General features: G+C 59.1%; 49 protein-coding genes (1 of these 49 running past the window's edge). 28 read left to right on the forward strand and 21 right to left on the reverse strand.

What is annotated here, in order from left to right; genetic code table 11:
• The first annotated feature begins 307 nt into the window (after nucleotides 1-307).
• From exaC to PMI21_RS26415, 15 genes are all read left to right on the forward strand, one after another.
• Entirely contained in the window at nucleotides 308-1,828 is a 1,521-nt protein-coding gene (exaC, locus tag PMI21_RS26485; protein WP_007933565.1) for an acetaldehyde dehydrogenase ExaC, read from the forward strand.
• Between the two features lie 230 nt (nucleotides 1,829-2,058).
• Entirely contained in the window at nucleotides 2,059-3,429 is a 1,371-nt protein-coding gene (eat, locus tag PMI21_RS26480; RefSeq protein WP_007933568.1) for an ethanolamine permease, read from the forward strand.
• A gap of 114 nt (nucleotides 3,430-3,543) precedes the next feature.
• The gene (locus PMI21_RS26475; RefSeq protein ID WP_007933570.1) at nucleotides 3,544-4,938 is read left to right on the forward strand and encodes an ethanolamine ammonia-lyase subunit EutB; all 1,395 of its coding nucleotides are present in this window, start codon (nucleotides 3,544-3,546) and stop codon (nucleotides 4,936-4,938) included.
• A gap of 8 nt (nucleotides 4,939-4,946) precedes the next feature.
• Complete coding sequence (gene eutC / locus PMI21_RS26470; protein WP_162130323.1) at nucleotides 4,947-5,771, forward strand: ethanolamine ammonia-lyase subunit EutC; 825 nt, start codon at nucleotides 4,947-4,949, stop codon at nucleotides 5,769-5,771.
• Nucleotides 5,772-5,884: 113 nt separating this feature from the next.
• Nucleotides 5,885-6,346: a GNAT family N-acetyltransferase gene (locus tag PMI21_RS26465; protein WP_007933573.1), complete on the forward strand. Its 462-nt coding sequence runs from the start codon at nucleotides 5,885-5,887 to the stop codon at nucleotides 6,344-6,346.
• 267 nt (nucleotides 6,347-6,613) lie between these two features.
• Nucleotides 6,614-7,270 carry a DedA family protein gene (locus tag PMI21_RS26460; protein WP_007933575.1) on the forward strand — a complete coding sequence of 219 codons (657 nt, stop codon included), beginning with the start codon at nucleotides 6,614-6,616 and terminating at the stop codon, nucleotides 7,268-7,270.
• 6 nt (nucleotides 7,271-7,276) lie between these two features.
• A complete protein-coding gene (locus PMI21_RS26455; RefSeq protein WP_007933576.1) occupies nucleotides 7,277-8,089 on the forward strand; it encodes a zinc-dependent peptidase in 813 nt (270 codons plus the stop codon).
• Nucleotides 8,090-8,202: 113 nt separating this feature from the next.
• The gene (gene ppa, locus PMI21_RS26450) at nucleotides 8,203-8,730 is read left to right on the forward strand and encodes an inorganic diphosphatase (RefSeq protein ID WP_007933577.1); all 528 of its coding nucleotides are present in this window, start codon (nucleotides 8,203-8,205) and stop codon (nucleotides 8,728-8,730) included.
• Nucleotides 8,731-8,957: 227 nt separating this feature from the next.
• Nucleotides 8,958-9,704 (forward strand): S24 family peptidase, encoded by a 747-nt coding sequence (locus PMI21_RS26445; RefSeq protein WP_007933578.1) that lies wholly within the window; start codon nucleotides 8,958-8,960, stop codon nucleotides 9,702-9,704.
• A 626-nt stretch (nucleotides 9,705-10,330) separates the two neighbouring features.
• Nucleotides 10,331-13,231 (forward strand): SNF2-related protein, encoded by a 2,901-nt coding sequence (locus tag PMI21_RS26440; RefSeq protein ID WP_007933579.1) that lies wholly within the window; start codon nucleotides 10,331-10,333, stop codon nucleotides 13,229-13,231.
• Nucleotides 13,232-13,425: 194 nt separating this feature from the next.
• On the forward strand, nucleotides 13,426-14,547 hold the full coding sequence (gene fic / locus PMI21_RS26435) for a protein adenylyltransferase Fic (protein ID WP_007933580.1): 1,122 nt from the start codon (nucleotides 13,426-13,428) through the stop codon (nucleotides 14,545-14,547).
• A 20-nt stretch (nucleotides 14,548-14,567) separates the two neighbouring features.
• A complete protein-coding gene (locus PMI21_RS26430; RefSeq protein ID WP_007933581.1) occupies nucleotides 14,568-17,963 on the forward strand; it encodes a DNA methyltransferase in 3,396 nt (1,131 codons plus the stop codon).
• A 1-nt stretch (nucleotide 17,964) separates the two neighbouring features.
• Nucleotides 17,965-21,243 (forward strand): DEAD/DEAH box helicase family protein, encoded by a 3,279-nt coding sequence (locus PMI21_RS26425; RefSeq protein ID WP_007933582.1) that lies wholly within the window; start codon nucleotides 17,965-17,967, stop codon nucleotides 21,241-21,243.
• A gap of 311 nt (nucleotides 21,244-21,554) precedes the next feature.
• The gene (locus tag PMI21_RS26420; protein WP_007933583.1) at nucleotides 21,555-22,601 is read left to right on the forward strand and encodes an SIR2 family protein; all 1,047 of its coding nucleotides are present in this window, start codon (nucleotides 21,555-21,557) and stop codon (nucleotides 22,599-22,601) included.
• Nucleotides 22,598-24,358, forward strand: a complete 1,761-nt coding sequence (locus PMI21_RS26415; RefSeq protein WP_007933584.1) for an ATP-binding protein — start codon at nucleotides 22,598-22,600, stop codon at nucleotides 24,356-24,358. The genes PMI21_RS26420 and PMI21_RS26415 overlap by 4 nt, the downstream gene beginning before the upstream one ends.
• 399 nt (nucleotides 24,359-24,757) lie before the next feature.
• Here the strand turns inward: PMI21_RS26415 and PMI21_RS26410 are convergent, their stop codons facing one another.
• Genes PMI21_RS26410 through PMI21_RS26385 form a run of 6 tightly spaced genes read right to left on the reverse strand, consistent with a single transcriptional unit; the run spans nucleotide 24,758 to nucleotide 34,956 of the window.
• Complete coding sequence (locus PMI21_RS26410) at nucleotides 24,758-25,564, reverse strand: YfaP family protein (RefSeq protein WP_007933585.1); 807 nt, start codon at nucleotides 25,562-25,564, stop codon at nucleotides 24,758-24,760.
• 3 nt (nucleotides 25,565-25,567) lie between these two features.
• Nucleotides 25,568-27,187: a DUF2300 domain-containing protein gene (locus tag PMI21_RS26405; protein WP_007933586.1), complete on the reverse strand. Its 1,620-nt coding sequence runs from the start codon at nucleotides 27,185-27,187 to the stop codon at nucleotides 25,568-25,570.
• A gap of 1 nt (nucleotide 27,188) precedes the next feature.
• A complete protein-coding gene (locus PMI21_RS26400; RefSeq protein ID WP_007933587.1) occupies nucleotides 27,189-31,763 on the reverse strand; it encodes an alpha-2-macroglobulin family protein in 4,575 nt (1,524 codons plus the stop codon).
• Nucleotides 31,760-32,425 (reverse strand): DUF1175 domain-containing protein, encoded by a 666-nt coding sequence (locus tag PMI21_RS26395; protein ID WP_033063783.1) that lies wholly within the window; start codon nucleotides 32,423-32,425, stop codon nucleotides 31,760-31,762. Before PMI21_RS26395 ends, PMI21_RS26400 begins: the two co-directional genes overlap by 4 nt.
• On the reverse strand, nucleotides 32,395-34,116 hold the full coding sequence (locus PMI21_RS26390; protein WP_007933589.1) for a DUF2138 domain-containing protein: 1,722 nt from the start codon (nucleotides 34,114-34,116) through the stop codon (nucleotides 32,395-32,397). The genes PMI21_RS26395 and PMI21_RS26390 overlap by 31 nt, the downstream gene beginning before the upstream one ends.
• 48 nt (nucleotides 34,117-34,164) lie before the next feature.
• Nucleotides 34,165-34,956: a YfaP family protein gene (locus tag PMI21_RS26385; protein ID WP_007933590.1), complete on the reverse strand. Its 792-nt coding sequence runs from the start codon at nucleotides 34,954-34,956 to the stop codon at nucleotides 34,165-34,167.
• A gap of 276 nt (nucleotides 34,957-35,232) precedes the next feature.
• Between PMI21_RS26385 and PMI21_RS26380 the strand changes: the two genes are divergently transcribed.
• The 4 genes from PMI21_RS26380 to dxs all read left to right on the forward strand — a co-directional run bounded on the left by PMI21_RS26380 (nucleotide 35,233) and on the right by dxs (nucleotide 39,604).
• Nucleotides 35,233-36,378, forward strand: coding sequence for a Fic family protein (locus tag PMI21_RS26380; protein ID WP_007933591.1), 1,146 nt, complete (start codon nucleotides 35,233-35,235; stop codon nucleotides 36,376-36,378).
• Nucleotides 36,379-36,487: 109 nt separating this feature from the next.
• A complete protein-coding gene (locus tag PMI21_RS26375; RefSeq protein WP_007894317.1) occupies nucleotides 36,488-36,730 on the forward strand; it encodes an exodeoxyribonuclease VII small subunit in 243 nt (80 codons plus the stop codon).
• On the forward strand, nucleotides 36,727-37,614 hold the full coding sequence (ispA, locus tag PMI21_RS26370) for a (2E,6E)-farnesyl diphosphate synthase (RefSeq protein ID WP_007933610.1): 888 nt from the start codon (nucleotides 36,727-36,729) through the stop codon (nucleotides 37,612-37,614). Before PMI21_RS26375 ends, ispA begins: the two co-directional genes overlap by 4 nt.
• Nucleotides 37,615-37,705: 91 nt before the next feature.
• A complete protein-coding gene (gene dxs, locus PMI21_RS26365) occupies nucleotides 37,706-39,604 on the forward strand; it encodes a 1-deoxy-D-xylulose-5-phosphate synthase (protein ID WP_007933612.1) in 1,899 nt (632 codons plus the stop codon).
• 55 nt (nucleotides 39,605-39,659) lie between these two features.
• Here the strand turns inward: dxs and PMI21_RS26360 are convergent, their stop codons facing one another.
• The 12 genes from PMI21_RS26360 to nrdR form a co-directional block, all read right to left on the reverse strand.
• The gene (locus PMI21_RS26360; RefSeq protein ID WP_007933614.1) at nucleotides 39,660-40,460 is read right to left on the reverse strand and encodes a cobalamin-binding protein; all 801 of its coding nucleotides are present in this window, start codon (nucleotides 40,458-40,460) and stop codon (nucleotides 39,660-39,662) included.
• Entirely contained in the window at nucleotides 40,460-40,879 is a 420-nt protein-coding gene (locus PMI21_RS26355) for a hypothetical protein (protein ID WP_007933617.1), read from the reverse strand. Before PMI21_RS26355 ends, PMI21_RS26360 begins: the two co-directional genes overlap by 1 nt.
• Nucleotides 40,876-41,493 (reverse strand): GTP cyclohydrolase II, encoded by a 618-nt coding sequence (gene ribA, locus PMI21_RS26350; RefSeq protein ID WP_007933624.1) that lies wholly within the window; start codon nucleotides 41,491-41,493, stop codon nucleotides 40,876-40,878. Before ribA ends, PMI21_RS26355 begins: the two co-directional genes overlap by 4 nt.
• A 279-nt stretch (nucleotides 41,494-41,772) precedes the next feature.
• A complete protein-coding gene (locus PMI21_RS26345) occupies nucleotides 41,773-42,507 on the reverse strand; it encodes a substrate-binding periplasmic protein (protein WP_007933626.1) in 735 nt (244 codons plus the stop codon).
• Nucleotides 42,508-42,529: 22 nt separating this feature from the next.
• Nucleotides 42,530-43,024 carry a phosphatidylglycerophosphatase A family protein gene (locus PMI21_RS26340; RefSeq protein ID WP_007933628.1) on the reverse strand — a complete coding sequence of 165 codons (495 nt, stop codon included), beginning with the start codon at nucleotides 43,022-43,024 and terminating at the stop codon, nucleotides 42,530-42,532.
• Nucleotides 43,021-43,986, reverse strand: coding sequence for a thiamine-phosphate kinase (gene thiL / locus PMI21_RS26335; protein WP_007933630.1), 966 nt, complete (start codon nucleotides 43,984-43,986; stop codon nucleotides 43,021-43,023). The genes PMI21_RS26340 and thiL overlap by 4 nt, the downstream gene beginning before the upstream one ends.
• A gap of 27 nt (nucleotides 43,987-44,013) precedes the next feature.
• A complete protein-coding gene (gene nusB, locus PMI21_RS26330) occupies nucleotides 44,014-44,514 on the reverse strand; it encodes a transcription antitermination factor NusB (protein ID WP_007933632.1) in 501 nt (166 codons plus the stop codon).
• A complete protein-coding gene (ribH, locus tag PMI21_RS26325) occupies nucleotides 44,511-44,987 on the reverse strand; it encodes a 6,7-dimethyl-8-ribityllumazine synthase (RefSeq protein WP_003228649.1) in 477 nt (158 codons plus the stop codon). The genes nusB and ribH overlap by 4 nt, the downstream gene beginning before the upstream one ends.
• Before the next feature lie 91 nt (nucleotides 44,988-45,078).
• Nucleotides 45,079-46,170 carry a bifunctional 3,4-dihydroxy-2-butanone-4-phosphate synthase/GTP cyclohydrolase II gene (gene ribBA, locus PMI21_RS26320; protein WP_007933634.1) on the reverse strand — a complete coding sequence of 364 codons (1,092 nt, stop codon included), beginning with the start codon at nucleotides 46,168-46,170 and terminating at the stop codon, nucleotides 45,079-45,081.
• Between the two features lie 31 nt (nucleotides 46,171-46,201).
• The gene (locus PMI21_RS26315) at nucleotides 46,202-46,867 is read right to left on the reverse strand and encodes a riboflavin synthase (protein WP_007933636.1); all 666 of its coding nucleotides are present in this window, start codon (nucleotides 46,865-46,867) and stop codon (nucleotides 46,202-46,204) included.
• A gap of 44 nt (nucleotides 46,868-46,911) precedes the next feature.
• Nucleotides 46,912-48,045, reverse strand: a complete 1,134-nt coding sequence (gene ribD / locus PMI21_RS26310) for a bifunctional diaminohydroxyphosphoribosylaminopyrimidine deaminase/5-amino-6-(5-phosphoribosylamino)uracil reductase RibD (protein WP_007933638.1) — start codon at nucleotides 48,043-48,045, stop codon at nucleotides 46,912-46,914.
• Nucleotides 48,042-48,506, reverse strand: coding sequence for a transcriptional regulator NrdR (gene nrdR, locus PMI21_RS26305; protein ID WP_007906838.1), 465 nt, complete (start codon nucleotides 48,504-48,506; stop codon nucleotides 48,042-48,044). The genes ribD and nrdR overlap by 4 nt, the downstream gene beginning before the upstream one ends.
• Nucleotides 48,507-48,622: 116 nt before the next feature.
• Here nrdR and PMI21_RS26300 point away from each other — a divergent pair, with 116 nt between their 5' ends.
• The 3 genes from PMI21_RS26300 (at nucleotide 48,623) to trxA (ending at nucleotide 50,692) form a co-directional block, all read left to right on the forward strand.
• Entirely contained in the window at nucleotides 48,623-49,087 is a 465-nt protein-coding gene (locus tag PMI21_RS26300; protein ID WP_007933640.1) for a YbaY family lipoprotein, read from the forward strand.
• Complete coding sequence (locus PMI21_RS26295; RefSeq protein ID WP_007933643.1) at nucleotides 49,084-49,740, forward strand: class I SAM-dependent methyltransferase; 657 nt, start codon at nucleotides 49,084-49,086, stop codon at nucleotides 49,738-49,740. The genes PMI21_RS26300 and PMI21_RS26295 overlap by 4 nt, the downstream gene beginning before the upstream one ends.
• Before the next feature lie 79 nt (nucleotides 49,741-49,819).
• Nucleotides 49,820-50,692: a thioredoxin gene (gene trxA / locus PMI21_RS26290; protein WP_007933646.1), complete on the forward strand. Its 873-nt coding sequence runs from the start codon at nucleotides 49,820-49,822 to the stop codon at nucleotides 50,690-50,692.
• Between the two features lie 90 nt (nucleotides 50,693-50,782).
• On the opposite strand, the gene PMI21_RS26285 is transcribed toward trxA, so the two are convergent.
• Nucleotides 50,783-51,124, reverse strand: a complete 342-nt coding sequence (locus tag PMI21_RS26285; RefSeq protein WP_007933647.1) for a hypothetical protein — start codon at nucleotides 51,122-51,124, stop codon at nucleotides 50,783-50,785.
• 135 nt (nucleotides 51,125-51,259) lie between these two features.
• On the opposite strand from PMI21_RS26285, the gene PMI21_RS26280 reads away from it, so the two are divergent.
• From PMI21_RS26280 to PMI21_RS26260, 5 genes are all read left to right on the forward strand, one after another.
• Nucleotides 51,260-51,859, forward strand: a complete 600-nt coding sequence (locus tag PMI21_RS26280) for a DUF2796 domain-containing protein (RefSeq protein ID WP_007933649.1) — start codon at nucleotides 51,260-51,262, stop codon at nucleotides 51,857-51,859.
• A gap of 85 nt (nucleotides 51,860-51,944) precedes the next feature.
• On the forward strand, nucleotides 51,945-52,655 hold the full coding sequence (locus PMI21_RS26275) for an ABC transporter ATP-binding protein (protein ID WP_007933651.1): 711 nt from the start codon (nucleotides 51,945-51,947) through the stop codon (nucleotides 52,653-52,655).
• A 1-nt stretch (nucleotide 52,656) separates the two neighbouring features.
• Nucleotides 52,657-53,922 carry an ABC transporter permease gene (locus tag PMI21_RS26270; protein WP_007933653.1) on the forward strand — a complete coding sequence of 422 codons (1,266 nt, stop codon included), beginning with the start codon at nucleotides 52,657-52,659 and terminating at the stop codon, nucleotides 53,920-53,922.
• Nucleotides 53,923-53,933: 11 nt separating this feature from the next.
• Nucleotides 53,934-54,452 (forward strand): DUF3299 domain-containing protein, encoded by a 519-nt coding sequence (locus tag PMI21_RS26265; protein ID WP_007933654.1) that lies wholly within the window; start codon nucleotides 53,934-53,936, stop codon nucleotides 54,450-54,452.
• 210 nt (nucleotides 54,453-54,662) lie between these two features.
• Complete coding sequence (locus tag PMI21_RS26260) at nucleotides 54,663-55,361, forward strand: OmpW/AlkL family protein (protein WP_007933655.1); 699 nt, start codon at nucleotides 54,663-54,665, stop codon at nucleotides 55,359-55,361.
• Between the two features lie 179 nt (nucleotides 55,362-55,540).
• Here the strand turns inward: PMI21_RS26260 and PMI21_RS26255 are convergent, their stop codons facing one another.
• Nucleotides 55,541-56,470: an NAD-dependent epimerase/dehydratase family protein gene (locus tag PMI21_RS26255; protein ID WP_007933656.1), complete on the reverse strand. Its 930-nt coding sequence runs from the start codon at nucleotides 56,468-56,470 to the stop codon at nucleotides 55,541-55,543.
• A complete protein-coding gene (locus tag PMI21_RS26250; RefSeq protein WP_033063784.1) occupies nucleotides 56,463-57,347 on the reverse strand; it encodes a sugar nucleotide-binding protein in 885 nt (294 codons plus the stop codon). Before PMI21_RS26250 ends, PMI21_RS26255 begins: the two co-directional genes overlap by 8 nt.
• A gap of 225 nt (nucleotides 57,348-57,572) precedes the next feature.
• Between PMI21_RS26250 and PMI21_RS26245 the strand changes: the two genes are divergently transcribed.
• Nucleotides 57,573-57,671: the beginning of a DEAD/DEAH box helicase gene (locus tag PMI21_RS26245; RefSeq protein WP_007933658.1), read on the forward strand. The gene runs 4,233 nt beyond the window's last position; only the first 99 of its 4,332 coding nucleotides appear in the window; the start codon lies at nucleotides 57,573-57,575; its stop codon lies off the right edge, out of view.

Below are 57,671 nucleotides of genomic sequence, written 5' to 3' on the forward strand. Positions count from 1 at the left end.
CTTCGGCAGCTCCTACAGGGGGGAACTCTGCAGCCATAAATCCCTATGACGATCGAGCATCCTCCAGCCTGGCCTCCAATGCAATGCTGGCAAGACCCATCGGTCACAGGCTGTGCCACAAGCGGTACAAAGTGTCACACGGGTTGTACCGCAAGCGTCACAAGCACCGACCGGCCGTCCGACAAAAAACACACAAGCCCTTGATTTACCTGACCTGCAAGGCAGTGGCCCGACCTTTGCTCTACGCTTGTTACCGCGCTCTGGCGCGTCCTCCCTTATAAGCACAAAAGCCAAGGAGAAACCCATCATGCGTTACGCTCACCCCGGAACTGAAGGCGCTATCGTTTCGTTCAAGAGCAAGTACGGTAACTACATCGGCGGCGAGTTCGTCGCGCCTGTCAAAGGTCAGTACTTCACCAATACCTCGCCGATCAACGGCCAACCGATTGCCGAATTCCCGCGCTCCACGGCCGAAGACATCGAAAAAGCCCTGGACGCTGCCCATGCCGCCGCCGATGCCTGGGGCGCCACGTCCGCCCAGGCTCGCTCGCTGGTCCTGCTGAAAATCGCCGATCGCATCGAACAGAACCTGGAACTGCTGGCGATCACCGAATCCTGGGACAACGGCAAAGCCGTGCGCGAAACCCTCAACGCCGACATCCCGCTGGCCGCCGACCACTTCCGCTACTTCGCCGGTTGCATCCGCGCCCAGGAAGGCAGCGCTGCCGAGATCGACGGCAATACCGTGGCCTATCACATCCATGAACCGCTGGGCGTGGTCGGGCAGATCATCCCGTGGAACTTCCCGATTCTGATGGCCGCCTGGAAACTCGCCCCGGCGCTGGCCGCCGGTAACTGCATCGTTCTCAAACCGGCCGAGCAAACCCCGCTGGGCATTACCGTGCTGATGGAACTGATCGGCGACCTGCTGCCACCTGGCGTGCTCAACGTGGTGCAAGGCTTCGGCAAAGAAGCCGGTGAAGCCCTGGCCACCAGCAAACGCATCGCCAAGATCGCCTTCACCGGCTCGACCCCGGTCGGTTCGCACATCATGAAATGCGCCGCCGAAAACATCATTCCGTCCACCGTGGAGCTGGGTGGCAAGTCGCCGAACATCTTCTTCGCCGACATCATGCAAGCCGAACCGACCTTCATCGAAAAAGCCGCCGAAGGCCTGGTGCTGGCGTTCTTCAACCAGGGCGAAGTCTGCACCTGCCCGTCCCGCGCCCTGGTGCAAGAGTCGATCTATGACGAGTTCATGAAAGTCGTCATGAATAAAGTCCTGCAGATCAAGCGTGGCGACCCGCTGGACACCGACACCATGGTCGGCGCCCAGGCGTCCGAGCAGCAATTCGACAAAATCCTTTCGTACCTGGAGATCGCCAAGGGCGAAGGCGCCGAACTGCTGACCGGCGGCAAGGTAGAAAAACTCGAGGGCAGCCTGGCGACCGGGTATTACATCCAGCCGACCCTGCTCAAGGGCACCAACAAAATGCGCGTGTTCCAGGAAGAAATCTTCGGCCCGGTGGTGAGCATCACCACCTTCAAGGACGAAGCCGAGGCTCTGGCCATCGCCAACGACACCGAGTTCGGCCTGGGGGCCGGCCTCTGGACCCGCGACATCAACCGCGCCTACCGCGTGGGCCGCGCCATCAAGGCCGGTCGCGTGTGGACCAACTGCTACCACCTGTACCCGGCACACGCCGCGTTCGGCGGTTACAAAAAGTCCGGCGTCGGCCGTGAAACCCACAAAATGATGCTCGATCACTATCAGCAGACCAAAAACCTGCTGGTGAGCTACGACATCAATCCGTTGGGTTTCTTTTAACGCGACGCAACACCGCGTAACGGCTTTCGCGGGCAAGTCGGATCGCCGCACCGCTCGCTCCTACAGGTATCAGTGATCTGTAGGAGCATGGCTTGCCAGCGAAGGCACCTCCATTAACACCACCCACAGCGCCCTGCCGGTCTGGCATGGGCTTTGCGTGCCCGCTCTACACCTGAACGCCATACCCGAAAGTCCAACAGATCAAACAATAAAAAAGACAGAGAGGACTTATGACTTCTACTACACAGCTCAAACCCACACTCGGCACCCTGCATCTATGGGGCATTGCCGTCGGCCTGGTGATTTCCGGCGAATATTTCGGCTGGAGTTACGGCTGGGGCACCGCAGGCACCCTGGGGTTTCTCGTCACCGCATTGATGGTGGCGACGATGTACACCTGCTTCATCTTCAGTTTCACCGAATTGACCACCGCCATTCCCCACGCTGGCGGGCCGTTTGCCTACAGCCGTCGGGCCTTCGGCGAGCGAGGCGGACTGATCGCCGGCATCGCCACCCTGATCGAATTCGTCTTTGCGCCACCGGCGATTGCCATGGCCATCGGCGCCTACCTCAATGTGCAATACCCGGAGCTGGACCCGAAGGTTGCCGCCGTTGGCGCCTATTTCGTGTTCATGACCCTGAACATCCTCGGCGTCAGCATCGCGGCCACCTTCGAACTGGTGGTCACCGTGCTCGCCGTCGCCGAATTGCTGGTGTTCATGGGTGTGGTCGCACCGGGCTTCAGCTTCAGTAACTTCGTGCTCAACGGCTGGTCGGGCGCCAACGAATTCAGCATGGCCTCGATTCCCGGCATCTTTGCGGCCATCCCGTTCGCGATCTGGTTTTTCCTCGCCATTGAAGGCGCAGCCATGGCCGCCGAAGAAGCCAAGGACCCGAAACGCACAATTCCCAAGGCTTACGTCAGCGGCATTCTGACCCTGGTGTTCCTCGCCATCGGCGTAATGGTCATGGCGGGCGGTGTCGGCGACTGGCGTCAACTGTCGAACATCAACGATCCGCTGCCTCAAGCAATGAAAGCCGTGGTCGGCAACAATTCGAGCTGGATGCACATGCTGGTGTGGATCGGCCTGTTCGGCCTGGTGGCGAGTTTCCACGGGATCATTCTGGGCTATTCACGGCAGTTCTTCGCCCTGGCTCGCGCCGGTTACCTGCCCGCCTCCCTGGCCAAACTGTCGCGCTTCCAGACCCCGCACCGGGCGATCCTGGCGGGCGGCGTGATCGGCATTGCGGCGATCTACAGCGACGGCCTGGTCAACCTGCAAGGCATGACGCTGACGGCTGCAATGATCACCATGTCGGTATTCGGCGCCATCGTGATGTACATCATCAGTATGCTGAGCCTGTTCAAACTGCGTAAAACCGAGCCAAACCTGGAGCGCACCTTCCGTGCGCCGGGCTACCCGATCGTGCCGGGGATCGCGCTGTTTCTGGCGGTGGTGTGCCTGGTGGCGATGGCCTGGTTCAACACGCTGATCGGCTGCGTGTTCCTCGGTTTCATGGTGGCCGGCTACCTGTACTTCCAACTGACCGCCAAACAGCGCGCCGATGCACCGGCGGATGCGATGCTCGAAGGCGTCTGAGTTGCACCGGCGCCGGGCTAATTCCCGGCGCCTGCCATATTGAAGTGCACCGCCGCCCCACAGGGGTTCGGCGGTGCATTTGAGATATTTATTGAATCAGGAGGACACCGCCCCATGGCCGTATTTGCCCATACCGTCGGCGCCCAGACCTACCGCTTCAACAGCCTCAAGGACGTCATGGCCAAAGCCAGCCCGGCACGCTCCGGGGACTTTCTGGCCGGCGTTGCCGCCCTCAACGATGGCGAGCGGGTCGCCGCGCAGATGGCCCTGGCCAACACCCCGCTGACCCACTTCCTGGAGGAAGTGCTGATTCCTTACGAGGCCGATGAAGTCACCCGACTGATCATCGACACTCACGACAAACAAGCCTTCAAGGTGGTCAGCCACCTCACCGTCGGCGGTTTCCGCGACTGGCTGCTCAGCGAAGCCGCCGACGAACAGAGCCTGCGCGCCCTCGCCCCTGGCCTGACCCCGGAAATGGTCGCCGCCGTGTCGAAGATCATGCGCGTGCAGGACCTGGTGCTGGTGGCGCAGAAAATCCGCGTGGTTACCAAGTTCCGCGGCACCCTGGGCCTGCGCGGCCGGCTCTCGACGCGCCTGCAGCCCAATCACCCCACCGACGAACCGGCCGGCATCGCCGCCAGCATTCTCGACGGCCTGCTGTACGGCAACGGTGACGCGATGATCGGCATCAACCCGGCCACCGACAGCATCGCTTCAATCTGCGCCATTCTGGAAATGCTCGACGCGATCATCCAGCGCTACGAGATTCCGACACAGGCCTGCGTGCTGACCCACGTCACCACCTCCATCGAGGCGGTGAATCGCGGGGTTCCGCTGGACCTGGTGTTCCAGTCGATTGCCGGCACCGAAGCGGCCAACGCCAGTTTCGGTATCAACCTCAACGTTTTACAGGAAGGCTATGACGCGGGTTTGAGCCTGAATCGCGGCACACTGGGCCAAAACCTGATGTATTTCGAGACCGGCCAGGGCAGTGCCTTGTCGGCCAATGCCCACCATGGCATCGATCAACAAACCTGCGAAACCCGCGCCTACGCCGTGGCGCGGCATTTCAAACCGTTTCTGGTGAACACCGTCGTCGGCTTCATCGGTCCGGAATACCTCTACAACGGCAAGCAGATCATCCGTGCCGGCCTCGAAGACCACTTTTGCGGCAAGCTTCTGGGCGTGCCCATGGGCTGCGATATCTGTTACACCAACCATGCCGAAGCCGACCAGGACGACATGGACACTCTGCTGACCTTGTTGGGCGTGGCCGGGATCAACTTCATCATGGGCATCCCCGGCTCCGACGACATCATGCTCAACTACCAGACCACCTCGTTCCACGACGCCCTCTACGCCCGGCAAACCCTGGGCCTGAAACCGGCGCCGGAGTTTGAACAGTGGCTGGCGAACATGGGCATCTTCACCCAGGCAGACGGCAAAATTCACTTCGGCAACAGCCTGCCGCCGGCGTTCCGCCAGGCATTGGCGCAACTGGGATGAGTGTTGATATGGATAAACCACCCGTCGACCCGCAGAACCCATGGCTGGAACTGCGTCGCCTGACCCCTGCGCGAATTGCACTGGGTCGCACCGGCACCAGTATGCCGACCAGCGCGCAGCTGGATTTCCAGTACGCCCATGCCCAGGCCCGGGACGCAGTGCACCTGCCCTTCGACCACACGGAGCTCAGCTCGCAACTGACCGCGCGTGGACGTGAGAGTTTGCTGCTGCACAGCGCCGCCACGGACCGGAACAGTTATTTGCAGCGCCCCGATTTGGGGCGCAAGTTGAGTGACGAGTCGGCGCAGACACTGCGTGATTACGCACGAGCCCATCCTGGCGGGGTGGATTTGGCCGTGGTGGTGGCCGATGGTCTCTCGGCACTGGCCGTTCATCGCCATACCTTGCCGTTTCTGGCACGCATGGAAGAACAGACAGCTATCGAAGGCTGGTCCCTGTCGCCGGTGATTCTGGTGGAGCAAGGCCGGGTGGCGGTGGCCGACGAGATCGGCGAGCTGCTCGGTGCGAAAATGGTGGTCATACTGATCGGCGAACGCCCTGGATTAAGCTCGCCAGACAGCCTGGGGCTGTATTTCACCTATAATCCCAAGGTCGGACTGACGGATGCCTACCGCAACTGCATCTCGAATGTCCGGCTCGAAGGCTTGAGTTACGGCATGGCGGCACACCGTTTGCTGTATTTGATGCGCGAAGCCTGTCGGCGGCAGTTATCAGGGGTCAGTCTGAAGGACGAAGCCCAGGTTCAGACGCTGGAGTCGGACACAAGAGCAGACTTGAAAGGTAATTTCCTACTCAGTCCGTCGGATGCCTGAACCGTTTCCGCATTGCGTTTCTATTCTGGTTTAAGGCAGGATCGATGCACGGCCGCCAAGGGTTTCCTATCGCCGTCACCATGTAAGACAGCCACTTGAAGACGAGACCTACCATGCGGATTATTCAAGCGACCCTCGAACACCTGGACCTGCTGACCCCGTTGTTCGTCAAATATCGCGAGTTTTACGGTTCCCTTCCGTATCCGGACTCGTCCCGGGCGTTCCTCGAAAAGCGCCTGCGGCGCAAAGAGTCGGTGATCTACCTGGCCCTGGCCGATGACGACAACAACAAACTGTTGGGTTTCTGTCAGTTGTACCCGAGCTTTTCGTCTCTTTCGCTCAAACGTGTGTGGATCCTCAACGACATCTACGTCGCCGAAGACGCCCGCCGTCAGTTGGTGGCCGACAACCTGATCCGCACCGCGAAGAAAATGGCCAAGGAAACCAATGCCGTGCGCATGCGCGTTTCCACCAGCAGCAACAACGAAGTCGCGCAGAAAACCTACGAATCCATCGGGTTCAGGGAAGACACCGAGTTCAAGAACTACGTGTTGCCGATCAGTGACGGACTTTAAGGCCCCCAAAAAGATCGCAGCCTTCGACAGCTCTACATTGACCGGGGCGACCTCGAACCTATAGGCGCTGCCGAAGGCTGCGATCTTTTCCGACAAACTCCGCAACACATTGACATGCCTCGCTACAAACTCGACGCGTTTTTCACTTTTCACCCCGTATAATGCCCACACCTCACGGCTCGTAAGAAAAATCACACCCCGCTGTAGTCTTACGCGAAGCTATCCGCACAGGCCTGCTGAGTCGGGCCATCACCACAGGTGCTTTCCATGGATTTCAACCCGATCGACGTTATTCTGCATCTCGATGTTTACCTCGAGATGCTGGTGAACAACTACGGAGCATGGATCTACGCCATCCTGTTTATGGTGATCTTCTGCGAAACCGGTCTGGTGGTGATGCCATTCCTGCCGGGCGATTCCCTGTTGTTCATCGCGGGCGCCGTGGCGGCCGGTGGCGGCATGGATCCGGTACTGCTGGGGGGCTTGCTGATGCTGGCGGCGATCCTCGGCGACAGCACCAACTACGTGATCGGCCGCACCGTCGGCGAACGGCTGTTCAGCAACCCGAACTCGAAAATCTTCCGCCGCGACTACCTGCAACAAACCCACGATTTCTATGACAAGCACGGCGGCAAAACCGTGACCCTGGCGCGCTTCATGCCAATCATCCGTACCTTTGCCCCGTTCGTCGCCGGTGTCGGCAAAATGCCTTACCCGCGATTCTTTGCCTTCAGCGTTTTCGGCACCATCCTCTGGGTGGGTGGCCTGGTAACCCTCGGTTACTTCTTCGGCAACGTACCGTTCATCAAGAAAAACCTGTCGCTGCTGGTGGTGGGCATCATCCTGGTGTCGCTGCTACCGATGATCATTGGCGTAGTCCGCAGCCGTCTCGCTAATGCCGCATCCAAAGCCGAACCCCGCTGACTGACGATGTGGTCCCTTAGCGCCTGGCGACGCCGGCGCACCCTGGCCAGGCATCCGATTGCCGACGACATGTGGCAACGGGTGCGCCATCACCTGAGTTTCCTCGATGGCATCAGTACGGCCGAAGACCGGTGGCTGCGCGAAGCCAGCGTGCTGTTCCTGCAAGACAAACACCTGAGCGCCCTGCCCGGCGTCGAACTCCACCAGGAGCAGCGCCTGTTGCTCGCCGCCCAGGCCCAACTGCCGCTCATGCATTTGGGCGATCTGAACTGGTATCAGGGCTTTCACGAAGTCATCCTCTACCCCGACGATTTCCTCAGCCCCCAGCGCCATCGCGATGCCAGCGGCGTCGAACACGAATGGGATGGTGAACACAGCGGCGAAGCCTGGCAGCAAGGCCCGATCATCCTCGCCTGGCCCGGCGTGATGGCCAGCGGCGGCTGGGAAGGCTACAACCTGGTGATCCACGAACTCGCGCACAAACTCGACATGCTCAACGGCAGCGCCAATGGCCTGCCACCGCTGCACGCCGACATGCGCGTCAGTGACTGGGCCAAGGTCATGCAGGAAGCCTATGACGACCTCGACCGGCAACTGGAGCGCAATCCGGACGCTGAAACCGCCATCGACCCGTACGCGGCGGAAAACCCCGCCGAGTTCTTCGCGGTCACCAGCGAATACTTCTTCAGCGCCCCGGATCTGCTGCACGAGGCTTATCCACAGGTGTATGAGCAGTTGAGACTGTTTTACCGGCAGGATCCTTTGGCAAGGCTTACGCAACTTCAGGCCGATGATCCGGTCTATCGGGCTCACGACTAAGGTCTCTACGACCTCTGGTACATGGCGTCGTTGGCAGAATATGCCTATAATCGCCGCCACTTTTTGGTCAATCCGGCCAAGTATTTTTGGTCAACTAACGGGGGCATCGCCCAATGAGCTACAGCAAGATTCCGGCTGGCAAAGACCTGCCGAACGACATCTACGTCGCGATCGAGATCCCGGCCAACCACGCGCCGATCAAATACGAAATCGACAAAGACAGCGACTGCCTGTTCGTTGACCGTTTCATGGCCACCCCAATGTTCTACCCGGCCAACTACGGTTACATCCCGAACACCCTGGCTGACGACGGTGATCCCCTCGACGTGCTGGTCGTGACCCCTTACCCGGTTGCTCCAGGCTCGGTGATCCGCGCGCGTCCAGTCGGCATCCTGAACATGACCGACGACGGCGGCGGCGATGCCAAAGTCATCGCAGTCCCACACGACAAACTGTCCCAGCTGTACGTGGACGTGAAGGAATACACTGACCTGCCAGCCCTGCTGATCCAGCAGATCGAGCACTTCTTCGCGAACTACAAAGACCTCGAAAAAGGCAAATGGGTAAAAATCGAAGGCTGGGACGGCGCAGACGCCGCCCGCGCTGCGATCACCAAATCGGTTGCCGCCTACAAAGGCTGAGAAGCAACGGCTAGCTTCTAGCCCACGCCTCAAGGAAAACCCCGGTTGATCCGGGGTTTTTTGTGCCCGCCTGGAACGCCTTTAACAATGAGTTTTCAGCATCTCGGCCTGGGTGTTTGCCTGTTTATTTTTTACGAAAAGCGTCTTACATCCAGTCTTAAATTTCCCTCGAAATTTGAACGGGTCGTTTATTCAAACCCCCATCCTGCGCCCGTAGACTCGTGTTTATGAAAAAGAACACTAGCGGCCCACGGTTTAGAGCGCTCCTCGAAGCAGCCAACATCACAACGACAGGATTTGCCGCTTTCTTCGACACGGAAGCGCAAAATATCCACAACTGGTACACCCGTGGTGTGCCCGCTTATCGCATGGAAGAAGTCTCCCGACTTCTGTCTGTAAACAGTGACTGGCTGAAAACCGGCGAAGGCCCGAAAGAGTCCTCGCGCCTGCGTGTGCTCGACGAGTCCGGCAACACCTTCGACGCCCAGGCCATCCGGGGCATCTACACGGTGATCGAGCCCATCGACGTCGAACTGCCCTTCTTCAAAGAGACCGCCACCGCCCCAGGCTCCAACAAAACCCACGTCGTCGAGGACCCCGGCCAATCCATCCGCCTGCCACACAGCCACCTCGACTCCCTGGAAATCAAACATGCCAATGCCATCTGCACCCACATGATCGGTAACAGCATGGCCGAAAAGATTGAAGACGGTTCTACCCTCGCCATTGATCGCGGGCTTACGCAGATTATCGATGGCGAGATCTATGCGATCGAGCATGACGGGATGTTGCGGATCAAATACCTGCACCGGATGCCGGGGAATGCGCTGCGGTTGCGCAGCCACAACCGTGCTGAGTATCCGGATGAAATCTTCAGTGCCGAGCAGATCGACAAGCAGAACATCAGGGTATTGGGGTGGGTGTTCTGGTGGTCCACGCTCAACAAACGCAGACCGTCCGTACCGTTCTTGTAAATACGAAGCCCTGTAGCAGCTGCCGAAGGCTGCGTCCGGCTGCGCAGCAGTCGTAAACCCATTATTCACGGTATTACTGAAACTCCGCGGTGAATGGTTTTACGGCCGCTTCGCAGCCGAACGCAGCCTTCGGCAGCTGCTACGCCTCAGCGCAATCGCTCTACCCCGCACGCCAAGCTGGGAATTCTTCAAAAAAATCAGTATGCTGCGCCCCACATTTGCGCATCGACCCTTTCCAAGGCTCAGATCGCACCGACAAGGCAGATCACTTTCTCGCCAAGTCCCACAGCCGGACGCAAGATCCGGGTGTACGTTTTGAAGGCTGGCGCGGTTTACCAAAAATAAACCAAGCCAGTCCCCGAGAAGCCGGCCACAAGCCGGCTTTTTAATTGTCCGAAATAATCCTATCCCAACCGAGAGTCCTGCCGATAGTTTAGCTATCACGGGAGTTTCAGGCTCGTCCCTGTCCAATGGTGTTCAACGCCATTTGACCACTACACACCTAGAACGGGTAGCGAAAAAAACATCTCCTGTAACTCCCAAGCAACTGGCTATAGTCGTTTCAATAAAACTCTGCATACCACTTTGAAGCAGAACAGGTTGATAGAGACCATCGAGAGCAATCAATGCCGACCATTGAATCAAAAGGTTCGCTCACCCCCCACCACGCCAAGTATTTCGCTTGGGAGTTAACACGTCGCCGAGCTGCCAGCGAGGAAGATCGACTTTCCCAGTCGCTTTTTGATGCCAGTGTCGACCTCAACCCTCATCAGATTGATGCCGCCCTTTTTGCCCTGCAAAACCCACTGAGCAAAGGTGTGATGCTGGCTGATGAAGTCGGTCTGGGTAAAACGATTGAAGCCGCGTTGGTCTTAGGGCAGCTCTGGGCCGAACGCCGTCGCCGCCTTTTGGTTATCTGCCCTGCGGCACTGCGCAAGCAATGGGCGCAGGAGCTTTCCGACAAATTCAATTTGCCCGCCCAAGTGCTGGATGCCCGCACCTGGAAACAGCTTCGCCAAGACGGCATCTACGATCCGTTGGACCGCGACGTTATCAGCATCATGTCACTCCACTTCGCTGCGCGTATGGAGGAGCAGCTAGGCAATATTCCATGGGATTTAGTCGTCATCGATGAAGCCCACAAGCTGCGTAACGCCCACCGAAAAAGCAACGAAACGGGGCAATCACTCAAGCGCTCACTCGCCGGGCGACGCAAGCTTTTACTAACTGCCACACCGCTGCAGAACTCACTCATGGAGTTGTATGGTCTCAGCTCGCTGATTGACGAGGACATTTTTGGCGATGAGCGCAGCTTTCGTGCTCAGTACAACAACACTGATGGTGACCTGGCAGCTTTACGCCGCCGTTTACAACACTTTATCAAGCGCACCCTGCGTAGGGATGTACTTGAGTACGTGCCCTATACCCAACGCCATGCGCTGACCACACCATTTACCCCAAGCGATGACGAGCAGAGGCTTTACGACCTCATCTCCGCGTATCTACACCGCGACTTCAGCTATGGTTTCCCGCAGCGCCAGAAGCATCTCGTGGCCCTTATTCTGCGCAAGCTGCTGGCCTCGTCCACGGAGGCTGTCGTCGCGACACTGCAAGCCATCAAAGCTCGCCTGCAGAAACTGCTGGATCGCCAGAGCATCGATGAGGAATGGTTCGAGCACCTGATAGAAGAAGAAGACCTAGAGGAAGACCTTCTCGAAGCAGCGGAAGAGTCTGCCAACTACGAAGCCCCTGACTTAGCCAGCAAAGTCGACTTCGATCTGCTGAGTAAAGAAATCACAGAGCTCGACGTTTATATCGAGATTGCTCACAACATTCGTGAAGACCAAAAATCCTTCGCCCTACTGAACGCGTTGGAACAAGGCTTCGCACGTATGTCCGGTATGGGCGCACCGCGAAAGGCAGTGATCTTTACTGAGTCCCGCCGCACTCAGGAATACCTGGCCCGCTTTCTCGAGGCTCATGGTCACGCCGGCAAGATTGTCACCTTCAGCGGCGGCAATCAGGGTGAGGCCGCTACCGGCATCTATCAGCGCTGGCTGGCTCGCTACCATGGTAGCGACCGAGTCACAGGTTCCCCCGCCATCGACCGCCGCACCGCACTGATCGATCACTTCCGAGATAGTGCCGAAATCCTGATTGCCACCGAGGCGGCCGCCGAAGGTGTGAACCTACAGTTCTGTTCCCTGGTGGTGAACTACGACCTACCTTGGAACCCCCAGCGCGTAGAGCAACGCATCGGTCGCTGCCATCGTTACGGGCAGCGCTTTGACGTGGTTGTGATCAATTTCCTAAACCAACGCAATGCCGCAGACCAGCGCGTACTGGAGCTACTGCAGGACAAGTTTCACCTATTCGATGGTGTCTTCGGTGCATCTGACCAAGTACTCGGCAGGATCGAAGTCGGCATCGACTTCGAGAAACGCATTGCCGAAATCTACGACCGCTGCCGCACGCCCCAAGAGATCGACGACGCTTTCGCCAGCCTCCGCGCAGAACTGGATGCGGATATCCAGGCACGCATGCTGGAAACCGAAAAGCTCCTGTTGGAAAATTTCGACGCAGACATCCACAACCTGCTCAAAACTCACAAAGAACGCGCTGAAAGCCAACTAGATAGAATCACACGTCTTTTTTGGCAGCTGACTCAGTACATTCTGGCGGAACAAGCAAGGTTCGACAGCAAGTTACTTACCTTTGACCTTAGCCTACCGCCCCTCCCCCAGATCGCAACCGGGCACTACCAGCTCATTCGCAAAGGCGAGCTGGCAAAACAAGCTCAGATTGAAAACACTCGAATCTACCGTCTGACACACCCATTGGGCGAATACGTATTAGATCAAGGACGTAATGCTCCTGCCCCCACAGCTACTCTGCGCTTCAATTATGCGCAATGGCTGGAAAGTCGTAACCCGCGTATCAGTGTCATCGAGCAACTGGTCGGTCAGCAGGGGTGGCTGCAACTCAACTTGCTGGAGCTCGACAGCTTCCAGCATGAGGAACACCTGGTATTCACCGCAATGGCAGATAGCGGCGAGTTGCTTGACCAGGAAACCTGCGAAAAGCTCTTCCAGCTTTCTGCCACAACCGAGCCAGCCCATACCACCCCCCCAGATGATCTGCATGGCAACGCCCGTCGCCAGCTCGACGCAGCATTGAGCCAGGCGCTGGAGCAAAACGACAAATTTTTCCAACAGGAGCGTGAAAAACTCGATGCCTGGGCCGAAGACCGCATCCTTGCTGCCGAGCAGGCACTACAAGACACTAAGCTCAAGCTGAAAAGCCTAAAGCGGCAAGCCCGTACAGCCCAGAGTATGGACGAGGCACGGCGTCTTCAGGACGACATTCGTAAGGTGGAGGGCGAACAGCGCCGCCAGCGCCAAGAAATCTTCTCCGTGGAGGACGAGATCGAAGCACGCCGTGACGCACTCATCGAGGCACTTGAGAAACGCCTACATCGTTCCAGCCGTACTCACGCGCTCTTTACCATTCGCTGGGTAGTAGCCTGATGCGTCGCGAAAAGCCAAATTAAGAACACGCTTCGCAAACATGTCGTCATCAGCGACACAAGAACAAAACATGTCGCAAAAATCAAAAAATAGCGACACGTAAAGCACTCATGTTTACACTGACGCAACGAAAAGGGCGCTCTGATGAGCGCCCTTGCCTTTAGATGGATACTCCAAGGATCAGGCTCCCATCCATGACTGCGCCCCTCTTACCCTGGCAAGCCGACAAGCCCTATAACCAGATTCCACCCTTGCCACCAGCAGCCGAGCTTGAAACCCGCGCAGTGCTCAAACTCTGTATTGAAGCGCGCACAGCCTTGGCCGAATTGAAACAGGCGGCCGAGTTGATCCCTAACCAAACGATGCTGATCAACACCATCCCATTGCTGGAAGCCAAGGACAGCTCGGAGCTCGAAAGTATCGTCACAACCACGGACTTGCTCTTCCAGCATGCCCAGGATGGCGACAACCATGCAGACCCTGCGACTAACGAAGCCCTGCGCTACCGCAAGGCTCTGGATCATGGCTACCGGTCGCTAGCCGAGCGCCCACTCTCCACTGGCACAGCAGTCGAGATTTGTCGCACGCTCAAGGGCGTGAACATGGATATACGCCGGGTGCCAGGTATCCAGTTGGCCAATGACCGCACTGGCGAGATCATCTACACCCCACCGGAGGGAGAAGATCGCTTGCGTGACATGCTCGCCAACTGGGAGCGTTTCCTGCAAAACGAGACTGACCTGGACCCACTGGTGCGCATGGCCGTTGGCCATTATCAATTCGAAGCCATTCACCCGTTCACCGACGGCAATGGCCGAACCGGCCGAGTGCTCAACACCCTGTACCTGATCCAGGAAGGTCTGCTGAATCTACCGATTCTCTACCTTAGCCGTTACTTCCTTGCGCATAGAGCCGATTACTACCGTCTGCTGCTCGATGTTACCCGCAATCAAGCCTGGGAGCCCTGGCTGCTGTACATGCTCAGCGCCGTGGAAGAAACCGCCCGATGGACCGGCACCAAAATTGCCGCCATCCGCGGCCTGTCCGAGCACACCACCCAGTTTGTTCGCGAGCATCTGCCGAAAACCTATTCCAGCGAGCTGGTGGACGTAATTTTCGAGCAGCCCTACTGCCGCATCAGCAACGTCGTCGACAAGCAGATTGCTCAGCGTCAAGCCGCCTCTCGCTACCTCAAAGAGCTGGTCGCCATTGGCGTTCTGCAAGAGGTGCAGGTCGGCAAGGAAAAACTCTTTATCCATCCCAAGCTGATGCAGTTACTAATTCGCGACAACAACGAATTCAAGCCCTACGCCTGACCCATTTTTGAGAAGCACATATGAGCAAGCAAAAAGACCAATTTATCGCCCTTCTGGGTGATCTCTTCCAGCTCAATCAGTCTGAACTCGACTTCGGTCTGTACCGCATCCTTCACGCCCGAAGCGCGCAGATCAAAGCCTTTATCGATACCGAACTGGGCAGCGAGATCGATGCCCACTTCGCCGGCCAATCGCAAAGTAACGCTCATGACGCGTTAGAAGCAGCACGCGTAAAAGTCGCCGAGACGCTCGGGGAAGATGCTTTCTTACCCACGGGTGAACTGAAGCCTGAATATCGCGGCACCAAGGTCGGTAAGGAATACGAGCTTGCCCAGCAGCACGCACGCGATGGTGGCGGCGTACTGGCTGACGATGCCCAGGTATACGAACACCTGTACCGCTTCTTCAGCCGCTATTACGACAAGGGCGACTTCATGTCGAAGCGCTACTTTGTCTCCGAAAACGACAGCCGTGCCGCTCCCTATGCTGTGCCCTACGATGGCCGTGAGGTCATGTTGCACTGGGCCAACAAAGACCAGTACTACATCAAGTCGAGCGAGGCACTCAGTAATTTCACTTTCGACCTCACAGCAGCACAGGCCAAGGAACAGGGCCGCCAAAGTGGCTTCGAATTCCAGCCAGCGATCACAACCCCACTGAAGGTGCATTTCCGTCTGGCAGCAGTAGCAGAAGGTGAGCACAACAACGTGAAAGAAGGCCAGGAGCGCTTCTTCGTCATCCACACAGCGGAACCGCTGAAGCTGGAAATCAACGATAAAGGGCTACCGGAACTCGTTGTGCAGTTCGACTACAGCCCTGACAGCACTAAGTCCGGTCAAGCTGGCACCTGGCAGCAGAAACGTCTGACAGAAGCCGAACAGGTGGTAGGCGAGCAGCTCGCCAACCTAGTTTTCAAATTTCCAGAGCTTCGGGACTTTGAACAGCCGCTATTTGCGCCAGCCCCCACCGATAAGCAGCCAACACGCACAATACTAGCCAAGTATCTGAGCCAGTTCACAGCACGCAACACCATGGACTACTTCATCCACAAAAATCTCGGTAGTTTCTTGCGCCGCGAACTGGATTTTTATATCAAAAACGAGATCATCCGCCTTGACGATATTGAGGCGGCCGATGCTCCGCGCGTGGATGAATATCTAAAAAAATTGCGCGTCCTGCGCAAGATTGCACGGCGCATTATCGACTTTCTCGCCCAGCTCGAAGATTTCCAGAAAAAACTCTGGCTCAAGAAAAAATTCGTTGTCGAGACGCAGTACTGCATCACCCTGGATCGCATACCGGAAAGATTCTATCCAGAAATTGCAACCAATGAGCAGCAGCGGAAAGAGTGGGTTAAATTATTTGCGATTGATGAAATTAAGGGCGACATGGCCCAGCCTGGGTACAGCATACCTCTCTCTATTGAGTTTTTGAAATTCAATAAATTCCTCACAATCGACACCTGTTTTTTTGATGACGAAACAAAATCAGAGATACTGGCAACCCAGAGTGAACTTGACAAAACCTGCAACGGAATAATCATCCAATCCGACAATTTTCAAGCGTTATCAATTACAAAAGAAAAACTTAGCAATCAGGTTAAACTGATCTACATAGATCCGCCATACAACACCGGCGGAGATGATTTTGTTTACAAGGATAACTACAGGCACTCCAGCTGGTGCTCCATGCAAGCAGATAGACTGAGCCTTGCAAAGGAGCTACTTTCAAACTCAGCCGGCATTGTCTGCAACCTTAACGACATTGAAGACTGGCGCTACAGGGGACTACTCGAAAGCTCTCTTGGAGATGAAAGTTACATAACAACTGTGACTACAAAGTGCTCTACCGCCTCCAGCTTTCGCACCGTAAACCTAGGCCCAGTAGACATATCTGACAGATTAATTTTTGCGGCAAAAGACAGAAGCAATTACAGCTACACAACCAGCTATGTAAAAAAACCTGTGGATCTCGCTCACTTTTCAAGATTTATTGTGAACCCGGAGCAAGATTGTTCTCGCTGGGAATTCAAGCCTATTAAGGTTCAAGTTCTTCAAGATCTAGGATTTGAATGTGAAAACTCTGCAGCTGGAATGAAGCTAGCACGCCAGAAATGGGGGGATGCTGCATCTGCAATTGTTGAAAACGCATGCGAACAGTTCGCTATAAAAAATGCGAGTCGAGTGTTCGAAACTAAAACTTTACAAAAGCCAGCACCTTGGCTTCGCGATCATATTGAGTACTCGAAAAACAATAAAAATGAAGTAGTAAAAGTTGAGCGTGACACTAGCGAAAATATGTATCTACTCGGAGGAAGACAGTTTTATTTCCTTTCAAAATCCGTAAGAATTGTTGATGGAGCTCAAGCTATAGCCGAGCCTGCATCCACAATATGGATCGACATCGACACCAACAACTTGAAACACGAAGGCGCAGTTGACTTCCCATTAGGAAAAAAACCTATAAAACTGATATCTCGACTTATCGAGATGGCCCAAAATGCAGAAGGAAATTATGTTCTGGATTATTTTGCAGGCTCAGGAAGCACAGGTCACGCAGTTATAAGTACAAACAGAAAAAACCAAACCAATGACAAATATGTTCTTTTCGAGATGGGTGAGCACTTCTCATCCGTACTGCTACCAAGAATTAAAAAATCTGCGTACTCAGACACTTGGAGAAATGAAAAACCCATTTCCCGAGACGGAATTAGCCATTGCTTTAAATATCTGCGTCTAGAATCTTTCGAAGACACGTTAAACAATCTGCAACTGCCAGACTCTCCACATCTAAACACCAACTCGGTCGACTCCGTCGAGATGACACGTGAGTATCTTCTCAAGTATTGGTTGGAGTTCGAAACCGCCGGCAGCCCGAGCCTGCTTAATGTTCGTGAATTTACTGACCCGACGTCCTACAAACTCAAGGTCAAGCAACCTGGTAGCGATGCCCAAGTGGAAAAAAACATCGACTTGGTGGAGACCTTCAACTGGCTCATTGGTCTGCATGTCGCCCACCTCGATCAACCACGCCGCTATGCCATCGAACTGGTGCGTGAAACTGATCCGGAGCTACCCAAAGACCAAGATACGCGCTGGCTTTCAAGCGCCATCAAGGAACGTAACGATGGCGAGTTCTGGTTCCGTGCTGTGGAAGGCCACATTTTCCGCGCACCGGGAGACGATTTGTCGCGTGAGCGTGTCCTGGTAATTTGGCGCAAGCTGACCGGAGACTCTGGTCGCGATCAAGCTGCCCTGGAAGCATGGCTGAACAAACGCAGCATCAACCCGCGTGAAAGTGAATACGACTATATCTACGTGAATGGTAATCATGCTCTGCCCAGCGATGGCGATGCCGCCACACGCGTGCGCCTGATCGAAGAGACCTTCGCCCAGCGCATGTGGGAGGACGCTTGAGATGGCCCGCGCCCCACGTAAAAACAAAGCTCAGCCACCACTGGTAGCGAGTCACTTTCAGGATGCATTGGTACTTAATCAGTACCTCATCAGCCTGTTTGGTATCGACCCGCTGGTGACTCACAAGGATGAAGGCCGCACTGTGCGGCCACTGGAGATAATTGCCAAATCTCTGCGTAGCGTCGAGCCAGGCATAGGACCGGACGGCAAGCACCGCTTTCTGGCGAAGCTAATCTCGCACCTGCCTGCCAATGCGACATTGACCCCCGTTGAACTGGAGCGTTTTGACGCCAATCTGGTTGCGCATACGCGGGTCATCAATGCCCGTCGTAAGTACAAAGGAGAAATTGCCTGGAAGTACTTCCAGTGGCTGACTCTATTGTTTGTTGAAATCTACCTCGACCGTTATTTCAACGACCGCCAGGGTCTCTGCGCCGTACTAAATGAGTTTATCGAGCGTTTCAACCTTCATCACCAAGGCCAAGGGCGCGAAACGGGCATCGGCGCATACGCTGTTGAAGACCTCAACAAGCTCTGCCTGCAAAACGCCACGGGTAGCGGCAAAACGTTGCTCATGCATGTGAATTTGCTGCAGTTTGCCCAGCATGCGCGGGCGACCGGGCAGGCTGACGCTTTCAGCCGAGTCATTGTGCTCTCACCGAACGAACGCCTGTCCGAGCAGCACGAGCGTGAGCTCCGCGAAAACGGCTTCTACCCGGAGCCGCTGCGCCAAGAAAGCGACCTAATTTCACGCGGGCAAAATGCCCTTGATGTGCCGCTGCTGACCGAAATCACCAAACTCGCAGACGAGCAGAAGGTCAAGCAGATGGCCGTCGACAGCTTTGGCGATGCCAACTTATTGCTGGTGGACGAAGGTCACCGTGGCATGAGCGGCAGCGACTGGAAAAGTAAGCGTGACAAGCTGGCGGCCAAGGGCTTCACCTTCGAGTACTCCGCCACCTTCAAGCAGGCAGTCAAGGCAGCCAACGACCGTGTGCTGGCCGAGAGCTACGCCAAAGCAGTACTGTTCGATTACAGCTACCGCTACTTCTATGCGGACGGTTATGGGAAGGACTACCGCATCTTCAACCTGCCTAAGGATGAGCTGGCCCACAAGGACACCTACCTAGCCGCAGCCCTGCTGGGGTTTTATCAGCAGCTGCGCATGTTTACTGAGGCGGGCAATCGCTACACCGGCTACAACCTGGAAAAGCCGTTGTGGGTCTTTGTCGGCGCCAGCGTTACTGGACGCAAGGTTGATGAGGAAAGCGTATCGCCATCCGATGTGGCGCAGATCCTCGACTTCCTTGCGCGCTTTCTTGCGCACCGTGAAGCCTTCACCTCGCTCATCCATACCGTGCTCAATGGCAATAGCCAGCAGACGGGTCTGCTCGATGCCCAAGGGCACGATATTTTCGTGCAGTCGTTCCCCTACCTGAAAGGCTTGAAGCAAACCGCAGCACAGTTCTATTCCGACATCTGTCAGCGCCTATTCCATGCCCCGGGCGGCGGTCACTTGGTGATCGAGCGCGTGAAAGGCGACAGCGGAGAGTTGCTGTTGAAGGTTGGCGAAGCCGACCAACCCTTTGGCGTGATCAATGTCGGCGATGCCGCTGCGCTGGCCAAACACGTTCAGGAAGAACTGGAAAACAAGCAGTCACTGGCCGAGGTGCGACCTAGCGAATTTGGCGAGCCCGTATTTGGCGATGTACATAAACCAACCTCTCCCATTCACATGCTGGTCGGCTCGAAGAAGTTCATCGAAGGCTGGGACTGCTGGCGGGTGTCCAGCCTCGGCCTTATGCGCATGGGCCAGAGCGAAGGCGCACAGATCATTCAGCTGTTCGGACGTGGAGTGCGCCTAAAAGGCAAAGAAATGAGCCTGATGCGTACCAGCCGCTATCAACCGGTGAATCCACCAAAGGATATTCGCTTCCTGGAAACGCTGAACGTATTCGGTGTGCAAGCCGACTTCATGGCAACCTTCCGCGACTTCCTAGAAAGCGAAGGCCTACCGCCGAACGATGCACCTCATGTTGAGGAAATCACCCTCAACGTCACCCACGACTTTGGCCAGAAGCTGAAGGTCCTCCGTTCCAAGTTCCGCAAGGACACCCAGGAGCAGTATGACTTCCGTAAACATGGCCCCATCGTGGATCTCACTATCGGTGCTCTCCCTCCTGGCTTGACCAAGGGAGGAATGCCATTGGTTGTTGATCGCTTCCCACGCCTGCAGATGATCCAGGCCAAAGAGGTCATGGGCCTGGCCCCCGAGGCAATCGATAACCCACCACGTCATTTCGATGTCCTGCGCCTGTCGATGCTCGACTGGGACAAGCTGTGGTTCGATCTGGAGCGTTTCCGCCGCCAACGACACTTAGACAACGTCATCGTAAAAGCTGAAACATTACGGCTGCTGCTGGAGACCCCTGATTGGTATCGCATCCAAGTGCCGGCACATTGGTGGGCGCCCTCGATGGCAAACCTGCGCCACTGGCAGTCGATAGCTTTCGAGCTGCTCAGCGGCGCGCTTGAGCGCTGCTTCAATCACCAAAAGCGAAAATACCTCGATCCCCGCATGGAGCTGGTTCTGCTGACCCGCGATAACGATAACCTGCCGGCTGACGACATTAACTACCACCTGATCGTCGAGGCCACCGAGCAATACCTAATCGACGACATTAAGGCGCTGAAGGAAGAGCTCGCTCAAGTTGGCTGGCGTGATCATGGGTACGTACAGGGCTTGAAGCTTGCCGCTCACCTCTACGAGCCACTGCTATCCAGTGAGAAAGTGAAGATCCAACCTGTCGCCCTCAATAAGTCCGAGTTCCAATTCGTCGACGATTTGCGCCTCTGGCTGGAAGCCCACGAAGCAAGCCTTGCCGAACGTGGCGAACGTATTTTCCTGCTGCGCAACCTGGTCAAGCAGGGCGTTGGCTTCTTTGAGGCCGGTAATTTTTATCCTGACTTCATACTTTGGAGCCTGAAGGCGGATGGCAGCCAACGCATCTGTTTCATCGATCCTCATGGACTAGAACACGAAGGTCCCGGCAGCGACAAAATTCAGCTCTCGCAGAACATTAAGGATCTGGAAGCGCGCTTGAGTGACCCAGGCGTGAAGCTGGAGTCGATCATCCTGTCGCCGAGCACAAACCGCATGCGGATCGAATACCTGTGGAGCCAACAAGGTCTGCCGGTACCTGATTTGAACGCTCTGCATGTCTTCTTCATTGGAGAGCCGGACTACATCAGCAAAGTAATGGCGTTGGTGCTGCCTTAAGACTTTATTGCAGTCATTGAAGTGAAGCCCCCGCCCTTCACTTCAATGATCAAAAAGCTCTAACACCAGAATGAAATGGTCATCGCGAGCAATGCTCGGAGGAAAAAAATGACGTCGCACCACCTTGGCTCCGCGATGGTGGCTCAATGGCTGCTCCTGCTCGACACTCAAGGGCTGAAAAAGGTATACGTTCAGGCTCGGTGCTGTTGAACGATATCGCATTAGACCATAGCGATTGCATGCTCTACCTCGCTTGCCACTCAGACAGACAAAGCTTAGCGAGCGACATAGCGACTCCAAGGACACGGGAAATGGACCTACATATTTTAAAGTCTCGATTACAAGCTCATCTCGGTGATGGGCTTGTCACGATTGTGGGGTCAGGCGTTTCTTGTGCTGAAGGCTTGCCAGGTATGGGAGAGTTGGCGGATTACCTCTTGGCCAATGTAGGGCATGGACTCAGTGATGCAGACGCTGCTTCGTGGTCAGCGGCATCGCAACTTATCTCGACCAAAGGTTTGGAAGCTGCGTTACTAGCCGCACCACCTACGCCTCAGCTTGAAGCGTCAATTTCTGCGGCAACTGGCCGGCTCATTTCAGAGCGGGAACGTACCGTCGTGTCTGAAGTGTTCACCGGCAAGCGGAAGCTCCGACTGACGCGATTGCTTATGCACTTGGTCAAACCAGCGGCGGGCATGACTATAGTAACGACAAACTATGACCGCCTAGTTGAGATCGCAGCTGAGGAGGCCGACATTGGTGCCGACACGATGTTTATCGGGCGATTTGCGGGACAGCTTAATGAGCGCGAGAGCCAAATGAGCTTTTGCCGCGCGGCCACTGTCAAGCCTCGACGAGCGGCAGTGTCATTGCAATATCGGCCACGGGCTCTCATTTGCAAACCGCATGGAAGCCTGGATTGGTATTTGCGAGCTGGGCGCCCTGTCTGCTATGGGGGAGATTTGCCAGATGCTGTTCGGTTGATTATCACGCCAGGACAGAACAAATTCAGAAATGGGTATGAAAGCCCGTTCGATCTGCACCGTGCTCGTGCAAATGAAGCTATTGACCGGGCCGGCCGCTACTTGATTCTTGGTTACGGCTTCAATGACGATCACCTAGAAACACACCTGACCCCAGGCATTAAAAGTGGTAAGCCCACTCTCATGCTTACCCGTTCCCTTTCCGCCGTGGCACGACAAATGGCGCTCATGCACGCCAACGTGATCGCCATTGAGCATTCAATCGTAGGCGGGGTTGCAGGTACCGCCGTCATTGCTGAACAAAAGGAGTTCTTTTTTCCAGACATCGGAATTTGGGACGTAGATTCATTCGTAACGGAGGTTCTTGAGCCATGACTGATACGCCTGCAGCACTGCAATTTGCTGAGCCTGACGTGCTCGGTCGCGTCTCCTCTGTGGATACAAGCCGAGTAGCTGTAGATGTTTCGAACTCAGTTCTGTTAACACGGATCGGCATCGGTAACCTCATTGCCATCAAAGGCAGCACCGAAAGAGAGTTTTTGATTGCCATTACCGAGCGGGTTACACGTACCTTAAGCGATGATCTCCCTGATGAGCTGCCAGTTGAAGGTGAAGAGCTACCCCTTATGGCCGTACCGACGGATACAGTTCGGGGGGCACTGATTGGTACCTTCAGGACGGTCGACGGTGCTAAGAAAAATACGTTCAAGCGGGGCGCTGACAGTTTCCCGCAAATTGACCGCGAGTGTTATGTCATTGAGGGCGCAAATCTTCAGCGGTTCATGGGAATTCTCGGAGCAGACTACCCCGAAAACGAGAGATTGAAATTAGGGGTCTTTGTCGCTGACCGAACTGCTGAAGCCATTGCTAGTGGCGACAAGTTCTTTCAACGGCATGCGGCAATTTTGGGGAGCACTGGTTCCGGTAAGAGTTACGCAGTCGCCCTGATTTTGGAGCGGGCAGCACAGCTCAAATACCCGAATATAATTGTATTTGATATGCACGGGGAGTACGCCCCGTTGGCCGACGCAGCCAAGGGGGGCTATGCGACGCGCATTCGCATCGCCGGACCTGGTGACTTGGCCGCCCCAAAAGACGACGCACTATTTCTGCCGTATTGGTTACTCAATCGCGACGAAATGCTGTCGATGATTCTCGACCGTAGCGATCAAAACGCTCCAAACCAGGCATCTAGGTTTACCTCTCACGTCCGAGCACTGAAGCAGAAAACGCTTGAGTTGGAAGGTAAGAACGATGTCGCAAAGACATTCACCGTTGACTCGCCGATCCCCTACGCAATCGCAGATCTTCTTGCCGTCCTGAATACAGACAACACGGCAAAAGGTGTGGGCAAGACCGGCCCAGTCAAGGGTGAGTGGGAAGACAAGCTGACACGTTTTATATCGCGAATGGAAGCCAAGCTCGAAGACCGTCGCTATGGCTTTATGTTCTCTCCCCCAGCAGTAGCAAATACTTACGGGTGGCTGGCAGCACAGATTACCCGGTTGTTGGGGTCGAACAGTGGCAAGGGCATTAAAATTATCGATTTTTCGGAAGTCCCATCAGATGTCTTGCCTGTAGTGACAGGGACACTTGCTCGACTGCTCTACGACGTGCAGTTTTGGATGACTGCTGAAAAACGCACACCCGTTACGTTACTTTGCGACGAAGCGCACTTGTACTTGCCTGTCCGAGACGATGCGGATGCGGTTCAACGACAAGCGCTTGGAGCCTTCGAGCGGATAGCGAAGGAAGGGCGAAAGTATGGCTTCTCACTCCTTGTTGTCAGTCAGCGCCCTTCAGACGTCAGTAGAACGATTTTGAGCCAATGCAACAATTTCTTAGCGCTGCGACTTACCAACGACGTAGACCAAAGCGTTATCAAGCGCCTAATGCCAGACTCGTTAGCAGGCTTGACTAGCGTCCTTCCGTTACTAGATACAGGCGAAGCTTTAATGCTAGGGGATGCAGTACTCCTACCATCACGCATCAAATTGGACCTCCCCAGCATCACACCTGACAGCGCAACCCGTGACTTCTGGAAAGACTGGGGTTCTCAAGCGCCTGATATGGAAGCGTTGGCAAAGGCCGTTGAATCGCTGAGAAGTCAGACTAAAAACGTGGATGGTTAACGTAGCAGTGCATCTCGCAGAGCAAGAGTGGGGGGATAAATGGGGGGACAGAAACCGCTACCCCCATCAACCCTAGTAAAATAAGGCCTTAACCAACCAATAACGCCGCCCACAAGCCGGCTTTTTAATGCCCGGAATAATCCCCCTTCCCCTTGCACCAACCTCAGCCCCCTCATCAACAACGAGCTACAGCACCGCACTCCTTGTAGCAGCAGGCGAAGCCTGCGTCCGGCTGCGAAGCAGTCGTAAAATCAGGCAACCGGTTCTTTCAGGAAGACCGTGTATAGCGGATATACGAGGACTTCGGTTGAGCGCGACCCCGGCTCGAACGCAGCCTCGCAGGCTCGGCAGCTGCTACGGATGAGATAAAGGTCTCAGCAGTGCCGAGACTATTTCCCCTCACGGATAACTAAACCCCTTAACCAACGTCAACTCCCCCACCGCCCGCATCGGCACCAGGAACGTTTCCATCTTCTCATCAGGCGTCCCCTCCTCCGTAATCACCGTCACTTGCGCGGTGGTCAGCGGCTGAACCGCATCCTCCTGCCCTTCGTCATCACTGCGATACCCGCCACCGTAGTAGTTCACATACACCAGGTATTGCCCCTTGATCGGCGCTGGCATGGCGAAGATTTCCGGGCCGTAGCCGGTGGTCACGTCCACATCCAGCGCCGCACCATTGGGCGCGACACGATCGCCGTACCAGATGTGTGCGCCATCGGGGGTGACGAGGTGCAAGTCCAGATCCGTGCCGTCGCTGTCCCAGGCCAGCAGCACACGCAACTTGGCTGGGGTGGCGCCGCCGTTGGCATTGAGGAACTGGGTGCGGTGGCGTTGTTGGCCATCGGGGCTGCGGACTTCAACGCTGTTGCTGCCTTTGGGGAATGAGAACGGGCGGTCGAAGCGACCGGCGGGGTCGATCTTCAGTGGCATGCTGACGCCGTTGACGATCAGCTTGCCGGGTTCATTGCTCTTGGGGGTGGATTGGATCTGGCCGGTAATGCGCGCCGTGTTGGCCTGGCCCACCGGGGTGTTAACCGACGAAGCCGGGTAATTGACCGTCTGACGAAAGCTTTCGCCTTCGCCTTCAGGAGCGCCGGTACGCCAGCCGCCAATGGGCGTATCAAGTTTGACGGCGGCAAATGTCGCTGGCAGTACGCAAAAAGCGCAAAGGAACAGCAAGACCTGTGGATAACGGAGTTTCATGGCCTATTCCAGCAAGAGGTGGCGGGCGAGCCCTTCGATGTAGGTTTCATCCTGGCCGTTGGGGTGTGCTTCGAAGGCCAGGTGCAGGTATTCGTGGGTCAGGTCGAGGCGGTCTTGCAACGACAGCACGCCGCGCACGTAGATGCGCTGACGTTCGCGGTCGACAAACGGACGACCGAAGGCCAGGCGGCAGACGGCGAAGGTGCTGACTTCGTTGTAGCCGACTTCGCTTTCGAGTCGTTGGCGCCAGCCACGGCGCTGGTTTTGCAGCCAGTCTTGCGCGGCGGGCAGCGCTTCGCAGGAGGCGACCGGGTTGTCCCAGCGACTGAGGCTGGCGCGCGGGTAGGCGTGCAGCAAAATGGCGTCGTAGCGTTGGCCGGCATTGGCTTGTTCGACGGCTTGCTGCCAGGAGAGTTTGTCTGGCCCCGGTTGGTCGGAGTGATAGGTGACGGCGGTGCCGGCGAGCACCAGGTCGCTGGTCCACGCGGCGATGTTGCGCGATTCAGTGGCGGCCGGACGTGGCGCAACGCGTTGACGGCTGCTGCTGTCGTCGATGCTCAGACAATCGCCGTTGCGAGTGGCGTTTTGCAGCAGGTAGGTGCGGATCGCGACGGCCAGGGCTTTGGCCGCTTCGACGGGCTCGGGCCTGGCTTCACGCTGCAGGACGCGGGCGACGTATTCTTCACGATCGAGGCGCGCGACGAGTTTATCTTTGAGCAAGAACAACTCGCCGTCGCTGTGGATATCGAGTTGATTGCCGTTGGCGAATTCGACGCGATAGTCGCCTTGCAAGGGGCCGGGCGCTATAACGCGGTCGCCCGCCAGCACACGTTTCAGCGGATAACGCGCAAACAGACCGACCTCAACGCACTTGCCCGCCTCCGCTGGCCACGACGAGGGCAGCACTGTCGCCAGCGACTGCCCATATGTGCGCAAGACCATCTGACTGGTGCCGCGTCCACCGGCCCAGATCGGCGTGCCGTCCGCCGTCCAGCCCGCGAATCCGCCCTGACGCGACGAAGGATCCTGCTCCCCCAGCCAGCTCCAGGTTTTCACCCGCAACCGACCACCGAGTTCGCCCACGACATTGCCGTCAGCCGCATTGAGCACTACATCGAGCAACACCCTTCGCGCCTGATCCTGCGCCGGCATCACGGCCAACACCTTCAACAACTCCGCCACCGGTACGCGGGTCTGCGGTTGCAACGACGGCAAATCCAGCAACCACTTTGGCGCTTGTCTGGCCTGCCAATACGCACGCCAATCAGCGTCGGCAATGCCCAACCGCGCAGGCTCGAAATACAACCCGCAAGACTTCACTAACGCCTGATCGCGCCCGATCGTGCCGCCCGCCGTGCAGCAATAAACTTCTTCCTTCGATTGCCCGCGACACTCATAAGCCGGCTCACGCGCGCCGGTGTCCACCAGCCAGCCGTAGACAAACAACTTCCACAGGCTGCCCAACGGCGTCTGCACATCGGCAGGTAATGGCTCACGCGAGATCACCTGAGTCCGGTTCAACGCAAGCAATTCGCCCTTGAAGCCCAGGCGCAACGGCTCGTCCTGCGCTGTCGCCAGCGCAGGGATCAAACACAGCAACCACCAGACCAGACGCCGGGTCATGTCAGTTGACCGTGACCTGACCGAGCGCCGGCTTCTGTTCCTGAGCCTGATGCTGTGGCGCGTAGACCTGCGTGAAGCGCACCGGTGGCAGGTTGAACTGGCCTTTTTGCGAGAAGCGCACCAGATGACGCAGGCGCAACTCGCCGCTCAGCGCATCCACTGGCACCGCATACGCCATTTGCCCCGGCTCGAAACGGGCCTTCTCCAGCGCCGTCGGTTCGGTGCCGGCCTTGCCCATCAGCTTGATGCCCCACGTGGTGCGCTCGACGTCCGCACCCGGTGGCAGTGGCACTTCGAGCATGCCGTAGCGCAGCGGTTTCGCGGCTTTGCTGGTGATGATCACTTCGTCCAGATACAGGCTATCGCTGGACAACGGCTTGGTGCCAACCGCTTCCAGTTTGAATTCGAACGCTTCATCACCCGGCACCAGACGCGACAGGCGACGGGTGATGGTCACAGCCATCGGATCAACCGCGGGTTGCTTGGTCTGGAAGCTCAACATGGCGCGCAGCGGGCGCTCTTGCGTCCCGGTCAGCGACAACACCGCCGGCACAGGCGAAGGGCCCTGCCACGTCCAATACATCTCACCGGTATCACCATAACGTTTCTTCCAGCCCTCACCCGGTGCCAGTGCGATGGTCGGAGAGGCCTGCTCGATGCTGCGTTGCAACCAGGTCAACGCCAAGGCGCGTTCCAGGGTCGATTGCTGTGGCAACAGGCGTTGCAACAACGCTTGTGCATGCGCCTGATCGAAAGCTTGCAGCGACAGGTTCAGGGCTTCGACAAACGGTTGAGCGCTGGCGGCCACTTGCTGTTGTGCAGCGTCCACTTGACGGCTGAACGCCGGGGGCAGATTGACCTTGGCCTGACGCGCCAAAGACGCAGTCAGCACCCGAGCACTGGCCAGCCCCAAGGCCGAATCCGGATCGTTCATCACCAGGCTCTCTGCGCCATCGTCCATGACGCTCGCCGCATTGCCTTCGCCGGCTTTCACCAGGTCGTCGATCAAACCGCTGAGCAGCGTGTTCACCGGCAATTGCATCTGTTTGGCAAACGACAGAATCAACGCCCGCTGCAACAGCGGCGTGTTCTGCGCCTGTTTCGCGTACACCTCCAACACCCGCTGCCAGTGCTCCGGCGGCAGGCTCAGTTCCAGCACTTTGCTGGCGTGCCAGTCGGCGTAATAGGCGTAAGCGGTGAGGAACGCATCCGGCTCGCCGTCAAAGCCCCACCAGGTGAAGCTCGCCGACGGCCCGGCCATTTGCACCAGACGCAGGCGGCTGTTCTGCATGATCAAACGCAAGCGATCACGGATCTGCGGGTTCGACGACAGCGTTGGATAGGCGATGCTCAGCGGCAGCAAACGACTGGCGGTTTGTTCGACGCCGCCGTACGGATAGCTCAACAGATCATCAAGGGCCGAGCGGAACACTGCTTGCGGGCTGTCATCCAGGCGCAGGCGAATATCCGTGGCGTCCGTCGGCAAGGTCAGTGGCGTATCACCGCTGGCCACGTCCAGGCTTTGGCTTTGAGTCACCTGCCAGCCTTCACCGGTCGCGGTCAGGCGCACGGCCAAGGCGTCAGCGGTTTTGCCGTCCTGCACCAGCTCGGCGGTCCACTCGCCATTGGCCAAGGTGAACGCCGGCAATGTGATGTAGTTGACGCCGTTGTTCAGTGTGACCGGCACACGTTGCTCGGCACCTGCGTAATGAATCACCAGCTCAGCCTTGACCGGTTTCTCGGCCTGACTGAAAGCGAACACGCCAAGATCCGGTTTGTCGCCGTTGCGGAATTTGGTCGGGCCACTCCACTTCAGGTACAACGGTTTTTCCGAGCGCACGAATTGCTTCTTCTGCCCGACCTGGCCGTCATCGGCGATGGCGCGGGCGGTAATGCGCCAGCGGGTCAAGGAGTCCGGCATCTTGAAGGTGAAACGGGTTTTGCCGTTGGCGTCGGTGATCAATTCCGGCTGCCACGCGGCGGTGTCGACGTCTTCGCGACGCGGCCGCTCCAGCACTTTCACCCCACGCTCGCTGCGGTTGGCTTTGCCCGGTGCACCCGGGCTGCCCGGCAGTGCCACGTCGTAGCTGATGAACGACAAACTGGCGCTGGTGCGCACGTTGTTGCGGCGTGGATGGTAGAAAAACTGGTCGATGGTCGGTGCCACTTCCGGTTGCAGTGCGTAGATCATTTCGTCGACCACGCTGACCGTCAGGTGCGCCGGAATCGGCTTGCCGGCGAACTGCGTGGTCAGGTCCACGGACACGGTATCGCCGGGCTGATACGCCTCTTTATCGGTGACGATGGCCACGTCGATCTGCGGCGCGACAACTTTGATGCCCGCGTTCTGGAAGCTGTATTGGCCACCCTTGGTGTAAAGAACCGAGAACGTCAGGTTCGGCGCAAAGTTGTCCTTCACCGCGATGCGCGCGCGGTATTGGGTGTCGCTGAGTTTTTCCATCTTCAGCCAGTCGCCGCCCTTGGACAGCAACGCCGTGGCCTCGACCTTGTCACGCTCGAGCGACAACAACGCATCGCTGACCGGCTCGGGGAAAGTGATCAACGCGAGGGCTTCGTCGCCGGCCTTGTACTCGGGTTTGTCGAGGACGATTTCCACCGTGCCGGGCACGGCTTTGACGCCATCGCCAGTGACCGAATGGCCGGTCGCGCCAAGCACCCGACCATGATCATCCTTCAGCGTCAGGTTGTAAGTGCCCGGACGATCGAAAGCCAGGCTGAAGCCTTTATCTTTTGCGGTGAGTTTGCCTTCGCCAGTGGTCTGATCCTCGAGCCGCACCCAGTTGTAGCTGCTCGGGCTGACCGCTTTGCTCTGCTCGCTGCCACCTTCGTTGGCATAGCTGAAGGCAACCTTGTCGCCCACCGCGCTGAACCGTTGCGGCGCGCTCAGGCGGAAACTGGCGGCACCACGGTCGATGAGGATTTCCTTGGTGGTCTTGACCCGATACGCCGCGCCATCGCTGGCGAACACGGTGAGCATGTAGCGGCTCGGTTTCTCGGCGGCGGGCAAATCGAGGCTCGCGTTGCCCTTGGCGTCGGTGGTCAGTTCGGCGCTGGTCAGCTCCACCGGGAATTGCCCGAGGTATTGCAGCTCGTTGTCGACCATCGACAGTTGTTGGGCGCGCAGGCTCAGGCTCAACTTGGCGTTGGCCACCGGTTTACCGTCCGGGTACAACAACACCAGACTGCCTTTGACCGGTTCGCCGGTGCGGTAATCCTGCTTGGCCAGGTTCAGGGAAATCTCGAAGTGCGGCTTGATGTATTCGGCGACGCGGAAGGCGCTGCTGTAGGCCTGATCCTTGTAGCTGAAACGCAGCTCATAACCGCCCGCCACCGCATTGTCCGGCAACTGGAAACGGCCCTGAGTACCGGCCTTGGAATCGAGTTTCAGCGCCAACGATTGCAGCGCCGTGCCGGTGGCATCGAGCACCGTCACATTGACGTCGGCAGCGGTCGGCGCCACGGAATCCCGGGCATTCTTGAACTCGCGGCCGACGATTTTCAGCGACACCCAATCACCCGGCCGGTACAGCGGCCGATCGGTAAACGCATAGAGTTTGGTGTCGTAGATTTCGCTGTCGTAGTAGAAGTTCTCGGAGACGAACACCCCGCCCTCTTCGTCCTCGCCGATCACGAACGAACGCTCCGGGCTGACGTGTTTCAGGCGCAGCAAACCATCAGCGTCAGTAGCGCCACTGCTCATCACGCCCAGGCCGTCGGTCCACAGCACATTGACCTTGGGCACCGAGCTGCCTTCGTGTTTGCGCGCGGCCCACACCAACAGTTCATCACCAGCAATCTTGCTCACGGCCACGGTGTTGGAGACGAACACCATGGTGGTCGCGCGGTACTTGCCGATCAGCGCTTCCACCAGATACAAGCCCGGTTTCAGATTGCCCAACGGGATGTAAACGTTGCCCGGCGCGACGCTGACGAACTCGCTGGAAGAACCGATCAGCTTCACGCCTTCAGGCGGCTGGATCGGTTTGGCTTGCCATAGCGGATAACGGAATTGACTGACCACCGGCAGGCCCGGAATCAAGGCGAATTGTGGCTGTGCGTCGTAGGGCGTTGGCGCGGCAATCGCGGTGCCCATCTTCAGTTCCGGCACTTCCTCGGTGACTTGTTGGCGCGACTCGTAGGAAAACGCCCGCTGCATCACCCGACGGGATTTGCGGTACCAGTTGTCCCACAGGTACGCGAGGGTGTTCGACAGGCCTTCGCCCTTGAACTGGCCGTCGCTGACCACCCGATGCAGGTTCTTCTGGCGCTTGAGGAAATCCAGCGGCTTGTCGATGCGATACACCCGAATGTCGGCGCCACCGTAAGGCTCCATGCGGAACCGGCGATAGTCACGACCCGGTGCTTCGAGACGCACCATCGCCTGTTCGTCGCTGGCGAAACTGCTGTCGGCCAACAGGAAAAAACTTTCACCGGCCACCGGCGTATAGCCGCTCGGTTCGACGGTGTCTTCAGCGTTGACCGTGGCCAGCGGTATGAACAGGGCCAGCAACAAAGGCAGTTTTGAGCAAATGCGCAGCATGCGGGCACCGATCATTGGGAGAGAAAGTTCAGTCGATAGACGCCGATGAAGTTGGGGTTGGCTGCGTCGGGTATCCATCGGGTGTCCTTCCATGTCATGAGTTGCTGCAGGCTTGCGGAGCGCATGCCGTTGTCGGTGGGGGTAGTGGTGCCGGTGTGATAGGCAATGAAGCGGCCCATCCAGATCATCAGGTGCTGGTCGTCGCCCTGATCGAAAAACATCAAATCGCCGGGCCGGGCCAGGGCCAGATCACGGCCGACCAGATGGCTGTTGAACTGAATCAGTTTGATTGCGTTGACGTAAGGCCCGACCTTGCCGCCGCCCTGCTGCCATTGCTGGGCGAGGCCGCGTTGGGCGTCACTCAGTTGCAGCTCCGGCGGTAGGTAGCGGTTGGACAGGCCATTGCTGCGCAGCCATTTGTCGTCATGGACTTTCAGCGCTTCGTTGGCGGCAAATCGCACCAGCCCGGCGCAGTCCTGCTGATACCAGCGCGGGCTCGGGCCTTGGGTCAGTTGTTCCTGAGCGATGCGCACGAACCAGGCGCGGAATACCTGGGATTGCTGCGGGTCGAGCGCTGCGGCTTCGCTGGCGAATGTGCGCGTCCCCAGCAGCAACGCCAGCAGACCGAGGCCTCGGATGAGTGCGGTCACAGGGCTTTCCACTCCAGCGGCAGCCATTGCCAATGACCGTCGGGCTCGCTGCCTTTGGGCAGGGTCAGGGCGTATTTGCCATAGCCACCGAGGGTGCGCAGTTTCGGGATCAGGTAGGTTTGCGCGGCGTTGTAGAACACCGGTTCCATGTCCTGCGGCAGGCTGTCGAGGGTTTCCTGTTGCATCAGTTGCGCCATGGAATCCGGGCCGAAATAGATCGGCATCAGCAGGTCTTTCGGCAACACATCAGCCAGCGGCGGGAAGCGTTTGTCGAGGGTGCCCAGCGCTTTGTCGACGAGTTTGTCGTCGAGGGAGAACAACAGCGTCGAACCGTGGCGCGCGAGACTTACGCGCATGAAAGCTTTGCCGGTGATCGCGTCTGGTTGCTCGGCATCCTTGGCCTTGTAGGGACCGAAGTTGGAGCTGACCTGGCGCTGCCACTGATGGGTTTTACCGTCCTGTTTCTCGACCACCGGGAATGCGTGATCGGCGACATTGCCTTCGTAGGCGCCGACCATCGAGCCGAACAGGTTGCCCAAGTCACCGTCAAGTTTGGCGCCGTCATCGTCACTCAGGCTGGCCACCAGCAGCGGCGTGTACAGCCGCGAGTCGGCGTACCAGCACAGACCAGCGGCACCGGCCATGTGTTCGGTCAGGGCCTGGGCCACGGACTCTTCAGCGCCAAGTTTCACCAGCAGCGGTTTCTGTTGTTCGGCGGCCAGCGGCAAGGCCACGCAAGCGCTAGCGCCCATCGGCATGGCTTGCCAGATCGGTTTGAAATCGAAATCAGGCTGGTTGTCCAGTTCGTCCATGGCGAGGAAGCTGTGCCAGCCCTTGTCGTCCATGTCGAAACGCAGACCGGCGAAGTTCGGGATGAAGCGCTGGTAACCCATGGCCAATACGCTGGAATTGACCGAGAGGCGTTGTTTTACCTCGGGCGCACGCGGCGGCAGGCCGAAGGCTTCAGGGAACAGTTTGTCGCCGTTGAGCAAGGCGGCGATCGCCTTGGTCGAAACGCCGCCGGTTTCCTCCAAAGCACCGTTCTCCGGTTCGTAGAGTTTGGCCGGATTGGACAGCACCACCAATTTGTCGCCATGGGAAGCGAACACCAACGACTTGCTGGCGTTGTAGTTGAGCTGATAGAGGGTGACGGCGTCGGCACCGACTTTCACTTCGCCGAGCTTGCTCAGTTGCGAATCATCCAGCGCCACTTTCGCCAGCGGCTCCAGCACCTTGGCCAGCCCGCCGCGATCCATCACCAACAGGAAATCCTTGAGGCGCCCATCCGCCCCGCGCCACAGCGCCACATCCGCTGGTTGGTCGAAGAGCTGTTCGATCAGGCTGTCCTGCAGCTTCAGGTCATGCTCGTAAATGATCCGCCGCAGGCTGCCTATCAAACCCAGGCGATCGGCGTGGGCTTCGTAATAGAAGACGAAATCTTCGGTCAGGGTTTCCTTGAGGAACGGCACGGCCAGCAGATCCTTGGGCAACTGGCTCAGGGAATGGGTTTCGAGCAGACCGTCCGGGCGGCTCATGCCCAGTTTGTCACTGGCCAACTGCGCAGGCGGAGCCTTGGGTTTGTGCAGGAACCACCCCAAGCCGCCCGCCACGCCTGCCACCAGGCATAGCCCGATGACCAGCGCCGGCCAACGGCAGGAAGTGTTGGCAGCAGGTGCGGCGGCCGGGGAAGCGGCTGGTGGAATCGTGTTATCACTCATGTTCACGCTCATTTTCACAAGGCTGAATTCAACCGTGGTGCGGGATGTTTAATAGTTGAAAGTCTTGACCAGCAGCAGGTCGCCGATCGCCCGCAAGGGCACGATGAACGTCTCGCGTTTTTCGTCGACGGTGTTTTCATTGAGCACCAGATTGATTTGCGAGGTGATCACCTCGTTCTGGTTGCTGGTCTCATCGAAGTTATAGCCGCCGCTGCCGTAGTTGCCCCAATAGTTCACGTAAACCAGATAGGTGCCGTGCATCGGCGCGGTCATGGTGAACATTTCCGGGCCGGGGCCATCGACCCCGTCCGGGTCCAGGCCGCCGCCATTGCTCATTGCCGGGCGAGCCCAGAACGCATGCTGGCCGTCGGGGGTAATGATGTGCAGGTCGAGTTCGGCCTTGGGGTCGTCCCAGCCCAGCACCACGCGAATCCGCGCCGGGGTGCGCAGGTCGTTGGCTTCATAGAATTGAACGCGCTTGAGCGACTGGCCCTCGGAACTGCGCACTTCGACGCTGTTGGAGCCGGCGCCGAACGCATACGGCCGGGCAAAACGCCCTTGGTCGTCGGTGTACAGATTCAGGGGATTGCCGTTGACCGCCAGGCTGTGGGGCGGGCGGAGCGTGCCGAGGGCCTTGAGCTGGCCTTCGATCATCGTGCGATTGCGCTGCACGCCCCGGTCAATGGGCGGCGTGGGATAGGCGACGCGAGGGTTTTCACTACGGTCCAGCAGGCCGTGATAGCGCCAGCCACCCACCGGCTCCGATAACTCGGCCGAGGGCTCGGCCCGCGCAACCTGAGCGCAGACCAGCGTGATCAGCAATAAAGGAACCCAACGCATGTGACGCCTCCTGCCATGCATAACGAAACCCTGCGCCCGATCCTCGGCGCGTCACAGATCCAAAAACTGCGTTTCGTCAGAAAGACCCTGAATATAGGGTCGTTGAAGGCGCGAAGATTAGCCATTCGGCAGTTTTTTAACAATCGGATACATCTATATTTGCGGTGGGAGTCACGGTGATTGTTGGGCGTGAGCCGAATAGCGATCTTATTCGGCTCATAAAGTGAGCCGAATAAGACTATTATTCGGCTCATTCACCTTGGAGCACCCGAGTTCATGGCACCTCACTGGATCTGGCAACGGCCTGATTGGCCAAATTTCAACTGGCAAGCCGAGCGCCTGACACCGTTATTGCGTGAGTGCGTGCAAGCGCAAGGTCAGTTGATGGGCATGGCCAGTTCCGTGGGTAGCTCACTAAGCGCGCAGAACGAACTGGATGCGTTATTGCAGAACATCGTGACGTCCTCGGCTATCGAGGGTGAACAGCTTAATGTCGGCTCCGTGCGCTCTTCACTGGCGCGACGGTTAGGTTTAAATCTGACCGACAGCGATAAGGTGAGCCAACGCAGTGAGGGCCTGGCACAATTAATACTCGACGCCACGCAGCATTTTGCTGAACCACTGACGCTGCAACGACTGCTGGATTGGCATGAGTGGCTATTTCCTGATCAAGACACAGACTTCGCCGCCCGGCCAATCCACGTTGGCGCGTTACGCGGCGATGAGCCCATGCAAGTGGTTTCGGGGCGACTCGACAGGCCAACCGTTCACTTTGAAGCGCCGCCTCGCCAAGGCCTTGAGCAGCAACTGGACACATTCCTCAGATGGTTTGAAGCCAGCCAGCGGCAGGATGGACTCGATCCATTGTTGCGGGCCGGTATTGCGCACTTCTGGTTCGTCACTTTGCACCCCTTCGACGACGGCAATGGCCGCCTCACACGAACCATCACCGACCTGGCGCTGGCCCAGGGTGAGGCTCAGGCCATCCGCTTCTATGCCATGTCAGCGAGCATCCTGGAGGATCGCTCCGGCTACTATCGAGTACTCGAAAGCAGTCAGAAAGCCACGCTGGATATCACCGATTGGCTGGAGTGGTTTCTGCGAACCCTGTTACGCAGCTTGCAGCAAGCCATGGCGCGGATCGAGTCGGTGCTGGGTAAGGCGCGGTTCTGGCAGGCGCATCGGGAATCCGAACTGTCGGCTGAACAGATCAAAGTGCTGAATCGCTTGCTTGATGGCGGAGAGCGCGGTTTCGAGGAGGGAATCAGCGCGGCTGAATACCAGGCAGTGGCGAAGGTTTCCAAAGCCACCGCGACCCGTCATCTGGCCGAACTGCTGAAGAAGGGCTGCCTGAAACGCCTGCCCGGTGGCGGGCGCAGTACTCGGTACCAGATCCTTCACCCTGAGGTTGAAGCATCCTGAGTCCGGTTTTTCCGACGCTGCGGCAGGGGTTTTCAGGCCCGCTCATTTGCCCATACCCCCCATGTCTGCTAGTGTCGCGCCGGTTTAACGTCAACCGGAAATAGCCGCCATGGCCCGCAAAAAAGCTGCACTGGATTTCGAACAATCCCTCGCTGACCTGCAAACGCTGGTAGAGCGTCTGGAGAACGGCGAATTGTCGCTGGAAGACTCGCTGACCGCTTTCGAGCAGGGCATCGGGCTGACCCGTGATTGCCAGGCGGCGCTGGCCCAGGCCGAGCAGAAAGTTCAAGTGCTGCTCGAGCGTGACGGCGAGTTGGCCGAGGAACCCTTTGACGCGGATCAGCCAGAATGATTGCAGCGTATTCGGCGGCCAGCCAGGCCCGCGTCAATGCAGCACTGGAAACCCTGTTCAACCCGCCGAGCCCTGAGCTCGCACGCCTCTATGAAGCCATGCGCTACAGCGTGATGAATGGCGGCAAGCGCGTGCGTCCGCTGCTGGCCTACGCCGCGTGTGAAGCGCTGGGCGGCAAGGCCGAGCAAGCCAACGGCGCCGCCTGTGCGGTTGAGCTGATCCATGCCTATTCGCTGGTGCATGACGATTTGCCAGCCATGGACGATGACGATCTGCGTCGCGGCCAGCCAACCACCCACAAGAAATTCGACGAAGCCTGCGCGATTCTCGCCGGCGACGGCTTGCAAAGCCTGGCCTTCAGCGCCCTGCTCGATCCGCGCCTGAGTGCATCAGACGCCGAAACCCGTCTGCAGATGGTCAGCGCCCTCGCGCTGGCGGCAGGCCCGGCGGGCATGGTCGGCGGGCAAGCCATCGATCTTGGCTCGGTGGGCCTGAAGCTCGATCAAAAAGCCCTTGAATACATGCATCGGCACAAGACCGGCGCGTTGATCGAAGTCAGCGTCAAACTCGGCGCCTTGGCCAGTGGCCAGGCCGAGAGGGACGAACTGAAGTCGCTGCAGAGTTATGCACAGGCCATCGGCCTGGCCTTTCAGGTCCAGGACGACATTCTCGACGTCGAAAGTGACACCGCCACCCTCGGCAAACGCCAGGGCGCCGACATCGCCCGGGACAAGCCGACCTACCCGGCCCTGCTCGGTCTCGATGCGGCCAAGGCCTACGCTCTGGAACTGCGCGACCAGGCCCTGCACGCGCTGCGACCGTTTGACGCGGCGGCCGAGCCGTTGCGCGACCTGGCCCGGTATATCGTTGACCGCCGCAACTGACGGCGTATCCGCCAAAAAAGACCAACGCGTGGGCAGGGGGCGATGCATCAGGTAAACTGCCGCATCTTTTATACCTATAACGATTCGCCTGATGCCCACGACGTTTCATGAGATTCCCCGTAAGCGCCCGACCACGCCCCTGCTCGACCGTGCCAACACGCCGGACGGCCTGCGCCGGTTAGGCGAAGCCGAGCTGGAAACCCTGGCTGATGAGTTGCGCCTGGAATTGCTCTACACGGTCGGCCAGACCGGTGGGCATTTCGGTGCCGGCTTGGGCGTGATCGAGCTGACCATCGCGTTGCATTACGTTTTCGACACCCCGGACGACCGGCTGGTGTGGGACGTGGGTCATCAAGCCTATCCGCACAAAATCCTCACCGGCCGTCGCGCGCGCATGAGCACCCTGCGCCAGAAGGACGGCATCGCGGCCTTCCCGCGCCGCGCCGAGAGCGAGTACGACACCTTTGGCGTCGGCCACTCCAGCACCTCGATCAGCGCAGCGCTGGGCATGGCGATTGCCGCCCGCCTGCAGCACAGTGATCGCAAGGCGATCGCAGTGATCGGCGACGGCGCACTGACCGCCGGCATGGCCTTCGAGGCGCTGAACCACGCGCCGGAAGTGGACGCCAACATGCTGGTGATCCTCAACGACAACGACATGTCGATCTCGCGCAACGTCGGCGGGCTGTCGAACTATCTGGCGAAAATCCTTTCCAGCCGCACTTACGCGAGCATGCGCGAAGGCAGCAAAAAGGTCCTGTCGCGCCTGCCCGGCGCCTGGGAAATCGCCCGTCGCACCGAGGAATACGCAAAAGGCATGCTGGTCCCTGGCACGCTGTTCGAAGAGCTGGGCTGGAACTACATCGGCCCGATCGATGGCCACGACCTGCCGACCCTGATCGCCACCCTGCGCAATATGCGCGATCTGAAAGGCCCGCAATTCCTGCACGTGGTCACCAAGAAAGGCAAAGGCTTCGCCCCGGCGGAAGTCGACCCGATCGGTTACCACGCCATCACCAAACTCGAACCGCTGGACGCTCCGGCCGCTGCGCCGAAAAAAGCCAGCGGGCCGAAATATTCCGGTGTGTTTGGTGAGTGGCTGTGCGACATGGCGGCGGCCGATCCGCGCCTGGTCGGGATCACTCCGGCGATGAAGGAAGGCTCCGACCTGGTGGCCTTCAGTGAACGCTTCCCGACGCGCTATTTCGACGTGGCGATTGCCGAGCAACACGCCGTGACCCTGGCAGCCGGCATGGCCTGCGAAGGTGCGAAACCGGTGGTGGCGATCTATTCGACCTTCCTGCAACGCGGTTACGACCAGCTGATCCATGACGTCGCGGTGCAAAACCTCGACGTGCTGTTCGCCATTGACCGCGCCGGTCTGGTGGGCGAAGACGGCCCGACGCACGCGGGCAGCTTTGACCTGTCGTTCCTGCGTTGCATCCCCGGCATGCTGGTGATGACCCCGAGCGACGAAAACGAACTGCGCAAAATGCTCAGCACCGGCCATCTGTACAATGGCCCGGCGGCGGTGCGTTACCCGCGCGGCACCGGCCCGAATGCGCCGATCGCGAAAGACCTCGAACCGATTGAAATCGGCAAGGGTGTGGTTCGCCGCCAGGGCAGCACAGTCGCCCTGCTGGTGTTCGGCGTGCAACTGGCCGAGGCACTGAAAGTCGCCGAGAAGCTGGATGCGACAGTCGTCGACATGCGTTTCGTCAAACCGCTCGACGAAGCACTGGTTCGCGAAATCGCCGGCAGCCACGAGTTGCTGGTGACCATCGAAGAGAACGCGATCATGGGCGGCGCCGGTGGCGCGGTCAGCGAGTTCCTCGCCCGCGAAAACATCCTCAAGTCGGTGCTGCACCTGGGCTTGCCGGACATCTACGTCGAGCACGCCAAGCCTGCGCAAATGCTCGCCGAATGCGGGCTGGATGAAGCCGGGATCGAAGAAGCGGTGCGTCAGCGCCTGCAACTGCTGAATATCTGATCCTCTGGCTACATGCAAAACTCTGTGGCGAGGGAGCTTGCTCCCTCGCCACAGGTTAGAGGTCAGGCGCAATCAACTGGCAGAGCTTGGCCGTCGCTTCGATCATCTGCCCACTCGGCCGTTCCAGGCCTTTATCCGCTACCAGCAGCAATTGCCCCTGCGCCACCGCCGTCACCTGGGGCCAGGCCTTCCACGCATCGAGCTGCGCCTGATCGCTGGCCAGAATTACCTCGGGATTACGCTGCAACACCGCCTCCACACTGACCTGCGGTGCAGGCTGCGGCAGGTCGGCAAACACATTGCGCGCCCCGCAAACCTGTAGCGCATCACTGATGATCTGCCCTCCGCCCACGGTGTACAGCGGCCGATCCCAGACTTGATAAAACACCCGCAACGGCTTGTCCCTTCGATAGCGCTGGCGCAGGGAATCGAGTCGCTGACGCAGGTTTTCGGCCAATGAAACGCCCCGCTCCGGCCTTCCGAGCTGTGCAGCGATCACTTCAATCTGGGAGGTAAGTTGTTCGAGGTTGTGAGGTTCGGCGACATAGGTGGGAATGTTCAGCCGTTTGAGCTGTTCACGCTGAGCTGGCCCCACACTGCCTGGCCAGAGCAGCAACAAATCGGGTTTGAGGCTGAGCAACCGTTCGATGTCCAACTGACCGTAGCGGCCCACCGAAGGAATGTCTTTGAGCTCGGCAGGACGCTCACCGGCATCCAGCACACCGACCAGCAGGTCCGCAGAACCCAGTTCAATGACGATTTCAGAAAGCGACGGTGCCAGGCTGACAACCCGCTCGGCTGCAGCCGCCGGGCCACTGACGACCAGCAACAGGACTGCCAGCCAGACGCAGCGCATCAGCCGAGTTGACGCGGGATACGGTAGAGGTAGAACAGCACCGCCGTCGACAACGCCAGCAGCATCAGCGGCACGGCTTCCAGACCAACGAAGACTGCCAGTGCGCCGATCCAGGCGGGCAGGCCGGCGACCAGAAACGCAGAACGGCGTTTCGCGGCCAGGGCGATCCAGGCGGCGGGTTCTTCAGGGGTATCGAGGGCTTTTTGGGTCGCGATCAGCGCATGTTTGTAACCGCCAAAGAACTTCAGGCTGACAAACATCGACGCCACACCGGCAATGAAAAACGGCATGGCCAGCACCGGCAGAATCGCCTCGCTTTGGCCGAATAAGCCATTGACCACGAACAGCGGCAGCAAGGCCAACGCCAGATATTGCCACCAGTTGACGGCCAGTCGTCGCCGTACCTGACCGCGGGTCACGCCCGGTCAACCTCGCCCTGATGCTCGTTGCCCATCATGTGGTCGAGCTTGCTGGCCTTGGTGGCCAGGTAGAGTTTGTTGTGCGGGTTGTGCCCGGTGTGCAACGGCACGCGCTCGGCAACCACGATGCCCATGTCGGTCAAGGCTTTGACCTTGCGTGGGTTGTTGGTCATCAGACGCAGGGACTTCACGCCCAGGTGCTCCAGCATCGGCAGGCACATGGCGTAGTCGCGCTGGTCGGCGGCGAAGCCCAGACGTTCGTTGGCTTCAACGGTGTCAGCACCGCCGTCCTGCAATTCATAGGCGCGGATCTTGTTCAGCAGGCCAATGCCGCGACCTTCCTGACGCAAGTAGAGCAACACGCCACGGCCTTCACGGGCGATCGCCTGCAACGCCGCCTCGAGTTGCGAACCGCAGTCGCAACGCTGGCTGAACAAGGCATCGCCGGTCAGGCATTCGGAGTGCAACCGGCCGAGTACCGGAGCACCGTCGGCGATCTCACCCAGGCTTAGCACCACGTGCTCGCGCCCGTTTTCTTCATCGAGAAAGCCGTGCATGGTGAATTGCGCAAAAGGCGTTGGCAGCTTGGAAGCGGCGACAAAAACGACAGGCACCGGTGTGCTCCTGATCTATAAGTACTGAAGATTCGCAGAGGCGGCATTGTAACAGCACGTTCCTGCAGACGCTTAGGCTGAATTATCGGCTATAACGATCAAAAAGTTTGATCACACGATGGCATTACACGACCTTGTAGCAGCTGGCGAAGCCTGCGTTCGGCTGCGCAGCAGTCGTAAAACCTGTCGCCCCGATCAATCTGACACTATGCCGCTACCTGAATTTACGACGGCTTCGCCGCCGAACGCAGGCTTCGCCAGCTGCTACAAGGATTGCATTCATTTCGACCCGAACGGATAAGGTTGCTTCCAGCGCTCGAAAATCGGTTTCAGCCGGCCGCTTTTTACCAGCAATGCCATGCGCTGATCGAACAGCGCCATCAACTGGCGGGCCCGGGGCGTATCAGCGAAGCACAGGTACAGCGGCAAATCCGCGATGTGCGTGCGACGAAACTGCGACGGGGCCTTGGCTCGGCTGACGATGTCATCGATTTCGGTCAGCGCGTCGATGTAGTAGTCGACGTGGTTGTGGGTCAGCATCGGCAGAATCCCGGTACGCCGCGCGACTTCGTTATAGCGCTGCACGTTGGGCAGGTAAGCCTGGTACTTGTAGCCGCGCACCCAGGCCAATCGATAATTGCCCAGATTTTCCGGGGTCGGCGCCGGATTGGTGGCCAGGCCCAGCGCATAGACCGGATCGGTATCGAAACTCCAGTGCGGATAGAGCACGTCGCTGACTTCATCCCGATAGGCACCGACACACGCGTCCACTTCGCCACGCTGTGCCAGGCCCGTGGCGCGTGTATACGGTTCGATTCGAATATCCAGTTTAACGCCCGCCGGCTCGAACACTTCCCGCAACACGTCCCAGCCCAAACCACGGCCATCGGCGGCGGTAAAGTTTTCCCACGCTTCGCTGGCCAGGTGAATCACGGACGGCGTCGTCGGTGCATCGCCCGCCTGGGCGAACGAGCAAAACGTCGAGAAAACCATCACCATCAACCAGCGAGCCATCTTTCGTCCTCGACTGCAGCCTTCAGGCGAAAAGCCAAACCAGCCCTTGCATCGCCAACCACGCGAACACCCCGGCCAGCACGTCGTCGAGCATGATCCCGACGCCACCGTGCACATGCCGGTCGATCCAGCGAATCGGCCACGGCTTGAGGATGTCGAAGAAACGGAACATCAGGAACCCCGCCAGCAACCAATACCAACCTTCCGGCACCAGCCACAGGGTGATCCACATGCCGACCATTTCGTCCCAGACGATGCCTTCGTGGTCGTGTACGCGCAAATCGTCGGCAACCTTGCCGCACAGCCAGAAGCCGAACAGCATGGTGATGCCGAGCATCAGCCAGTAGCCCCAGTCGGGCAGCATCTGCCACAACGGAATAAAGGGTAACGCCACTAACGAACCCCAGGTGCCCGGCGCTTTTGGCAGGGTGCCCGAGCCGAAGCCGAACGCCAGGAAATGCCACGGATTGCGCCAGACCGACGGCGGCGACGGGACCTGTTTGGGATGATCTGTCACGGTGTCTCCCGAAAATGTTGGTAACCCCGGATTGACGGGGTGATGTCGTGTCCGTCGGCGTCCAGCAGAATCACGCCCTGCCCTGCAACAACCTGCCCGAGCACATGGATCGGCCAGCCGTCCGCCAGCAACGATGGCAGCTCGGCGGGCGGCAAGGTGAAGGCCAGCACGTAATCGTCACCCCCGCTCAGGGCGGCTTGCTCAGCATCGGATTGACCGAGGAAAGCCAGCAGCGCCTTCGACAACGGCAGCCTGCTGCGCTCTACCTGAATCCCGACTTTCGATGCCAGGGCAATATGCCCGCAGTCGGCGAGCAAGCCATCGGAGATATCCAGCGCCGCGGTGGCCCTGCCACGCAACGCCTGGCCCAACGCCAGTTGCGGTTGTGGCGACCAGTAATGGGCCAGCAATGGCTCGGCGATGGCCGCGTCCGCTGTTCGTTGGCCGAGCACCAGCGGCAATGCGCCCGCGCCGTTACCCAGTTCACCGCCCACACACAGTAAATCGCCTGCCCGTGCGCCGCTGCGGGTCAACGCCAGACCGGTCGGCACTCGGCCGAATACCGTCATGGTCAGGCTCAACGGCCCGCGAGTGGTATCGCCGCCCACCAGTGCCACGCGGCAATTCTGCGCCATGAGGTTCAATCCACGGGCGAACGCTCCCAGCCAATCGGAATTCTCCGTCGGCAAGGTCAAGGCAAGGGTAAAGGCAACGGGGGTGGCGCCCATGGCGGCCAGGTCACTGACGGCCACGGCCAGCGAGCGCTGACCGAGCAGAAACGGATCGCAGGGGTCGGCGAAATGCACACCGGCCACCAGCGTATCGGTGGAAATCGCCAACTGCTCCCCGGGAGGAACAGCCAGCAAGGCGCAGTCGTCACCGATCCCGAGGGCAACGCCTTCGCCGCCCTGCGCACAAGGCGCGGCGGCGAAGAAGTTGCGGATCAGCTCAAACTCGCCCATGGCTGAGACAAAGTGCTCAAGCGCCAATCAGCGCTTGAACGCCTTCACTTCAGCTTCACGCAGACGCGGGGCCAGCTTGTCGAGCACACCGTTGACGAACTTGTGGCCGTCGGTGGAACCGAAGACCTTGGCCAGTTCGATACCTTCGTTGATCACAACGCGGTATGGCACGTCGACACGCTTGAGCAGTTCCCAGGTGGACAGGCGCAGAACGGCCAGTTCAACCGGGTCCAGCTCTTCGATGGTCAAGTCCAGGCAAGGCTTGAGCGCGGTGTCGATCTCGGTCTTGAACTGCGGAACCCCGTGCAGGATTTCGCGGAAGTACGCGCCATCGACATCGGTAAAATCGTTATCGACCCGGAACTGCGCTTCGATCTCGTTCAGCGACTGCTTGGCCATATGCCATTGGTACAGCGCCTGAGTCGCGAGCTGACGGGCTTCGCGACGCTTGGCGCTTTTCGATGGCTTGCCGGCATCCGCAGGCTTTGGATCGCGCGGGTTGAAACGATCGCTATCGTCGCTAATCACTTGGCCTCCAACTGCGCCAGCAGGCTGACCATTTCCAGAGCGGACAGGGCAGCTTCAGCACCTTTGTTCCCGGCCTTGGTGCCGGAACGTTCGATGGCTTGCTCGATGGAATCAACGGTCAGTACGCCGAAAGCGACCGGTACGCCGAACTCCATGGACACCTGGGCCAGGCCCTTGGTGCACTCGCCAGCCACGTATTCGAAGTGCGGAGTACCGCCACGAATGACCGCGCCCAGGGCGATGATTGCCGCGAACTCGCCCTTCTGAGCAACTTTCTGCGCAACCAGCGGGATTTCGAAGGCGCCAGGCGCACGGATGATGGTGATGTCGCTTTCGCTCACGCCATGGCGAACCAGGGCATCAACTGCACCGCTGACCAGGCTTTCAACCACGAAGCTGTTGAAACGGCCCACTACCAGAGCGTAGCGGCCTTTAGGGGCGATGAAGGTACCTTCGATGGTCTTCAGGGTCATTCGTTAGATCTCTTAAAGAGCCGGGACGCGTTTTCTACGCGTCCCTCAGTGATGTGTTAGCCGCGAATCAAGGACTGGAAACAACCGGTCATTATTCGGAGGGCACGTATTCTACAACTTCCAGATCGAAACCGGATATCGCATTAAATTTCATCGGCGCAGACATCAGGCGCATTTTACGCACGCCCAGGTCCCGAAGGATCTGCGAACCGGCACCCACAGTGCTGTAGGTGGTCGGCTTTTTCACCGCCAGGTGGTCGGCGGTTTCGCGGATGTGCGCCAGCAACACGTCGCCATCGAGCGGGTGACCGAGCAACAGCACCACGCCGCTGCCAGCCTCGGCAACCGCGGCCATGGCGGCGCGCAGGCTCCAGCGGCCCGGTTGCTTGACCATCAACAGGTCACGCAGCGGGTCCATGTTGTGCACCCGAACCAGGGTCGGCTCTTCGGCGCACACGGTGCCCAGGGTCAGGGCCATGTGCACGTCGCCTTCCACCGAATCACGATAGGTCACCAGGTTGAACTGGCCCAGTTCGCTGTCCAATGGCTGCTCGGCAATCCGCTGAACGGTACGTTCGTGGATCATCCGGTAGTGAATCAGGTCGGCAATGGTGCCGATCTTGATGTTGTGCTCGGCGGCAAACGCTTCGAGTTCGGCGCGACGGGACATGGTGCCGTCGTCGTTCATCACTTCGCAGATCACACCGCTCGGCTCGAAACCGGCCATGCGCGCCAGGTCGCAGGCCGCTTCGGTGTGGCCGGCGCGGGCCAAAGTACCGCCAGCCTGGGCCATCAGCGGAAAGATGTGGCCGGGGCTGACGATGTCTTCAGCCTTGGCGTCCTTGGCGGCAGCCGCTTGCACGGTGCGCGCACGGTCGGCCGCGGAGATACCGGTGGTCACGCCTTCGGCAGCTTCGATGGACACGGTGAACTTGGTGCCGAAACCGGAACCGTTGCGTGGCGCCATCAACGGCAGCTTGAGCAGTTCGCAGCGCTCGCGGCTCATCGGCATGCAGATCAGGCCACGGGCGTGCTTGGCCATGAAGTTGATGTGTTCAGCCTTGCAGCACTCGGCGGCCATGATCAGGTCGCCTTCGTTCTCGCGGTCTTCGTCATCCATGAGGATGACCATCTTGCCTTGGCGGATGTCTTCAACCAGTTCTTCGATGCTATTGAGCGCCACAAGGCACCCCCCTTCTTTCGAAATTTGAGCTTCAGGATTTGAGATAGCCGTTTTGGGCCAGAAAGCTTTCAGTAATGGTGCTGCCACTGGTTGGCTCAGCAGCCTTGTCGCCCAGCAGCAGGCGCTCCAGGTAACGTGCCAGCAAGTCGACTTCCAGGTTCACCCGGCGACCTGGCTTGTAAGAAGCCATGATGGTTTCGCTCAGGGTGTGCGGAATGATCGTCAGCAGGAATTCGGCGCCATCGACCGCGTTCACCGTCAGGCTGGTGCCGTCGACGGTGATCGAACCTTTATGGGCGATGTACTTGGCCAGTTCTTTCGGCGCGCGGATGCGAAATTCCACCGCGCGGGCATTGTCGGTGCGCGAGACCACTTCGCCGACACCGTCGACGTGACCGCTGACCAAGTGCCCACCGAGACGGGTGGTCGGGGTCAGGGCTTTTTCCAGGTTGACCGGGCTGCCGCTTTTGAGGTCATTCATGGCGGTGCAGTCGAGGGTTTCGCGACTGACGTCCGCCGCAAAGCCATTGCCTGGCAGTTCAACCGCCGTCAGGCACACGCCGTTGACGGCAATGCTGTCGCCCAGTTTGACGTCGCTCAGGTCGAGCTTGCCGGTTTCTACGTAAACCCGCACATCTCCGCCTTTTGGGGTCAATGCACGAATACTGCCGATGGATTCGATGATGCCGGTAAACATGGAGTCCTCCTCGAGAACAGGGCCTTCTGGGCTGCAGCCGGGAATTATACGCTGACCGTTGGGACAGGTATGGCAATGACTCGCCAGTCATCGCCAACCGCGCGGATTTCGGTAATTTTGAGCTCGGGCGCATCTTTCATCTGCGCCAGCGGCCAGTCCAGCAACGGTCGCGCCGTGGAGCCGAGGAACTTGCCGGCAATGAATATCTGGAACTCGTCCACCAACCCTTGCTGAGCAAACGCCCCGGCCAGACGCGGACCTGCTTCGACCAGGACCTCGTTGACGCCACGGGCAGCCAGTTCAACCAACAACTTGCGCAAGTCGACCTGGCCATCGTCGCCCGCCACGATCAGGCATTCCGGACCGTTGGCGTATTGCTCTTCGATCGCCATGCACGTGGCAACCAATGCCGGGCCGGCCTTGAAGAACGGCGCGTCCAGCGGCACCCGCAGGCGACCGTCGATCAGCACGCGCAGTGGCGGACGGCTCATGGCCAAGGCCGTTTGTTCGGGATCGAGGCCCAATTCATCGGCTCGCACGGTCAAACGGGCATAGTCCGCCAGCACCGTGTCGGCACCGGTCAGCACCACACTGGCCTGAGCACGCAGCCGTTGTACCGCCGAACGCGCCGCTGTGCCGGTGATCCATTGGCTTTCGCCGCTTTCCATCGCCGTGCGACCGTCGAGGCTCATGGCCAATTTGACCCGCACGAACGGCAAGCCGTGCTCCATGCGTTTAAGGAAGCCTTCATTAAGCTTGCGCGCCTCGCCTTCCAGCACGCCGCTTTCGGTGGCAATGCCGGCTTGGGCCAGGCGTTGCAGACCGCGACCGGCGACTTCCGGGTTCGGGTCCTGCATCGCCGCAACGACGCGCGCCACACCGGCTTTCACCAGCGCATCGGCGCAGGGCGGCGTACGGCCGTGGTGGCTGCACGGTTCGAGGGTCACGTAAGCCGTGGCGCCTCGCGCCTTGTCGCCAGCGGCGCGCAGGGCGTGGACTTCGGCATGGGGCTCGCCGGCGCGCACATGCCAGCCTTCGCCGACAATCTGCCCGTCACGCACCACCACACAGCCAACCCGCGGGTTGGGGTGCGTCGTGTAATGACCTTTACGCGCCAGTTCCAGGGCGCGGGCCATGTAATGGGCGTCGAGGATGGCTTGTTCCGGGGAGGTGGTCATTCTTTCACCGGTTCACGGGCGAGGCGATCGATCTCTTCGCGGAACTCGTTGAGGTCCTGGAAGCGTCGATACACCGAAGCGAAGCGGATATAGGCGACTTCATCAAGCTTTTTCAGCTCGGCCATCACCAGTTCGCCGACCACGAGGGATTTGACCTCGCGTTCGCCGGTGGCGCGCAGTTTGTGTTTGATGTGCACCAGCGACGATTCCAGGCGCTCGACACTCACCGGGCGCTTCTCCAGCGCCCGCTGCATGCCGGCACGGAGTTTTTCTTCGTCGAACGGCTGGCGACTGCCGTCGGTTTTGATCAGGCGCGGCAACACCAGTTCAGCGGTTTCGAACGTCGTGAAACGTTCGCCGCAGGCCAGGCATTCACGCCGGCGGCGCACCTGTTCGCCCTCGGCGACCAGACGCGAGTCGATGACCTTGGTGTCGTTGGCACCGCAGAAGGGACAGTGCATGGTGGCAGGCAACAAAAAATGGGAGGGCCATGGTAGCGCATCCCCGTGGCAAGACAAGCCATAGGGTTTGCGGTATACAGACGGGCTATAATGTTTTCACCTTGCCGGAGCCGCCAATGCCGTTACGACCGCTCGTTTTGCTCAGTCTTTTCAGCCTGCTGGTGGCCTGTGGCAGCGATGCACCCAAGCCCCAGCCACCGACGCCCGGCCCGGCGCCGCAACAGGCGCAGAAGAAAGCCAAGGCATCTGCCGAGCTCGGCCCGCTGCCGGCTTACCAACGTGAAATCAGCGGCACCCTGCTGGGCGTGCCGGCCGATGCTGAAGTCGAACTGGCGCTGCTGGTGATCGACGACAAGGATCGCCCGCAGCAATTGCTCGCCAGTGCCAACCTGATCGGCACTAATCAGGTGTTGCCGTTTCGCCTGCGTTTCAACCCTGAATCCTTCCCGGTTGGCGCTCGCGTTGAACTGCGCGGCCGCGCCAGCCAGTCCGGGCAGTTGATTCTGCATCTGCCGGCGCAACTCATCACACAGCCGACGACCCAGGCCCTGGGTCAGCTGCAATTCGTCAAAGCGCCATGATTGCACCGCTCGACCTGCAACAGGCGTTGGGTGAACTGCTTGGTGACGCACAGCTTGTAGCCTGTGAGTTACCAGGCACCGAGCTGAAACTCTGGCTGATCGACGGTGACAACATGGACCGCGCCTTCAGCCCCGAAGAAACCCGGCGGATTCTCCACGAGCCGCCGTACTGGAGTTTCTGTTGGGCCAGTGGGTTGGCCGTGGCCCGCTATCTCGCCGAACACCCGCACTGGGTCGAAGGCAAACGGGTGCTGGATTTCGGTGCCGGTTCCGGGGTGGCCGCGATTGCGGCAGTGAAGGCCGGGGCGCTGGAAGTGGTGGCCTGTGACCTCGACCCGCTGGCGATTGCCGCGTGTCGGGCGAATGCCGAACTCAATGATGTGCAACTGCGCTACTCGACGGATTTTTTCGCCGAAGCGGATCGGTTTGATCTGATTCTGGTGGCCGATGTGTTGTACGACCGGGAAAATCTGCCGTTACTCGACGAGTTTCTCAGCCGTGGCCGGGAAGCGTTGGTGGCGGATTCACGGGTACGGGACTTTCGCCATCCGCTATATCGGCGCATCGAGATGCTGGAGGCGATGACCTTGCCGGACCTGGCCGAGCCCGAAGAGTTTCGGCATGTGAGCCTTTACCACGCGCGGCGTACTTGAAGCCGACATGTCACCCCGCTTTCAGCCGCCCCCTACCAAGCTTTATAGTGGTTCCATCCATGCTTTTACGAGATCCCCCATGAGTCAGGAAACGCCGTACATTTTCGACGCCACGACTGCCGATTTCGACCAGTCGGTGATCGAGAACTCTTTTCACAAACCGGTACTGGTGGATTTCTGGGCCGAATGGTGTGCGCCGTGCAAGGCCCTGATGCCGATGCTGCAAACCATCGCCGAGAGCTATCAGGGCGAGTTGCTGCTGGCCAAGGTCAACTGCGACATCGAGCAGGACATTGTTGCGCGTTTCGGCATTCGCAGCCTGCCAACGGTGGTGCTGTTCAAGGACGGTCAGCCGGTGGACGGTTTTGCCGGTGCGCAACCGGAATCCGCTGTGCGCACGATGCTCGAGCCTCATGTGCAAATGCCGCCGCCGGCCGCCGCCGATCCGTTCGAACAGGCTCAGGCGCTGTTCGATGACGGCCGTTTCGCCGACGCCGAAGCCACGCTCAAAGTCTTGCTGACTGAAGACAACACCAATGCCAAGGCCCTGATCCTCTACGCCCGCTGCCTCACCGAACGCGGTGAACTGGGTGAAGCGCAAGTCGTGCTCGACGCGGTCAAGACCGATGAACACAAGGCCGCGCTGGCCGGCGCCAAGGCGCAGATCCAGTTTCTCGGCCAGGCCAGGGATTTGCCGGATGCGGCAGACCTGAAAGCACGCCTGGCGAAAAATCCGCAGGACGATGAGGCGGTGTATCAACTGGCGATCCAGCAACTGGCCCGTCAGCAATACGACGCGGCGCTGGATGCCTTGCTGAAACTGTTCATCCGTAATCGCAGCTACAGCGAAGGCTTGCCGCATAAGACCTTGCTGCAAGTGTTCGAACTGCTGGGCAACGATCACCCGCTGGTGACCACGTACCGTCGCAAGTTGTTTGCCGCGCTCTATTGAAATCAAAAGATCGCAGCCTTCGGCAGCTCCTACGCGGGATATGTATTCCCCCTGTAGGAGCTGCCGCAGGCTGCGATCTTTTTTTGTGGCTTACTCGATCCAGCTGTAGAGCGGCGTATCCCCGCCGCTCACCACTTTGACGTCTGCGCAGTGGCGCAAGCGCACCAACAAGCGCTTGCCCGCTGCTGCGCTGCCGGTCAGCCCTTCCAACTGCTCCAGCAAATCCGGCCCGCTCAATTGCCCGGCCTTGCGCAGCAGTTCTTTGGCGATCTGCCACAGCGCCTCGTCCTGATTCACCGGTTTGACCGGTGTTGCACTCGCCTCGGGTTTGGCAGCCTGCAACTGCGCACCGAGCTGCGCCCAGTCGCCCTCATCCAGTTCCAGAGTCAAATCCACCGGCCAGTCGCCGATGCTTCCGCGTATTCGCAACATAAGTCTGCTCCTGCCCACACATGACTCGCATGCTCCCATGGGTCTTGCACAACGCCAAGCAGACGGTCAAACTCTCGGCACTTTCGTTATAAGATTACATAACAAATTTTTCATTTTACTTTTCGGAGACCCGCCATGCGCCGTCTGCTGCTCGCTTTGCCGTTTGCCCTGTTGCCGCTGGCTGTCGCCCACGCGGCTGTCGAGCATGATCACGACCATGAGCACGGCAGCCTCGGCGCCCACGAACATGGCGTCGGTCGTTTGAATGCGGCGCTGGACGGCCAGACCCTGGAGCTGGAACTGGAAAGCCCGGCAATGAACCTGGTGGGCTTCGAACACGCCGCCACCACCGACGCCGACAAAGCCAAAGTCGCCGCGGTCCGTGCCCAACTGGAAAAACCGCTGACGCTGTTCAACCTGCCGAAAGCCGCCGGTTGCGTGGTCGCGACCCAGGAACTGGAGAGCCCGCTGTTCGGTGACAAGCCGGATGCCGACGATCATGACGAAGATGATCACGAAGACGCCAAGGACGGTCATGAACATCACCATGACCACAGCGAAATCCACGCCCATTACCAATTCAGCTGCTCGGCCCCGGGCGCGCTGAAGACCCTGGACCTGGCGACTATCTTTAATACGTTCCCGGCTACCCAGAAGATTCAGGTACAACTGATCAGCCCGAGCGGGCAGCAAGGGGTTGAAGTGACGGCCAAGGCCGCTGCCCTGAAATTCTGATCCAACACCAATCCCGTAGGAACGCCGAACGCGGCCCGAGCCTTCGGCAGCTCCTACAGGTCATCAACACCATGAAATCGGCGCCATGACCCAAGCACTCATCGAACTGTCCGACCTGGGCTTCAGCTGGCCTGGTCACCCGACGCTGCTGGACATCCCGGCGTTTCGCCTGGAGCCTGGTGAAACCCTGTTCCTCAAAGGCCCCAGCGGCAGCGGCAAGACCACCCTGCTCGGCCTGCTCGGCGGTGTGCAGAAGCCTGACCGCGGCAGCATCCGCCTGCTCGGCCAGGAGCTGACCGAACTCTCGGCCGGTGCCCGCGACCACTTCCGGGTCGATCACACCGGCTACATCTTCCAGCAGTTCAACTTACTGCCGTTTCTGTCAGTGCGGGAGAACGTCGAACTGCCCTGTCACTTCTCGAAACTGCGCGCCGAGCGGGCGAAACAGCGCCACGGCAGCGTCGATCAGGCCGCCGCCACCCTGCTCGCCCATCTGGGCCTGAAGGACGAAAACATTCTGGGCCGCCGCGCCGATTCGCTGTCCATCGGCCAGCAGCAACGGGTCGCTGCCGCGCGTGCGTTGATCGGTCAGCCGGAACTGGTGATCGCCGACGAACCGACCTCAGCCCTGGACTACGATGCTCGCGAAAACTTCATTCGCCTGCTGTTCGCAGAATGCCGCGAAGCCGGCTCGAGCCTGTTGTTCGTCAGTCACGATCAGAGCCTCGCGCCGCTGTTCGATCGCCACCTGTCGCTGGCCGATCTCAATCGCGCCGCCACCCCGTCCGAGGTTTGAGATGTATTTGTTTCGTCTAGCCATGGCCAGCCTGGCTAACCGTCGCTTCACCGCGATCCTCACCGCGTTCGCCATCGCCCTGTCGGTCTGCCTGCTGCTGGCGGTGGAGCGGGTACGCACCGAGGCCAAGGCCAGTTTCGCCAGCACCATCAGCGGCACCGACCTGATCGTCGGCGCGCGTTCCGGCTCGGTGAACCTGCTGCTGTATTCGGTATTCCGCATCGGCAACGCCACCAACAACATCCGCTGGGACAGCTTCGAGCAGTTCGCCAACAACCCGAAAGTGAAGTGGGCGATCCCGATGTCCCTCGGCGATTCCCATCGTGGTTATCGGGTGATGGGCACCACCGAGGCGTACTTCGAGCATTACCAGTACGGCCATCAACAGCATCTGGAACTGGCCGACGGCCGTGCCTTCGCCAGCGATCCGTTCGAAGTGGTGCTCGGTGCCGAAGTGGCCGATGCGCTGCACTACAAGCTCGGCGACAAACTGGTACTGGCCCATGGCGTGGCAGCGATCAGCCTGGTCAAGCACGACGACAAGCCGTTCACTGTGGTCGGCATCCTCAAACGCACCGGCACCCCGGTGGACCGCACGCTGCACATCAGCCTCGGCGGCATGGAAGCGATCCACATCGACTGGCACAACGGTGTACCGGCGCGTGGTAACGGTCGGGTCAGTGCCGATCAGGCGCGCAACATGGACCTGACACCGCAGGCAATCACCGCATTCATGCTCGGCCTTAACAACAAGATTTCGACCTTCGCGCTGCAACGTGAAATCAACGAATTCCGTGGCGAACCGATGCTGGCGATCCTGCCGGGTGTGGCGCTGCAGGAGTTGTGGAGCTTGATGAGCACGGCAGAAAAAGCCTTGTTCGTCGTCTCGCTGTTCGTGGTGCTGACCGGGTTGATCGGCATGCTCACGGCGATTCTCACCAGCCTCAACGAGCGCCGCCGCGAGATGGCGATTCTGCGCTCGGTGGGCGCGCGACCATGGCATATCGCGACTTTACTGGTGCTGGAAGCGTTTGCCCTGGCGCTGTCGGGAGTGATTGCCGGCGTGGCGCTGCTGTATGTGGGCATCGCCGTGGCGCAGGGTTACGTGCAGTCGAATTACGGTTTGTACCTGCCGCTGGCCTGGCCAAGCGAATATGAATGGACGCTGCTCGGTGGCATCCTGATCGCCGCGCTGCTGATGGGCAGCGTGCCGGCCTGGCGCGCCTATCGCCAATCCTTGGCCGATGGCCTGTCGATCCGCTTATGAGGACGTTGAAAATGCCCCGCGTGCTGCTTGCGCTGTTGATGCTGGTCGCTCTGCCGCTGTGGGCGGCCGAGCCGAAAGACCTGACCTGGTCGGAAATGATCCCGCCGGATGCCCCACCGGAAGTGCCGAACATGACGCCACTGCACGACCTGTCGAAGATGAGCGACGCGTTGTCCGCAGAGTCGGCGCCGGCCGCCAAACAGGACATGCCAAACGCGCCGGTGGTGAAAAGCCTCGATGGCCAGAACATTCGCTTGCCGGGGTACATCGTGCCGCTGGAAGTCAGTGAAGAAGGCCGCACCACCGATTTTCTGCTGGTGCCGTATTTCGGCGCCTGCATCCACGTACCGCCGCCGCCGTCGAACCAGATCGTGCACGTCAAAAGCGAAGTCGGCGTGAAGCTTGATGAGCTGTATCAGCCGTACTGGGTCGAGGGTGCGTTGCAGGTCAAGGCGTCCACCAGCGAATTGGCGGATGCCGGGTATCAGATGGAGGCGCAGAAGATTTATGTGTATGAACTGCCGGAGTGAATCCTCCAGTCATTCGTATCGTTGACATCGCCAGGATCGCAGCCTTCGGCGGCTCCTACAGGATCGGGTTTTCACTCGGTCAATGTAGGAGCTGCCGAAGGCTGCGATCTTTTAGGGGCATCACTGTTTCGTTGAGCTGAGTCAAAAGACCGTATCAGTTGGATCCCTACCATTGGACATCAAACATTTTTAACGTCCTTTGGAGCCCCCATGCACAAGTCCCTGCTCAGCGCTTCGCTGCTTGCCCTCGCGCTCACAGCCCCGCTCGCCCATGCCCACACCGCCGGCGACATCATCGTTCGGGCCGGTGCGATCACCGTGAATCCGACGGCCGACAGCTCCAGCGTCAAGGTCGATCAAGGCCCGCTGAAGGGCGCTGATCTGGGTGGCAAGGCCACCATGAGCAGCGACACGCAACTGGGCCTGAACTTCGCCTACATGATCACCAACAACCTGGGGATCGAACTGCTGGCGGCTTCGCCGTTCGAGCATGACGTGAAGCTCAAAGGCACCGCGCTCGACGCCGCCAACGGCAAACTCGGCACCCTGAAACACCTGCCGCCGACCCTGAGCCTGGTCTACTACCCGCTGGATTCCAAGTCCGCATTCCAGCCGTATATCGGCGGCGGTATCAACTACACCTGGATCTACGACGAGCACGTCGGCAGCGAAGCCAGCGCCAATGGCTTCAGCAACTTCAAGGCGAATAACTCCTGGGGCCTGGCCTGGCAGGTCGGTGCCGATTACATGCTCACCGACAACGTGATGATCAACGCCCAGGTGCGCTACATCGACATCGACACCCGTGCCACCGTCGAGAACAACGCCGTGGCCCCGGGCACCCGCGCACGGGTGAACGTGGACGTCGATCCGTTCATCTACATGGTCGGCCTGGGTTACAAGTTCTAAAGAACGTTCACGTGGTGGTGAATGAGGCGTTGTGACGGCCAGACTCAAACTGATGGCGACCGATACGCGGTCGACCGGGAGCAAAACTCCCCCGTCACGGGGATTGCATCAGCGATAACGCAAATTCCAGCCGTGAAAAAGGCGCCTTCAAGGCGCCTTTTTCACAGCGGTGTAAAACCTCAGTGCCCCAACAACCGCGCCAGGCCAACGCTCATCGGCGTCTGCTCCGGGTAGGTGAACCGCTCCAGTAAACGCCGGTTATTCGCTCGTGAATGGCGGATGTCACCGGAACGCGCCGGGCCGTAGCTTACGGGCGGCAGCTTGCCGACCACGGCTTCAAGGGCTTCAAGCATCTGCTTGAGAGTTGTCGCCTGATTCCAGCCGACATTCACCGCCCCGACCTCGACCTGCGGTTTCTCGATGGCTTGCACCAGCACGTCCACCAGGTCCTCGACGTAGACAAAATCGCGCGTCTGCTCGCCATCACCAAACACGGTGATCGGCAGGCCTTTCTGCGCTCGCTCGCTGAAAATGCTGATCACACCGGAGTACGGCGAGGACGGATCCTGGCGCGGGCCGAATATATTGAAGAAGCGGAAAATCACCGGTTCCAGACCATGCTGGCGGCGATAGAAATCGAAGTAATGCTCGCTCGCCAACTTGTCCACCGCATACGGCGTCAACGGTGCCTTGGGCGTGTCTTCGTCGATCGACTCGCCTTCGCCATTGTTGCCATAGACCGCTGCGCTGGACGCGTACAACACGCGTTTGACACCGGCCTGACGCATGGCTTCGCAGACGTTCAGCGAGCCGATGAAGTTGCTCTGGTGAGTTTTCACCGGATCGTCCACCGAAGCCTGCACCGAAGCCACCGCGGCCAGATGCGCCACCGCGCTGCAACCGAGCATCGCCTGCGCCACCAGGGCGGCATCGGCGACGTCGCCTTCGATCAGTTCGACGAGGGGATTGTCCATCGGCAGGTTGCTGCGTTTGCCGGTGGACAGGTCATCGAGAATCCGCACCGAATGCCCTTTGGCGAGCAAGGCATCGGTCAGGTGCGAACCGATGAAACCGGCGCCGCCGGTGATTAAAACAGGGCCGTCAGCCATGGCGATAAAACCTATCCAGTAAGCCCGGGAGTGCCGCGCGCCAGGCGCGGGGCTTGATCCCGAAAGTGTGCAGAATTTTCTTGCAGGCCAGCACCGCGTGTTGCGGTTCTTCGGCAGCGTCGGGCCGCGCGGCGTGAGCCTGGGCGGTCGGCGCTTCGATGGCCAGCGGATGCAGGGCGCGAGCTTCAGTCAGAATCGCCTGCCCCAGTGCCAGCGGCGTGGTCGCCTCATGCCCGGCGTAGTGGTAAGTGCCCCACAGCGGCGCCGCGCAATCGAGTTGCTTGAGCACCGAGATGATCACCCGGGCGGCGTCGTCCACCGGCGTCGGATTACCGCGGCGATCATCGGCCAACAGCAGTTCTTCGGCTTTCTCGGCCCGGGCCAGGAATCGCCCGAGGGTGCCGTCGGGGCTGTCGTCGAGCAGCCAGCCGAAACGCAGCAACACGTGCTGCGGACAGGTGGCGCGCACGCTTTGCTCGATGCGCCACAAGGCCTGACCGCGCAGGCCCAACGGTACCGGTTCGTCTTTTTCGCTGTAGGCGGTCGCCCGGGAGCCATCGAACACGCGATAACTCGACGGTTGCAGCAGCACGATGTTGTGATGCTGGCACAGCTCGGCCAGACGCTCGATGGCGCGCTCCTGCCCGGCCAGACGCTGCTCGCTGACGGTCTCCGCCTGGAACCAGTCGAAATAGTAGGCGAGATTGATCAACGCATCCGGACGGGTATCGTCGAGCAGTTGCGTCAGGCTCGCGGCGTCCCAGCCGTCTTGTGGTGGGCGGGGGGCGAGGAAACCGATGTCTTCCTCCGCACCGAGGCGAATCAGCGCCTGCCCAAGGGCATTTCCGCCGCCCAGTAACATAAGGCGCATTCGCATAGAGTCAGCAGGCCCAGTCTGATTGGAACGATGGCTTTATCGACAGCGCCCGCAGGCGATGTCCTCAATAATTGCCGGAATCGTTGCATTTTGCGGGTTTAGTGCGCAACCGTCATCCGTAAAGTGTAGTTCCCGAGGATTTGTGGTGCTGCTACGGGCCTCAGGATCAACACAGACCCTGAGCGGTACTTGCAACTTCCCCGCCCCACCCGCATAAATTACTTCATGAATCTGCCCATCCCCACGGACGCTGCACTGGCAGGCTTTCACCCCGCCGTCAGCGCCTGGTTCAGCAACACTTTCGCGACGGCCACCGCCGCCCAG

Origin of the sequence: Pseudomonas sp. GM18 (assembly GCF_000282195.1) — a bacterium.
GTDB lineage: Bacteria > Pseudomonadota > Gammaproteobacteria > Pseudomonadales > Pseudomonadaceae > Aquipseudomonas.

What these genes read in the sequence shown, in the direction of transcription:
- exaC (WP_007933565.1), top strand. Translation starts at nt 308, where the DNA reads ATGCGTTACGCTCACCCCGGAACTGAAGGCGCTATCGTTTCGTTCAAG.
- eat (WP_007933568.1), top strand. Translation starts at nt 2,059, where the DNA reads ATGACTTCTACTACACAGCTCAAACCCACACTCGGCACCCTGCATCTA.
- PMI21_RS26475 (WP_007933570.1), top strand. Translation starts at nt 3,544, where the DNA reads ATGGCCGTATTTGCCCATACCGTCGGCGCCCAGACCTACCGCTTCAAC.
- eutC (WP_162130323.1), top strand. Translation starts at nt 4,947, where the DNA reads ATGGATAAACCACCCGTCGACCCGCAGAACCCATGGCTGGAACTGCGT.
- PMI21_RS26465 (WP_007933573.1), top strand. Translation starts at nt 5,885, where the DNA reads ATGCGGATTATTCAAGCGACCCTCGAACACCTGGACCTGCTGACCCCG.
- PMI21_RS26460 (WP_007933575.1), top strand. Translation starts at nt 6,614, where the DNA reads ATGGATTTCAACCCGATCGACGTTATTCTGCATCTCGATGTTTACCTC.
- PMI21_RS26455 (WP_007933576.1), top strand. Translation starts at nt 7,277, where the DNA reads ATGTGGTCCCTTAGCGCCTGGCGACGCCGGCGCACCCTGGCCAGGCAT.
- ppa (WP_007933577.1), top strand. Translation starts at nt 8,203, where the DNA reads ATGAGCTACAGCAAGATTCCGGCTGGCAAAGACCTGCCGAACGACATC.
- PMI21_RS26445 (WP_007933578.1), top strand. Translation starts at nt 8,958, where the DNA reads ATGAAAAAGAACACTAGCGGCCCACGGTTTAGAGCGCTCCTCGAAGCA.
- PMI21_RS26440 (WP_007933579.1), top strand. Translation starts at nt 10,331, where the DNA reads ATGCCGACCATTGAATCAAAAGGTTCGCTCACCCCCCACCACGCCAAG.
- fic (WP_007933580.1), top strand. Translation starts at nt 13,426, where the DNA reads ATGACTGCGCCCCTCTTACCCTGGCAAGCCGACAAGCCCTATAACCAG.
- PMI21_RS26430 (WP_007933581.1), top strand. Translation starts at nt 14,568, where the DNA reads ATGAGCAAGCAAAAAGACCAATTTATCGCCCTTCTGGGTGATCTCTTC.
- PMI21_RS26425 (WP_007933582.1), top strand. Translation starts at nt 17,965, where the DNA reads ATGGCCCGCGCCCCACGTAAAAACAAAGCTCAGCCACCACTGGTAGCG.
- PMI21_RS26420 (WP_007933583.1), top strand. Translation starts at nt 21,555, where the DNA reads ATGGACCTACATATTTTAAAGTCTCGATTACAAGCTCATCTCGGTGAT.
- PMI21_RS26415 (WP_007933584.1), top strand. Translation starts at nt 22,598, where the DNA reads ATGACTGATACGCCTGCAGCACTGCAATTTGCTGAGCCTGACGTGCTC.
- PMI21_RS26410 (WP_007933585.1), bottom strand. Translation starts at nt 25,564, where the DNA reads ATGAAACTCCGTTATCCACAGGTCTTGCTGTTCCTTTGCGCTTTTTGC.
- PMI21_RS26405 (WP_007933586.1), bottom strand. Translation starts at nt 27,187, where the DNA reads ATGACCCGGCGTCTGGTCTGGTGGTTGCTGTGTTTGATCCCTGCGCTG.
- PMI21_RS26400 (WP_007933587.1), bottom strand. Translation starts at nt 31,763, where the DNA reads ATGATCGGTGCCCGCATGCTGCGCATTTGCTCAAAACTGCCTTTGTTG.
- PMI21_RS26395 (WP_033063783.1), bottom strand. Translation starts at nt 32,425, where the DNA reads ATGGCTGCCGCTGGAGTGGAAAGCCCTGTGACCGCACTCATCCGAGGC.
- PMI21_RS26390 (WP_007933589.1), bottom strand. Translation starts at nt 34,116, where the DNA reads ATGAGTGATAACACGATTCCACCAGCCGCTTCCCCGGCCGCCGCACCT.
- PMI21_RS26385 (WP_007933590.1), bottom strand. Translation starts at nt 34,956, where the DNA reads ATGCGTTGGGTTCCTTTATTGCTGATCACGCTGGTCTGCGCTCAGGTT.
- PMI21_RS26380 (WP_007933591.1), top strand. Translation starts at nt 35,233, where the DNA reads ATGGCACCTCACTGGATCTGGCAACGGCCTGATTGGCCAAATTTCAAC.
- PMI21_RS26375 (WP_007894317.1), top strand. Translation starts at nt 36,488, where the DNA reads ATGGCCCGCAAAAAAGCTGCACTGGATTTCGAACAATCCCTCGCTGAC.
- ispA (WP_007933610.1), top strand. Translation starts at nt 36,727, where the DNA reads ATGATTGCAGCGTATTCGGCGGCCAGCCAGGCCCGCGTCAATGCAGCA.
- dxs (WP_007933612.1), top strand. Translation starts at nt 37,706, where the DNA reads ATGCCCACGACGTTTCATGAGATTCCCCGTAAGCGCCCGACCACGCCC.
- PMI21_RS26360 (WP_007933614.1), bottom strand. Translation starts at nt 40,460, where the DNA reads ATGCGCTGCGTCTGGCTGGCAGTCCTGTTGCTGGTCGTCAGTGGCCCG.
- PMI21_RS26345 (WP_007933626.1), bottom strand. Translation starts at nt 42,507, where the DNA reads ATGGCTCGCTGGTTGATGGTGATGGTTTTCTCGACGTTTTGCTCGTTC.
- thiL (WP_007933630.1), bottom strand. Translation starts at nt 43,986, where the DNA reads ATGGGCGAGTTTGAGCTGATCCGCAACTTCTTCGCCGCCGCGCCTTGT.
- ribH (WP_003228649.1), bottom strand. Translation starts at nt 44,987, where the DNA reads ATGACCCTGAAGACCATCGAAGGTACCTTCATCGCCCCTAAAGGCCGC.
- PMI21_RS26315 (WP_007933636.1), bottom strand. Translation starts at nt 46,867, where the DNA reads ATGTTTACCGGCATCATCGAATCCATCGGCAGTATTCGTGCATTGACC.
- ribD (WP_007933638.1), bottom strand. Translation starts at nt 48,045, where the DNA reads ATGACCACCTCCCCGGAACAAGCCATCCTCGACGCCCATTACATGGCC.
- nrdR (WP_007906838.1), bottom strand. Translation starts at nt 48,506, where the DNA reads ATGCACTGTCCCTTCTGCGGTGCCAACGACACCAAGGTCATCGACTCG.
- PMI21_RS26300 (WP_007933640.1), top strand. Translation starts at nt 48,623, where the DNA reads ATGCCGTTACGACCGCTCGTTTTGCTCAGTCTTTTCAGCCTGCTGGTG.
- PMI21_RS26295 (WP_007933643.1), top strand. Translation starts at nt 49,084, where the DNA reads ATGATTGCACCGCTCGACCTGCAACAGGCGTTGGGTGAACTGCTTGGT.
- trxA (WP_007933646.1), top strand. Translation starts at nt 49,820, where the DNA reads ATGAGTCAGGAAACGCCGTACATTTTCGACGCCACGACTGCCGATTTC.
- PMI21_RS26285 (WP_007933647.1), bottom strand. Translation starts at nt 51,124, where the DNA reads ATGTTGCGAATACGCGGAAGCATCGGCGACTGGCCGGTGGATTTGACT.
- PMI21_RS26280 (WP_007933649.1), top strand. Translation starts at nt 51,260, where the DNA reads ATGCGCCGTCTGCTGCTCGCTTTGCCGTTTGCCCTGTTGCCGCTGGCT.
- PMI21_RS26275 (WP_007933651.1), top strand. Translation starts at nt 51,945, where the DNA reads ATGACCCAAGCACTCATCGAACTGTCCGACCTGGGCTTCAGCTGGCCT.
- PMI21_RS26270 (WP_007933653.1), top strand. Translation starts at nt 52,657, where the DNA reads ATGTATTTGTTTCGTCTAGCCATGGCCAGCCTGGCTAACCGTCGCTTC.
- PMI21_RS26265 (WP_007933654.1), top strand. Translation starts at nt 53,934, where the DNA reads ATGCCCCGCGTGCTGCTTGCGCTGTTGATGCTGGTCGCTCTGCCGCTG.
- PMI21_RS26260 (WP_007933655.1), top strand. Translation starts at nt 54,663, where the DNA reads ATGCACAAGTCCCTGCTCAGCGCTTCGCTGCTTGCCCTCGCGCTCACA.
- PMI21_RS26255 (WP_007933656.1), bottom strand. Translation starts at nt 56,470, where the DNA reads ATGGCTGACGGCCCTGTTTTAATCACCGGCGGCGCCGGTTTCATCGGT.
- PMI21_RS26250 (WP_033063784.1), bottom strand. Translation starts at nt 57,347, where the DNA reads ATGCGAATGCGCCTTATGTTACTGGGCGGCGGAAATGCCCTTGGGCAG.